Annotated in this window: 53 protein-coding genes (2 of these 53 only partly in view); all 53 read left to right on the top strand. The window is 47.5% G+C overall.

What is annotated here, in order from left to right; translation table 11 throughout:
- Window positions 1-886: the 3' portion of a translation elongation factor Ts gene (tsf, locus tag C7R94_RS11295; protein WP_047067871.1), read on the top strand. The gene continues 2 nt to the left of window position 1, outside the view; the window shows 886 of its 888 coding nt (coding positions 3-888); only part of the start codon is in view: it crosses the left edge, with 1 base visible at window position 1; its stop codon occupies window positions 884-886.
- Between the two features lie 159 nt (window positions 887-1,045).
- Window positions 1,046-1,768, top strand: a complete 723-nt coding sequence (gene pyrH / locus C7R94_RS11290; RefSeq protein ID WP_007719254.1) for a UMP kinase — start codon at window positions 1,046-1,048, stop codon at window positions 1,766-1,768.
- Window positions 1,769-1,770: 2 nt separating this feature from the next.
- Window positions 1,771-2,328, top strand: coding sequence for a ribosome recycling factor (gene frr / locus C7R94_RS11285; protein WP_015891724.1), 558 nt, complete (start codon window positions 1,771-1,773; stop codon window positions 2,326-2,328).
- 66 nt (window positions 2,329-2,394) lie between these two features.
- A complete protein-coding gene (locus tag C7R94_RS11280; protein ID WP_047067869.1) occupies window positions 2,395-3,165 on the top strand; it encodes an undecaprenyl pyrophosphate synthase in 771 nt (256 codons plus the stop codon).
- A 17-nt stretch (window positions 3,166-3,182) separates the two neighbouring features.
- Window positions 3,183-3,968 (top strand): phosphatidate cytidylyltransferase, encoded by a 786-nt coding sequence (locus C7R94_RS11275; protein ID WP_106780996.1) that lies wholly within the window; start codon window positions 3,183-3,185, stop codon window positions 3,966-3,968.
- 40 nt (window positions 3,969-4,008) lie between these two features.
- Window positions 4,009-5,157, top strand: coding sequence for a 1-deoxy-D-xylulose-5-phosphate reductoisomerase (locus C7R94_RS11270; RefSeq protein WP_106781285.1), 1,149 nt, complete (start codon window positions 4,009-4,011; stop codon window positions 5,155-5,157).
- 43 nt (window positions 5,158-5,200) lie between these two features.
- A complete protein-coding gene (gene rseP, locus C7R94_RS11265) occupies window positions 5,201-6,466 on the top strand; it encodes an RIP metalloprotease RseP (protein ID WP_106780993.1) in 1,266 nt (421 codons plus the stop codon).
- A gap of 55 nt (window positions 6,467-6,521) precedes the next feature.
- On the top strand, window positions 6,522-7,604 hold the full coding sequence (gene ispG / locus C7R94_RS11260) for a flavodoxin-dependent (E)-4-hydroxy-3-methylbut-2-enyl-diphosphate synthase (protein ID WP_106780991.1): 1,083 nt from the start codon (window positions 6,522-6,524) through the stop codon (window positions 7,602-7,604).
- A 43-nt stretch (window positions 7,605-7,647) separates the two neighbouring features.
- Window positions 7,648-9,393, top strand: a complete 1,746-nt coding sequence (locus tag C7R94_RS11255; RefSeq protein ID WP_146142798.1) for a proline--tRNA ligase — start codon at window positions 7,648-7,650, stop codon at window positions 9,391-9,393.
- Between the two features lie 116 nt (window positions 9,394-9,509).
- The gene (locus tag C7R94_RS11250; RefSeq protein ID WP_106780987.1) at window positions 9,510-13,814 is read left to right on the top strand and encodes a PolC-type DNA polymerase III; all 4,305 of its coding nucleotides are present in this window, start codon (window positions 9,510-9,512) and stop codon (window positions 13,812-13,814) included.
- Between the two features lie 167 nt (window positions 13,815-13,981).
- A complete protein-coding gene (gene rimP, locus C7R94_RS11245; RefSeq protein ID WP_047067857.1) occupies window positions 13,982-14,440 on the top strand; it encodes a ribosome maturation factor RimP in 459 nt (152 codons plus the stop codon).
- Window positions 14,441-14,490: 50 nt separating this feature from the next.
- A complete protein-coding gene (gene nusA, locus C7R94_RS11240; RefSeq protein ID WP_047067855.1) occupies window positions 14,491-15,582 on the top strand; it encodes a transcription termination factor NusA in 1,092 nt (363 codons plus the stop codon).
- A gap of 2 nt (window positions 15,583-15,584) precedes the next feature.
- The gene (gene rnpM, locus C7R94_RS11235; protein ID WP_015891714.1) at window positions 15,585-15,875 is read left to right on the top strand and encodes an RNase P modulator RnpM; all 291 of its coding nucleotides are present in this window, start codon (window positions 15,585-15,587) and stop codon (window positions 15,873-15,875) included.
- Window positions 15,872-16,171 carry a YlxQ family RNA-binding protein gene (locus C7R94_RS11230; RefSeq protein ID WP_016743350.1) on the top strand — a complete coding sequence of 100 codons (300 nt, stop codon included), beginning with the start codon at window positions 15,872-15,874 and terminating at the stop codon, window positions 16,169-16,171. Before rnpM ends, C7R94_RS11230 begins: the two co-directional genes overlap by 4 nt.
- A 21-nt stretch (window positions 16,172-16,192) precedes the next feature.
- Window positions 16,193-18,754, top strand: coding sequence for a translation initiation factor IF-2 (gene infB, locus C7R94_RS11225; protein ID WP_106780985.1), 2,562 nt, complete (start codon window positions 16,193-16,195; stop codon window positions 18,752-18,754).
- On the top strand, window positions 18,754-19,035 hold the full coding sequence (locus C7R94_RS11220; RefSeq protein WP_047067848.1) for a DUF503 domain-containing protein: 282 nt from the start codon (window positions 18,754-18,756) through the stop codon (window positions 19,033-19,035). The genes infB and C7R94_RS11220 overlap by 1 nt, the downstream gene beginning before the upstream one ends.
- Before the next feature lie 26 nt (window positions 19,036-19,061).
- Entirely contained in the window at window positions 19,062-19,427 is a 366-nt protein-coding gene (rbfA, locus tag C7R94_RS11215; RefSeq protein WP_007719226.1) for a 30S ribosome-binding factor RbfA, read from the top strand.
- Complete coding sequence (locus C7R94_RS11210; RefSeq protein WP_106780983.1) at window positions 19,417-20,412, top strand: DHH family phosphoesterase; 996 nt, start codon at window positions 19,417-19,419, stop codon at window positions 20,410-20,412. The genes rbfA and C7R94_RS11210 overlap by 11 nt, the downstream gene beginning before the upstream one ends.
- Window positions 20,405-21,331 carry a tRNA pseudouridine(55) synthase TruB gene (truB, locus tag C7R94_RS11205; RefSeq protein WP_106780981.1) on the top strand — a complete coding sequence of 309 codons (927 nt, stop codon included), beginning with the start codon at window positions 20,405-20,407 and terminating at the stop codon, window positions 21,329-21,331. The genes C7R94_RS11210 and truB overlap by 8 nt, the downstream gene beginning before the upstream one ends.
- Before the next feature lie 3 nt (window positions 21,332-21,334).
- The gene (locus tag C7R94_RS11200; RefSeq protein WP_017249287.1) at window positions 21,335-22,276 is read left to right on the top strand and encodes a bifunctional riboflavin kinase/FAD synthetase; all 942 of its coding nucleotides are present in this window, start codon (window positions 21,335-21,337) and stop codon (window positions 22,274-22,276) included.
- Between the two features lie 133 nt (window positions 22,277-22,409).
- Window positions 22,410-22,679, top strand: coding sequence for a 30S ribosomal protein S15 (gene rpsO, locus C7R94_RS11195; RefSeq protein WP_015891708.1), 270 nt, complete (start codon window positions 22,410-22,412; stop codon window positions 22,677-22,679).
- A 268-nt stretch (window positions 22,680-22,947) separates the two neighbouring features.
- The gene (pnp, locus tag C7R94_RS11190; RefSeq protein ID WP_106780978.1) at window positions 22,948-25,095 is read left to right on the top strand and encodes a polyribonucleotide nucleotidyltransferase; all 2,148 of its coding nucleotides are present in this window, start codon (window positions 22,948-22,950) and stop codon (window positions 25,093-25,095) included.
- A gap of 158 nt (window positions 25,096-25,253) precedes the next feature.
- Window positions 25,254-26,231, top strand: coding sequence for a polysaccharide deacetylase family protein (locus C7R94_RS11185; protein ID WP_106780975.1), 978 nt, complete (start codon window positions 25,254-25,256; stop codon window positions 26,229-26,231).
- A 112-nt stretch (window positions 26,232-26,343) separates the two neighbouring features.
- Window positions 26,344-27,597, top strand: coding sequence for a M16 family metallopeptidase (locus C7R94_RS11180; RefSeq protein ID WP_047067821.1), 1,254 nt, complete (start codon window positions 26,344-26,346; stop codon window positions 27,595-27,597).
- Window positions 27,598-27,669: 72 nt separating this feature from the next.
- Entirely contained in the window at window positions 27,670-27,930 is a 261-nt protein-coding gene (locus C7R94_RS11175) for a YlmC/YmxH family sporulation protein (RefSeq protein WP_106780972.1), read from the top strand.
- Between the two features lie 137 nt (window positions 27,931-28,067).
- On the top strand, window positions 28,068-28,970 hold the full coding sequence (gene dpsA, locus C7R94_RS11170) for a dipicolinate synthase subunit DpsA (protein ID WP_016743359.1): 903 nt from the start codon (window positions 28,068-28,070) through the stop codon (window positions 28,968-28,970).
- Window positions 28,967-29,563 (top strand): dipicolinate synthase subunit B, encoded by a 597-nt coding sequence (locus C7R94_RS11165; protein WP_047067815.1) that lies wholly within the window; start codon window positions 28,967-28,969, stop codon window positions 29,561-29,563. Before dpsA ends, C7R94_RS11165 begins: the two co-directional genes overlap by 4 nt.
- A 57-nt stretch (window positions 29,564-29,620) precedes the next feature.
- The gene (locus C7R94_RS11160) at window positions 29,621-30,661 is read left to right on the top strand and encodes an aspartate-semialdehyde dehydrogenase (RefSeq protein WP_047067813.1); all 1,041 of its coding nucleotides are present in this window, start codon (window positions 29,621-29,623) and stop codon (window positions 30,659-30,661) included.
- Window positions 30,662-30,672: 11 nt separating this feature from the next.
- Entirely contained in the window at window positions 30,673-31,899 is a 1,227-nt protein-coding gene (dapG, locus tag C7R94_RS11155) for an aspartate kinase (protein ID WP_047067811.1), read from the top strand.
- Between the two features lie 56 nt (window positions 31,900-31,955).
- Window positions 31,956-32,822 (top strand): 4-hydroxy-tetrahydrodipicolinate synthase, encoded by an 867-nt coding sequence (gene dapA / locus C7R94_RS11150; protein WP_106780969.1) that lies wholly within the window; start codon window positions 31,956-31,958, stop codon window positions 32,820-32,822.
- A gap of 145 nt (window positions 32,823-32,967) precedes the next feature.
- Window positions 32,968-34,644 carry a ribonuclease J gene (locus C7R94_RS11145; protein ID WP_047067807.1) on the top strand — a complete coding sequence of 559 codons (1,677 nt, stop codon included), beginning with the start codon at window positions 32,968-32,970 and terminating at the stop codon, window positions 34,642-34,644.
- A gap of 122 nt (window positions 34,645-34,766) precedes the next feature.
- On the top strand, window positions 34,767-35,591 hold the full coding sequence (locus C7R94_RS11140) for a ClpP family protease (protein ID WP_047067804.1): 825 nt from the start codon (window positions 34,767-34,769) through the stop codon (window positions 35,589-35,591).
- Window positions 35,588-35,818 (top strand): YlzJ-like family protein, encoded by a 231-nt coding sequence (locus tag C7R94_RS11135; protein ID WP_047067802.1) that lies wholly within the window; start codon window positions 35,588-35,590, stop codon window positions 35,816-35,818. Before C7R94_RS11140 ends, C7R94_RS11135 begins: the two co-directional genes overlap by 4 nt.
- A gap of 122 nt (window positions 35,819-35,940) precedes the next feature.
- A complete protein-coding gene (locus C7R94_RS11130; protein ID WP_106780967.1) occupies window positions 35,941-38,319 on the top strand; it encodes an FtsK/SpoIIIE family DNA translocase in 2,379 nt (792 codons plus the stop codon).
- Window positions 38,320-38,558: 239 nt separating this feature from the next.
- Window positions 38,559-39,284, top strand: a complete 726-nt coding sequence (locus C7R94_RS11125) for a GntR family transcriptional regulator (RefSeq protein ID WP_017249274.1) — start codon at window positions 38,559-38,561, stop codon at window positions 39,282-39,284.
- Between the two features lie 57 nt (window positions 39,285-39,341).
- A complete protein-coding gene (locus tag C7R94_RS11120; RefSeq protein ID WP_106780964.1) occupies window positions 39,342-40,388 on the top strand; it encodes a BMP family lipoprotein in 1,047 nt (348 codons plus the stop codon).
- Between the two features lie 92 nt (window positions 40,389-40,480).
- The gene (locus C7R94_RS11115) at window positions 40,481-42,022 is read left to right on the top strand and encodes an ABC transporter ATP-binding protein (RefSeq protein ID WP_106780962.1); all 1,542 of its coding nucleotides are present in this window, start codon (window positions 40,481-40,483) and stop codon (window positions 42,020-42,022) included.
- Window positions 42,015-43,088, top strand: a complete 1,074-nt coding sequence (locus C7R94_RS11110; protein ID WP_047067793.1) for an ABC transporter permease — start codon at window positions 42,015-42,017, stop codon at window positions 43,086-43,088. Before C7R94_RS11115 ends, C7R94_RS11110 begins: the two co-directional genes overlap by 8 nt.
- Window positions 43,088-44,047, top strand: coding sequence for an ABC transporter permease (locus C7R94_RS11105; RefSeq protein ID WP_106780960.1), 960 nt, complete (start codon window positions 43,088-43,090; stop codon window positions 44,045-44,047). Before C7R94_RS11110 ends, C7R94_RS11105 begins: the two co-directional genes overlap by 1 nt.
- Before the next feature lie 129 nt (window positions 44,048-44,176).
- Window positions 44,177-45,355, top strand: coding sequence for a stalk domain-containing protein (locus C7R94_RS11100; RefSeq protein ID WP_106780958.1), 1,179 nt, complete (start codon window positions 44,177-44,179; stop codon window positions 45,353-45,355).
- A 53-nt stretch (window positions 45,356-45,408) separates the two neighbouring features.
- Window positions 45,409-45,564, top strand: a complete 156-nt coding sequence (locus tag C7R94_RS30255) for a hypothetical protein (RefSeq protein WP_197244353.1) — start codon at window positions 45,409-45,411, stop codon at window positions 45,562-45,564.
- Window positions 45,565-45,764: 200 nt separating this feature from the next.
- Window positions 45,765-47,060 (top strand): EF-P 5-aminopentanol modification-associated protein YfmF, encoded by a 1,296-nt coding sequence (gene yfmF, locus C7R94_RS11095; RefSeq protein ID WP_106780956.1) that lies wholly within the window; start codon window positions 45,765-45,767, stop codon window positions 47,058-47,060.
- A gap of 1 nt (window position 47,061) precedes the next feature.
- Window positions 47,062-48,354, top strand: a complete 1,293-nt coding sequence (yfmH, locus tag C7R94_RS11090; protein WP_106780953.1) for an EF-P 5-aminopentanol modification-associated protein YfmH — start codon at window positions 47,062-47,064, stop codon at window positions 48,352-48,354.
- 7 nt (window positions 48,355-48,361) lie between these two features.
- The gene (gene ymfI, locus C7R94_RS11085) at window positions 48,362-49,099 is read left to right on the top strand and encodes an elongation factor P 5-aminopentanone reductase (RefSeq protein WP_106780950.1); all 738 of its coding nucleotides are present in this window, start codon (window positions 48,362-48,364) and stop codon (window positions 49,097-49,099) included.
- A gap of 100 nt (window positions 49,100-49,199) precedes the next feature.
- On the top strand, window positions 49,200-49,469 hold the full coding sequence (locus tag C7R94_RS11080; RefSeq protein WP_048033399.1) for a DUF3243 domain-containing protein: 270 nt from the start codon (window positions 49,200-49,202) through the stop codon (window positions 49,467-49,469).
- Between the two features lie 108 nt (window positions 49,470-49,577).
- Window positions 49,578-50,357, top strand: a complete 780-nt coding sequence (locus C7R94_RS11075) for a YmfK family protein (protein WP_016743377.1) — start codon at window positions 49,578-49,580, stop codon at window positions 50,355-50,357.
- Between the two features lie 12 nt (window positions 50,358-50,369).
- Window positions 50,370-51,266, top strand: coding sequence for a helix-turn-helix domain-containing protein (locus C7R94_RS11070; RefSeq protein WP_106780948.1), 897 nt, complete (start codon window positions 50,370-50,372; stop codon window positions 51,264-51,266).
- A 110-nt stretch (window positions 51,267-51,376) separates the two neighbouring features.
- Window positions 51,377-52,723, top strand: a complete 1,347-nt coding sequence (gene rimO, locus C7R94_RS11065; protein ID WP_047067776.1) for a 30S ribosomal protein S12 methylthiotransferase RimO — start codon at window positions 51,377-51,379, stop codon at window positions 52,721-52,723.
- Complete coding sequence (gene pgsA / locus C7R94_RS11060; protein ID WP_047067774.1) at window positions 52,724-53,299, top strand: CDP-diacylglycerol--glycerol-3-phosphate 3-phosphatidyltransferase; 576 nt, start codon at window positions 52,724-52,726, stop codon at window positions 53,297-53,299.
- Window positions 53,300-53,406: 107 nt separating this feature from the next.
- Complete coding sequence (locus C7R94_RS11055; RefSeq protein ID WP_106780946.1) at window positions 53,407-54,651, top strand: competence/damage-inducible protein A; 1,245 nt, start codon at window positions 53,407-53,409, stop codon at window positions 54,649-54,651.
- An 8-nt stretch (window positions 54,652-54,659) separates the two neighbouring features.
- The gene (locus tag C7R94_RS11050) at window positions 54,660-56,249 is read left to right on the top strand and encodes a DEAD/DEAH box helicase (RefSeq protein WP_016743381.1); all 1,590 of its coding nucleotides are present in this window, start codon (window positions 54,660-54,662) and stop codon (window positions 56,247-56,249) included.
- 166 nt (window positions 56,250-56,415) lie between these two features.
- Window positions 56,416-57,474, top strand: coding sequence for a recombinase RecA (gene recA / locus C7R94_RS11045; protein WP_106780944.1), 1,059 nt, complete (start codon window positions 56,416-56,418; stop codon window positions 57,472-57,474).
- Between the two features lie 67 nt (window positions 57,475-57,541).
- Window positions 57,542-57,671, top strand: partial view of a RecX family transcriptional regulator gene (locus C7R94_RS11040; RefSeq protein WP_106780942.1) — the beginning only. The gene runs 512 nt beyond the window's last position; only the first 130 of its 642 coding nucleotides appear in the window; the start codon lies at window positions 57,542-57,544; its stop codon lies beyond the right edge, outside the window.

The raw sequence follows: 57,671 nt of genomic DNA, 5'->3' as shown, positions 1-57,671 counted from the left end.
GGCAATTAGTGCACAAGCGGTTAAAGAACTGCGCGAGCGTACAGGCGCAGGTATGATGGATTGCAAACGCGCGCTGGAAGAAACAGCAGGCGACATGGAAAAAGCAATTGACTTGCTCCGTGAACGCGGTATCGCGAAAGCAGCAAAAAAATCTGGTCGTATCGCAGCTGAAGGTCTGACTGCAACTGCGGTAGCTGGAAACGTTGCAGCAGTTGTAGAAGTTAACTGCGAAACTGACTTCGTAGCGAAAAACCCTGAGTTCCAAACACTCGTAAAAGACATTGCTGAGCACGTTGTATCCCAACGTCCTGCAACAGTTGAAGAAGCTCTGGAGCAACCATTCAAAGGTGCTGGCGAGACTCTGGCTCATGTGATCAATGAGAAAATCGCGACTATCGGAGAAAACATCTCCTTCCGTCGTTTTGCACTCTCTGAGAAAACTGACGCTGGCGTATTCGGTGCTTACCTGCACATGGGTGGCCGCATTGGCGTTCTGGTAACTTTGGAAGGTACACAAGACGAAACACTGGCAAGAGACTTGGGAATGCACGCAGCAGCGTCCAACCCACGTTTTGCTAACCGTGAAGAAGTTTCCGCTGATGAGATCGAGCGTGAGCGTGAAGTTCTGAAAAACCAAGCACTGGCTGAAGGCAAACCTGCTAACATCGTTGAGAAAATGGTAGAAGGCCGCCTCTCCAAATTCTTCGAAGAATACGTACTGGTTGAGCAACCATTCGTAAAAGATACGGACAAAAAAGTAGCCGTTCTGCTGAAAGAAGCAGGTGCTACCTTGAAAGGCTTCGCTCGCTTCCAAGTAGGCGAAGGTATCGAGAAGAAACAAGAAGACTTCGCAGCTGAAGTAATGGCTCAAGTTAATAAGCAATAATAAAGGTTATAGGGAACACCTTCGTGTTCCCTATTTTCAAAGCGAGAGTTTCACTTTGTGTGAAACTCTCTGCATGTAAATAGCAGTGTGTACCTGTTCCCAATTAGAAGGAATGAAGACTGGGCACAGAGAATGATTCATGAATGGAGGCCGTTTCACATGCCACTTCCTGCCTATAAACGGGTTGTGTTAAAGTTGAGTGGGGAAGCTTTGGCGGGGGACTTAGGGTATGGTATTGACCCAAAGGTAATTTTCTCCGTCGCTAACCAGATCAAGGAAATCGTAGAATTGGGTGTACAAGTCGCAGTAGTCGTCGGAGGAGGTAACATCTGGCGCGGACTTTCCGGCAGCTCTAAAGGAATGGATCGGGCAACAGCCGATTACATGGGGATGCTGGCCACGATTATGAACTCACTCGCCTTGCAGGATGGGTTAGAAAAAGTGAACGTCCCGACTCGTGTTCAAACCTCGATTGAGATGAGACAGGTAGCAGAACCATACATACGCCGTCGTGCCATTCGCCATTTGGAAAAAATGCGTGTGGTCATCTTCGCTGCCGGTACTGGTAACCCTTACTTTTCAACGGATACGACAGCTGCTCTGCGTGCAGCTGAGATTGAAGCTGAGGTAATCCTGATGGCGAAAAACAAGGTAGACGGTGTGTACTCTGCAGACCCAAGCCTTGACCCGAACGCTAAAAAGTATGACCAGTTGACATTCCTGGAAGTGCTGAATAAAGGTTTAGGTGTCATGGATTCAACAGCATCCAGCTTGTGCATGGATAACAGTATTCCGTTGATCGTCTTTAACATTTCTGAAGAAGGCAATATTCGTCGGGCAGTAATGGGCGACAAAATCGGTACTCTAGTGAAAGGGGAATAATTATGCCACAAACTGTGCTAAATGACATGGAAGATCGCATGAATAAAGCGATCAATGCTTTGAAAAGAGACCTGTCCAGCTTGCGTGCAGGTCGTGCGAACCCAGCGATGCTGGATCGTGTTACAGTAGACTACTACGGCACTCCAACGCCGATTAGCCAATTGGCAAACATCAGCGTACCAGAACCGCGTATGCTGACAATCCAGCCTTGGGATAAAACGGCGCTCAAAGAAATTGACCGTGCGCTGCAACAATCGGATTTGGGAATTTCTCCATCCAACGATGGCGTAATTATCCGCCTGATCATTCCTCCACTCACAGAAGAGCGTCGTAAAGAGCTCGTGAAGCTGGCAGGAAAAGGTGGAGAAGAAGCAAAGGTAGCCATTCGTAACATCCGTCGTGATGCAAACGATGAAATCAAAAAGCTTGAAAAAGCTGCTACCATTTCTGAGGACGATTCCCGTCGTCATCAAGAAACCATACAAAAAACGACGGATAAATTCATCGCCGAAGTTGATAAGATCGTCAAGGACAAAGAGAAAGACATTTTGGAAGTATAGGTAATGGTAATCCCCCTCGTTTGAGGGGGATGTACGTCTATATCTCTCATTACGGGGGAACACTTTATGTTAGAACATCTAGCGCGCAAATGGGGCCGCAAAGAAAAGCAATCGGAGCCAGCCGAGTTGGATCGTTCCGGTAAGATTCCGGAACATGTGGCGATAATTATGGATGGTAACGGTCGTTGGGCCAATAAGCGCAGTTTACCCCGGGTTGCCGGGCACCGTGCAGGAATGAAAGCAGTAAAAGAAGTCGTCAAGGCTGCAGACGAGATCGGCGTGCGTTATATGACGATGTACGCATTCTCTACCGAAAACTGGAAGCGTCCGCGCGATGAAGTGGATTTTCTCATGAAACTTCCGCAGGAATTTTTGTCGACAGAATTGGATGAATTAATAGAACGTGGTGTCCGCATACGCATGCTGGGCAGTAAGAACGAGCTGCCTTCTCATACGCTGAAAGCACTGCTGGAAGCAGAAGAGAGAACGAAGGACAATAGCGGTCTGCAATTGAATTTTGCCCTGAATTACGGTGGGCGAGATGAACTGGCAAAAGCATTTTCAGTGATGGCAGCACAAGTAAAAGCAGGCGAGCTTCAACCAGAACAGCTGACAGAGGAATTGATATCGAGCTACTTGTATACAAGCGAAATTCCCGATCCAGACCTCTTGATTCGCACAAGTGGAGAGATTCGTTTGAGTAACTTTATGCTGTGGCAATTAGCATACACAGAATTATGGTTTACGGACGTGCTATGGCCTGATTTTACCCGTGAACATTTTTATCAAGCAATCGTGGAATACCAAGGCCGAGCTCGTCGCTACGGGGCGGTATAGCCGAGAGGTGGAATCAGTTGAAGCAACGTATAATAACAGGCCTGATTGGTGGGGCTGCTTTTCTATTATTGATGTATGCTGGTGGAGTTTGGTACTCACTATTAGTGTTTTTACTGGCTGTCATTGGCTATTTTGAATTTATGAGAATGGCTGGCATTCAGTCATTTTATTTGGCAGGATTGCTCGGATATGTATTGATGTTAAGCATTTTATGGCCGTCTCTATTATTTTCGGATTGGCTCAGTATCAGCTTGCCGGATCTGATGCTGCCCGTCATCCTGCTCTTGTTGATTTACTCCGTTTTACGGAAAAATCAGTTTCACATTGAACACGTCGCCCTTACGTTGGTGGGGGCGTTATACATAGGCTACGGTTTTACTTATATGGCCGCTACCCGAAACCTACCAGAAGGATTCATGCTTACGGTCATGGTCATTATGGGAATCTGGTCCACTGACTCGGGCGCCTATTTTGTCGGAAAAGCAGTAGGCAAACGTAAACTGTGGCCAGAAATAAGTCCAAACAAGACGGTGGAAGGGGCCTTAGGCGGTCTTGTCGCTTCTGTCTTGATTGTTCTTTCCATCAATGCAAGCTTTGGACATTTTGCGATTGATCAGGCTTTGACCATCGCTCTTGTTGCTGGGATCGTCGGGCAATTGGGGGATTTGGTTGAGTCGGCTTTCAAGAGGCATTTCCATGTGAAAGATTCAGGACAGCTCATCCCGGGGCACGGGGGCGTTTTGGATCGCTTCGATAGTTTTTTGCTCGTCTTTCCGGTTCTACATCTATTAGGTATTGTCTAAAACCTTTTGCATATAGAAAGAGATATAGAGGGTGAAATCCGTGAAAAAAATAGCGCTCTTAGGTTCAACGGGGTCCGTTGGAACGAGCACGCTTGAAGTCGTAGACCAGCATCCTGAGGATTTTTCGGTGGTGGCTATGGCTGCTGGAACAAACGTCGACCTATTGACACTCCAGGTGGAAAAGTTCAAGCCCGAGCTCGTTTCTGTAGGAAATGAGAAGGCTGCCGTTGAACTGCGAGATAGATTGGCGGGCAAGTCTCAACCAGAAATTGTTTACGGTGCGGAAGGCTTGGAACTGGTTGCCCGTCATGAAGCCGCCAATTTCGTTATGACCGCTGTTGTCGGCAGTGTAGGGGTAGCACCTACACTCGCTGCGATTGAGGCGGGAAAAACAATTGGACTGGCTAATAAAGAGACACTGGTGAGCGCTGGCCCTGTCGTCATGAAACGAGCGAAAGAAAAAGGCGTATCGATTATTCCAGTAGACAGCGAGCATTCCGCTGTCTACCAATGTCTGCAAGGCGAGCGTAAGGAAGATGTGGCAAGGATTATTTTGACCGCATCAGGCGGTTCCTTCCGTCACCTCACTCGCGAGGATCTCCAGCAAGTGACAGTAGAGCAAGCATTGGCTCATCCGAATTGGAGCATGGGTGCAAAAATTACCATCGATTCTGCTACCATGATGAACAAAGGTTTTGAAGTGATCGAGGCTCATTGGCTGTTTGATTTACCTTATGAGCAGATCGAATGCGTATTGCATTATGAAAGTATCATACACTCTATGGTAGAATACAAAGACAGAGCGGTCATGGCCCAACTCGGTACGCCGGATATGAAGGTTCCGATTCAGTACGCCATGAGCTATCCCATCAGAAAAGAACTGCCTACGGAACCACTTGATTTGGTCAAGATCGCCACGCTTCATTTTGCAGCCATGGATTATGAGCGTTATCCTCTGTTAAAATTAGCGTATGAGTGCGGCACGGCAGGAGGTACGCATACTGCAGTACTGAATGCAGCCAATGAGGTCGCAGTTGATATGTTCTTGAAGGGAGCGATCCGTTTTTTAGACATCGAAAAGGTCGTCCGGAAAACGTGCGAAGCTCACCCTGGTGTAGCGAGTCCAGAGCTTGCAGATATTTTTGCAGCAGATGAGTGGGCACGCTCTTATGCGCTCGTCTCCATTTAAGGAATATGAGAGTTAGATACTTGACAGAAAGGTGGCTGTTCACTTGCCTTTGCCCAACCTGGATTCCGTTGAATCAATTCTCGCGATTGTAGTTGTATTTGGGGTACTTGTCTTTGTGCACGAACTAGGACACTTTCTTCTGGCCAAGAAGGCAGGGATCTTATGTCGTGAATTTGCACTGGGAATGGGGCCAAAAATTTTTCGCGTGAAGCGGGGAGAAACGGAATACACCTTACGCCTGTTACCTATCGGTGGTCTTGTTCGCATGGCGGGAGAAGACCCGGAGATGGATATGTTAAAACCGCACATGGAAGTAAGCGTGGAGCGGGATGCGTTAGGAAAGGTCACACATATTTTGCTCGATGGGCCAAGTTCTGGTTCTGCTCGTGTGATTACCGGTACGGTGGTACAATTTGATTTGGAGCAAAATTTAAATATCGTACTCGAACTGGACGGAGAGCAGAAAACGTTTGCTGTTCATCCACAGGCTCAACTGGTCAAGGATGGACAAGAAGTACAGATTGCCCCTCTGAACAGACAGTTCAAAGGCAAGACTGTTTCACAACGTTTTTGGGCGATTTTTGCAGGACCTGCAGCCAACTTTTTGCTGGCGTTTGTTTTGTTTATCGCGATCGGCTTCTTGTACGGCGTACCGAATGGCAGCTATCTGGGGGATGTAATCCCGGGAGGACCTGCTGCTCAAGCTGGATTATTGCCAGGTGATAAGGTGATCGCGATTCAAGGTCAGCCGGTATCCTCGTGGAAAGACGTTGTAGAGAAGATTAGCAAAGCGCCGGACCAACAGTTAACGTTTGAGTACGAGCGTAATGGCCAGCGTTTGACTGTGCCAGTGAAAGTAGGGAAAGACGAAAACAACGTGGGCAAAATCATGGTAACCAATGCACTCACGTTTGCCCCAGGAGAAGTTCTCAAATACGGTGCAACCTCCACTTACGACTTTACGGTGATGATCCTGAAAAGCTTGGGAATGCTCGTAACCGGAGAATACGGATTAAAGGACTTGAGTGGTCCAGTCGGTATTTTCAAGATGACAGGAGAGGTTGCGCAACAAGGCATGGCGATTCTGTTGAAATGGGCTGCTGTATTGAGCATTAACCTTGGGTTGTTCAATCTGTTGCCATTGCCAGCCTTGGATGGCGGGCGTCTCGCATTCTTGGGAGTAGAGGCACTGCGTGGTCGACCTGTTGACCCGCATAAAGAAGGAATGGTTCATTTCTTGGGCTTTGCCTTTTTGATGTTGCTTATTTTGGTAGTGACTTGGAATGATCTGCAACGATTGTTCTCCTAATCACGTACTAACACGATAGAAAGAAAAACAGACATACGTAAAAGGATGGTGCAAAATGTTCAAGCGCGAGGAGACGAAACCGGTTTTTGTAGGTGGAGTGCAAATCGGGGGCCAAAAAAGCGTAGTCATCCAATCGATGACGACAGCAGACACACGCGATGTAGAAAAAACTCTGGCCGAGATTCAGAGACTGCACGATGTCGGTTGCCAAATTGTTCGCTTGGCCGTCATCAATGAAGATGCAGCACGTGCCATCAAAAAAATTAAAGAACGTTCTCCATTGCCACTTGTTGCCGACATTCATTTCGACCACAAGCTGGCATTGATTGCACTGGAGAGCGGGATTGATAAAATTCGGATCAACCCAGGAAACATCGGTTCAAAAGAAAAAACGCAACGCGTAGTGGAAGCGTGCCGTGAGCGCAATGTTCCGATCCGTATCGGGGTCAACTCCGGTTCTGTCGAGAGAAGACTTTTGGAAAAATACGGGTACCCTTCTCCGGAAGCAATCGTAGAAAGTGCGATGGACCACGTGCAAATTCTGGAAGACCTGAATTACGACAACATCGTCATTTCCTTGAAGTCTTCCGATGTTCCAACAATGATCCAAACCTATTCGTTGATGGCACAGAAGCGCAACTATCCATTGCACGTTGGTGTAACGGAAGCAGGCACACAGTTCTCCGGCAGCATTAAGTCTTCAGTTGGGATCGGAACGGTATTGTCGATGGGAATCGGTGACACCATCCGTGTATCCCTGACGGCTGATCCTGTTGAAGAAATTAAAGTAGCCAAACAAATCCTTCGCAGCTTGGATATCGTGAACAACGATCCAGTGGTCATTGCATGCCCATCTTGCGGTCGATGCGCAATTGATCTGATCGGCCTGGCAACAAAAGTCGAGGATGCTGTTTCCACGCTGAAAGTACCGTTAAAAGTAGCGGTAATGGGTTGCGCGGTAAATGGTCCTGGTGAAGCTCGAGAAGCAGATGTAGGTGTTGCTGGCGGAAATGGCGAGGGCTTGATTTTCCGTAATGGTGAAATTGTTCGGAAAGTAAAAGAAACCGAGTTGTTTGAAGAGCTAATGAAAGAAATTGACGAAATAGTAAACGAGCAAAAAACTACAACTGTAGGATAATGCACGTTGATTGCTGATAAGGCATAAGGAGGACACGCACGTGTTGAAGCAAAGTCAAATGTTGATCCCTACCCTGCGGGAAGTGCCATCCGACGCGGAGATTGCCAGCCACAAGCTGCTGCTCCGCGCAGGTATGGCCCGCCAACTGGCTTCCGGTATTTATACGTACCTGCCCCTGGCGCTCCGTTCCCTGCACAAAATCCAAGCGATTGTGCGTGAAGAAATGAACAATGCTGGGGGACAAGAGCTGTTGATGCCAGCGATGCAACCAGCTGAGCTGTGGCATCAAACGGGTCGTTGGGATGTATATGGTCCCGAGCTCGTCCGCCTGCGTGATCGTCATGATCGTCCTTTTGCCTTGGGTCCAACCCACGAAGAAGTCATTACGAGTCTCGTGCGTGATGAGATTAACTCTTACAAAAAACTCCCGATCAACCTTTATCAAATTCAAACCAAGTTCCGTGATGAAGTGCGTCCACGCTTTGGTTTGATTCGTTGCCGCGAGTTTATTATGAAGGATGCTTACTCTTTTGATACGACACAAGAAGGTCTGGATCGCAACTTCCAGGCGATGTACGATGCGTACACGAACATCTTTACCCGAGTAGGCTTGAACTTCCGTGCAGTAGAAGCGGATGCTGGTGCAATCGGCGGAAAAGGCACATACGAATTCATGGCGTTGTGCGACATTGGGGAAGACACGATTGCTTATTCTGAAGAAGGCGATTATGCGGCCAACTTGGAAAAGGCAGAGGTCGTGTACAAGCCATCTGCGAAGCCAGCAACAGAAGCGCCAGCTCGAGAAAAATTGCATACGCCTGGCACTAAAACGATCGACCAATTGGTACAAGCACTGCAAATCGAAGCAAAGCAAATCATCAAGAGCCTCATTTACCGCGTAGACGACAAGCTGGTTATGGTGCTGGTCCGCGGTGATCATGAGATTAATGAAGTGAAGCTGAAAAACTTGTACGATGCGACAATGGTTGGACTGGCTTCTGAAGCGGATATTGTTTCGGTGACTGGAGCGCCTGCAGGGTTTGTTGGCCCTGTTGGCATTGATCCTGAAAAAGTGGAAATCATCGCGGACAATTTTGTTCAAGATGTTTATGATGGTGTCGTCGGTGCCAACGATACAGACTATCATCTGACTCACGTAGTTGCTGGCCGCGATTTCACGGTTTCCCAGTACGCTGACTTGCGCAACATTACAGAAGGCGACGAGTGCCCTCGTACAGGTGGTGTTATCAAGTTTGCACGTGGTGTAGAAGTCGGTCACGTATTCAAGCTGGGTACGAAATACTCCACAGCGATGGGGGCTACGTACCTGGATGAGAACGGCCGCAGTCAACCGATGATCATGGGTTGCTATGGAATCGGTGTATCTCGTACAATTGCGGCAGTGATCGAGCAAAACAACGATGAAAATGGTATCATTTGGCCAGTATCTGTTGCACCTTTCCATGTGCATGTGATTCCGGTCAATGTTAAAGTAGAAGAGCAACGTCAAACTAGTGAACAAATTACAGAAGCACTGCGCAAGGCTGGCGTCGAGGTTTTGTTTGACGATCGTCCTGAGCGTGCTGGTGTGAAGTTTAAAGACGCTGATTTGATCGGACTGCCTCTGCGAATTACGGTTTCCGATAAAGCCGCACAAGAAGGAACAGTTGAAGTGCGTATCCGCAAAAACGGTGAAACACATGATGTGAAGCTGGATCAATTGGTCGATGAAGTGAAAGGTTTCCTATCCCGTGTTGACCAAACCGGAGCTGCGTTGTTCGGGAACTAGTTGGATGCAGGAATAAGAAGGATTTTGTCGAATTTTTACGGGGTGCTCCCCTAGATTAACGGGGAGTGCCTCTTTTTCTTGTTTGAACGCTCACTTATAGGGAAGGTGGGAATACCGTGGACCGTTTACAAGAGCAAAAACATCGCTTCTCCCTATTGGTCAAGCAAATGGAAGTTCCTGACGAATGGGTGGAGCGATTTTTTCTTGATGCGCAGATTGAAAAGCTAGAGCTGTATAAGCAAAACAAAGAATGGGTTTTTCACTTTGCCCTCCCGAGAATGATACCTGCGGATGTTTATGCAGCTTTTACCAAGCGATTGACGCATACATTTTCACATCTAGCCAAAGTAGATACCCGATTTCGCTATCACCAAAAGCCGTCTCTCGATCACGTAGTCGAAGAGTATTGGGATGTCTTGCTGGCGGGGCTGGAGCCAACGCTGAACTCCTTGGCAGTTACGATGCGTCAAGCGCGTAAGCAAGTCGACCAACAGGAAGTTAAGGTGTACTTGCCAACGGAGATGTCCGTTGAGGTTGCCAAGCGAAAACGAGCGGATAATGAGCTTTTGGCTGCTTTCCAGAAAGCTACCGATTGCTCGATGCGCTTTTCTTTCCATGGGGAAGAAAGCGATGACGCGTATAAGGCCTTTGAGGAGCAACGGAAAGAAGAAGAGCGTGCTCTCGTCGAGGTTGTGATGACGGCTGTTGCGCAAGATAGCAAATCGTCTGATAAAGCTGAGGCTGTCACTACGCTCATGATGGGCTATGAAATCAAGGATGCACCGATCCCGATTTGCGAGATTCAAGATGAGGAACGCCGTATCGTCATCCAAGGAACCGTGTTTAACGTAGAAGTAAAAGAGCTTCGCAGTGGACGTCATTTGCTCACATTTAACATTTCTGACTATACGGATTCTCTCACGGTGAAGATGTTCTCTCGCGATAAAGAAGATGTGAAAATGCTCGAATTGCTGAAAGACGGCATGTGGGTGAAAGTGCGAGGAAGTGTCCAGCATGACACGTTTGTACGCGATCTCGTTATGAATGCCAATGATTTGAACCAGATTGAGCAGGTCATTCGAAAAGACCAAGCGGAAGAGAAGCGTGTCGAGCTTCATTGCCATACGCCGATGAGTGCGCTGGATGCCGTTGCATCTGTAAAATCACTGATCTCGACGGCAGCAAAGTGGGGTCATAAAGCCATTGCTGTCACTGACCATGGTGTCGTACAGGCATTTCCAGAGGCGTATTCCATCGCCAAAAAGAACAACATCAAATGCATTCTCGGTATGGAAGCGTACGTAGTCGAGGATGGTATCGATATTGTTTATAACCTGCAAGCAGACAATAATCTTTCCATAGATGAAAATACCGAGTACGTCGTGTTTGATACGGAGACAACGGGTTTAAACGCGTCTGAGCATACCATCATCGAGATCGCTGCTGTCAAAATGAAAGGCTCGGAAATTGTCGACCAATGGACGGAGCTGATTGACCCGCAATTGGAAATTGGGCCAAAGACAACTGAGATTACGGGGATTACGAACGAAATGCTCCGCGGCCAAGAGACACTCGATGTGGTACTCCGCAGGTTCAAGGAGTTTACTGGTGACGCTATCCTGGTTGCACATAATGCAGAGTTTGACAAAGCGTTTATCAACGCCTGCGCCAAACGGATAGGCATGGAGCCATGGACCAATCCATTTTTAGATACGCTGCCTTTGGCGCGCTTGATGTACAAAGGAATGCGCAATTATCGTCTGGGATCATTAGCGAAAAAGTTCAACGTCGAGCTCATCAATGCCCACCGTGCCTTGGACGATACCGTAGCCTTGGCTCACGTGTTCCAGCAAATGCTGAAGGACATAAAAGAAGCGGAAATCAAATCGCTTGCTGAACTGAATGAAAAAAGCAACGAAGAGGCGGATTACAAGAGCGGACGTCCATTCCATGCGACGATTCTCGTGCAAAATAAAGAGGGACTAAAAAACCTGTACAAGCTCGTAAGTCGTTCCCATGTGGAAACATTCTTCCGTTGGCCCCGGATTCAGCGGAGTCAGCTGACCAAATACCGCGAAGGCTTGTTAATTGGTACGGCTTGCAAAGACGGAGAACTCATGCAATCAATTCTTCGCGGTAAGTCACCTGAAGAGTTGAAGGAAGTTGCTGCTTTTTACGACTTTTTGGAATTACAGCCGATTGCTCATTACTCACCACTGTTGCGTAATGAAGAAATTCCTTCGCTGGAGACGATGAAAGGCTACCATGAAAAAATCGTCCAAATGGGAAAAGAGCTCGGTAAGCTGGTCGTAGCAACAGGGGATGTGCACTTCCTGAATCCCCAGGATGAGATCTTCCGCGATGTTTTCTTACTGTCAAAAGGTGATCCAACCGCAGGCAACCAGCCGCCGCTGTACTTTCATACAACGGATGAGATGCTGGAGGCGTTCTCCTTTTTGGGAGAAGAGACCGCAAAAGAAATCGTCGTGACGAACACAAATGCCATCGCGGATATGATTGAGGATATAAGCCCGATTCCTGACAAGCTGTACACGCCGATCATTGAAGGAGCGGACGATGAGCTGCGTCAAATGTGTTATGACAAAGCAAGGTCATTGTATGGTGACCCATTGCCCGAACTGGTCGAGCATCGCTTGGAAAAAGAATTGAACAGTATCATCAAACACGGCTTCGGTGTGATTTATTTGATTTCACAGCGTTTGGTAACGAAATCATTGAATGATGGTTATCTGGTAGGCTCACGTGGATCTGTAGGCTCGTCTTTTGTTGCGACGATGTCTGAGATTACAGAGGTAAACCCATTGCCACCTCACTATCGCTGCCCAAATTGCAAGCACAGCGAGTTTATTACAGATGGTTCAATCGCCTCTGGGTTTGACTTGGAGGATAAAGCATGTACACAATGTGGAACCATGTATGCCAAGGACGGACAGGACATCCCGTTCGAGACGTTCCTCGGCTTTAAAGGAGACAAGGTACCGGATATTGACTTGAACTTCTCTGGTGATTATCAGCCGCGTGCACACAAGTACACACAGGAGCTGTTCGGAGCAGACTATGTATATCGTGCAGGAACGATTGGTACTGTTGCGGAAAAAACAGCATATGGCTACGTGCGCAAGTATGCCGACGAACGTGGCATGACGTTGCGCAATGCAGAGATATCCCGAATCGTCAACGGCTGCACAGGTGTAAAAAGGACGACAGGGCAGCATCCGGGCGGTATTATCGTAGTTCCTGACTACATGGAAATTGAAGACTTTTGTCCGATTCAGTTCCCGGCTGATGATAATGAGTCAGAATGGCGCACAACCCATTTTGACTTCCACTCCATTCATGACAACTTGCTAAAGCTCGATATTCTGGGACACGACGATCCGACCGTCATACGTATGCTGCAAGACTTGACGGGAATGGACCCGAAGACGATTCCACTGGATGATAAAAAGACAATGTCCATCTTCAGTTCGACGGAAGCCTTGGGGGTTACACCGGAGCAAATCGGAACGAACATGGGGACATTGGGCATACCTGAGTTCGGAACCAAATTCGTGCGACAGATGCTAGAAGACACCAAACCGACTACGTTTGCCGAGCTTGTTCAGATTTCTGGACTCTCTCACGGTACGGACGTTTGGTTGAACAACGCCCAGGACTTGATCCGCAACGGTACATGCAAGCTGCCAGATGTAATTGGTTGTCGTGATGATATCATGGTGTATTTGATCTATAAAGGGCTAGAGCCGTCCCGTGCCTTTAAGATCATGGAGTCCGTGCGTAAGGGTAAAGGGGTTCCCGAGGAAGATCAGGAAGAAATGCGCAACAACAACGTGCCAGAATGGTATATTCAGTCGTGCCAGCGGATCAAGTACATGTTCCCGAAGGCGCATGCGACCGCCTATGTCATGATGGCTGTACGGATTGCCTATTTCAAGGTTCATCGACCATTGGAGTTTTACGCGACGTATTTCACGGTTCGCGCAGATGACTTTGATATTCCGCTGATGGTCAAAGGCTCAGCGGCGATCAAGCAAAAGATCGAAGAGATCGAGGGTAAGGGACACGATGCACAGCCAAAAGAAAAGGCATTGCTGACTGTTTTGGAGATGGCGTTGGAAATGGTAGAACGCGGCTTCCGTTTTGCCAACGTTGATTTGTACAAATCGGACGCTACTCGCTTCTTGATCGAGGGTGATTCTCTTATCGCTCCATTCAATGCCCTGCCTGGTTTAGGGACGAACGCAGCGATCAGCATCGTGCAAGCGAGAGAGCAAGGAGAGTTTTTGTCCAAGGAAGACCTCCTGTCCCGTTCCCGTATCTCCAAGACCATTTTGGAGTTCCTGGACGAGCAAGGTGCCTTGAAAGGATTACCAGAATCCAACCAGCTATCCTTGTTCTAAGGCGTGCAGTCAAGGCTCACAGTCATCCAAAGGTTGTCAGGAGAGGGCTGTTATGCTATAATTTTTTTGGAAATACTGGTTTTATACGCATGGCAGAACGAGAGTGGGGAAACCCACTCTTTCTTTCTGGCTACACCTCATGGTTCAAACGAGAAGGAGGTACTTGCTTGAGCAAGGTAACAGGCATCGTCACTGAACTCGTCACGCCCATTGTTGAAGAATTGGGCCTGGAGCTAGTTGACATCGAGTACAAAAAGGAAGGCAGCAACTGGTTTCTGCGCGTGTTTATCGACAATGAAACTGGCAACATCGATATCGATGACTGCAGCCTTGTCAGCGAGAAGCTGAGTCAAAAACTAGACGAAGTAGATCCCATCCCTACTGCATACTTTTTAGAAGTATCTTCGCCGGGTGCCGAGCGCCCATTGCGCAAGGATAAGGATTTCCTGAAAGCTGTCGGCCGAAATGTGCATATCACAACCAAAGAGCCGGTAGAAGGAGCAACCACGTTCGAAGGCGAACTGATATCCTTTGAGGATGGTAAGCTGACTGTAAAAGAAGCAAAGAAAACGTATGTAATTTCCCAAGAGCAAATTGACACAGCGAGAATGGCAATTGTCTTTTAATTTTTCAGCTGTGTAGCCTGTGGTAAGTAAAGGAGGAGGCAACGAAAGTCATGAACGGCGATTTTATCGAGGCTTTAGAAGCCATTGAGAGAGAGAAAGGCATCACCAAAGACGTACTGATTGAGGCCATCGAAGCGGCTCTTATCTCTGGATACAAACGTAACTTCAACTCGGCCCAAAATGTGCGGGTGGATGTAAATCGTCATTCAGGTATGGTGCGTGTGTTTGCGCGGAAGACCGTAGTGGAAGAGGTATTGGATCCGCGTCTAGAGATCTCTCAAGAAGCAGCACAAGAAATCGATCCTAACTTCCGTCTGGAGGACATCGTCGAAATCGAAGTAACGCCTCGTGATTTCGGACGTATTGCTGCTCAGACAGCGAAGCAAGTGGTTACACAGCGCATTCGCGAAGCGGAGCGCGGTTTGATCTACAGCGAGTTTATTGAGCGTGAAGACGATATCGTAACAGGCGTCGTTCAGCGTATGGACGCTCGCAATTATTACATTGATCTGGGTAAGGCGGAAGCCGTTATGCCGATCACCGAAAAAATGCCATCCGAAGATTTTAAATCACAAGATCGCGTGAAGGCATACATCATCAAAGTAGAGAAAACCACTAAAGGACCGCAAATCGTCGTTTCCCGTACTCACCCGGGGCTTTTGAAGCGTCTCTTCGAATTAGAAGTGCCAGAAATATATGACGGTGTGGTTGAAATCAAATCTGTTGCGCGCGAAGCGGGTGATCGCTCGAAGATCGCTGTGCATTCCATCAACGCAGATGTTGATCCAGTAGGGGCTTGTGTCGGTCCAAAGGGCATGCGCGTCCAAACGATCGTTACGGAGCTGAAAGGCGAAAAGATCGACATTGTTCGTTGGTCTGAAGATCCTGCCGAGTACGTAGCCAATGCACTCAGCCCTGCAAAAGTGCTGCATGTTGAGGTGAACGTAGCGGAGAAGGTTACCCGTGTGATCGTTCCCGATTATCAATTGTCTCTGGCGATTGGTAAGCGTGGCCAAAACGCACGCTTGGCAGCCAAGCTGACTGGCTGGAAGATCGATATCAAGAGCGAGTCCCAAGCCGACCAAGAAGGCATCGCTTATCCAAAAGAAGTAGAGAGCGATGAAGGGACGGACAACGAATAATCATGAAGCAAAAAAAGATCCCGTTGCGTAAGTGCATTGTTTGCCAAGGAATGTTTCCGAAAAAGGAATTAATCCGCGTCGTCCGGACGCCAGAAGAAGAGATCGTCATTGATCTTACTGGAAGGGCGGCGGGACGCGGTACCTATGTGTGTCGGCAGGAAAGCTGTCTGAAGCCGGATGCGTTCGCATCGGGAAAATGGAAAAAAGTGCTGGAACGTGCCCTCAATATGTCCATCTCCCAAGAAAAGTATGATGCTTTCCGTGAGAAGTGGCTGGAGATGGTGGGAAAATGACCCCAAAAGCAGCACAATTACTCGGATTGGCGATGCGTGCGAGAAAGATCGTTACCGGAGAGGAATTGGTCATTACCGCTGTGCGTAATGGGCAGGCCCGCCTGGTATTGCTCGCATCAGATGCATCAGACAATACCGCCAAGAAAGTAAAGGATAAATGTTCCTATTACGGTGTCTCATGTGTAACCACTGGCGACCGACATTCATTGGGGCACGCAATCGGAAAAGATGGGCGCGTTACCGTGGCGGTAACCGATGGGAAATTGGCCGAAAGCATTCAGCGTCTGCTCACCTAACTTAGAAAGGGTGAAGTATATTTGAAGACACGTGTGTATGAGTATGCCAAACAGCACAACATGAGCAGTAAGGAAATCCTCAATTTGCTAAAACGATTGAATATAGAAGTAGCAAATCATATGAGTATCATGGAAGAAGGGACGATCAAAAGGATCGAGGATCACATGGCCAAATTGCGCTCTGGTGCCAAACCGGAAGCGCGTAGTACACCTAGTGATGCAAGACCCAAACAAACGGACGATCAACGACGCCCCAACGACTCCAGAGGACAACAGATCAAACCCCAGCAGCAAGCGGGGCAAGCTCAACCGGTTAGAAATGACAGACCAAACAGCGATCGCGGAGCAAAGAACACAAGCACGAATCGTCCAGGAAATAGCAGTGCAAGTGGCAATCCCGATCAGCATAGTCCTCAGCATGGAAAAAATCAGGGGAAGAATCAGGAGAGAAAACCAAACAATATGAGAAGTCAACCTGCAAAGCCGTCTGACCGTAAGCCGCAGAATCAACAACGACCACAAAACCAACAGCGTCCTCAAAATCAGCAACGACCACAAAACCAACAGCGTCCTGCAAACCAACCTGCAGCGAATCAAACGGAGGGTCGTACAGGGGAAGAGTTTGAGGATAAAGTAAAACTTCCTTCCAATGTTGGTATGGAAAAGCGTGAGAAAATCAAAAAGGGTCCTCAAACCCAAAAGACATTTGAAGATAACAAAAAGAGTCAACCATTCCGTGGTGGTAATAACCGCAACAATCAAAACAACCGCCGTGGAGGAAATAACAACCGTGGTGGTGGTGGACAAAAACCGCAACGCCCTGTGATTGAACCACCTACAAAGATCACGTTTACAGAGTCTTTGACTGTAAATGAGTTGGCAGTGAAACTGCGCAAGGAACCAGCTGAAGTTATCAAAAAGCTGTTCGGCTTGGGTATCATGGCGACGATCAACCAGTACCTCGATCGTGAAGCTATCGAACTCATTTGCGCGGACTACAACGTAGAAGTCGAAGAAAAAATCATCATCGATGAAACGAACTTCGAAACGTTGGAAGACGTAGATGCACCAGAAAGCCTGCTGGAGCGCCCACCAGTTGTTACCATCATGGGTCACGTTGACCATGGGAAAACAACCTTGCTGGACGCGATTCGCTCTACAAACGTAGTAGCGGGAGAAGCAGGCGGAATTACACAGCATATCGGTGCGTACCAAGTTGAGATCAAAGGAAAGAAAATTACTTTCCTCGATACACCGGGTCACGCGGCGTTCACAACCATGCGTGCACGCGGTGCGCAAATCACAGATATCACCATTCTGGTGGTTGCAGCAGATGACGGTGTCATGCCGCAAACCGTTGAGGCGATCAGCCATGCGAAAGCAGCAAATGTGCCGATCATCGTTGCTGTCAACAAGGTTGACAAACCAGAAGCAAATATTGACCGTATCAAGCAAGAGCTGACCGAGTATGAGCTGGTTGCCGAAGAGTGGGGCGGCGATACGATCTTCTCCCCATTGTCCGCTAAACAGCGCACAGGTATCGAGGAATTGCTCGAGTACATCTTGCTCGTATCCGAAGTACAGGAACTGAAAGCCAACCCAGACAAACTTGCGCGCGGTACCGTTGTCGAAGCTGAGCTCGACAAGGGACGTGGTCCAGTTGCAACCATTCTGGTTCAACAAGGTACTCTCCGTGTAGGTGATCCTATCGTTGTCGGTTCCGCTTTTGGACGTGTGCGTGCAATGGTGAATGACAAAGGACGCCGTCTGAAAGAAGCAGGTCCATCTACACCAGTAGAAATTACAGGTCTGAATGATGTTCCACAAGCAGGCGATCAGTTCCGTGTCTTTGAAGACGAAAAGAAAGCCCGTGCGATCGGGGAAGCACGTGCTTCCAAGCAACGTGAATCCGAGCGCCGTGAGAGCTCCCGCGTTTCTTTGGATGATTTGTTCCAACACATTCAAGAAGGCGATATCAAGGAACTGAACCTGATCGTAAAAGCAGACGTACACGGTTCTGTGGAAGCACTGCGCGGTTCTTTGGAGAAAATCGATGTCAATGGAACTCGTGTGAAGATCATTCATACAGGTGTTGGTGCGATTACAGAATCCGATGTTACACTGGCAAATGCTTCGAATGCGATCATTATTGGTTTCAACGTTCGTCCTGAACCAAATGCGCGCAGCATGGCTGAACAAGAGAAGATCGACATTCGTCTGCACCGTGTCATCTATACTGTAATCGAAGAGATCGAGTCTGCTCTCAAAGGTATGCTTGATCCAGTCTTCAAAGAAAACATTATCGGTCAAGCTGAGATTCGTGAAGTGTTCAAAGTATCCAAAGTCGGAAACATTGCTGGTTGCTATGTGACAGAGGGTAAATTGAGCCGCGATGCTGGTGCGCGTTTGATCCGTGAAGGCATTGTGATTTATGAAGGTAAGCTCGATACCCTCAAGCGCTTCAAAGATGATGCGAAAGACGTTGCTGCTGGCTATGAGTGCGGTCTGACTTTGGAACGCTTCAATGACCTCAAAATCGGAGACGTCATCGAAGCATTCGTCATGGTTGAAGTGAAACAATAATGGTAGCAGGTGTGCAGATTGAACTGTTTCTGCCCGCTAGCCAAAACCTGAAAGAAAAACGGGCCATCGTCAAAAGTCTGATCGGCAAGCTGCGGAGCCGATTTAACGTCTCCGCGGCAGAGGTGGCATATCTCGAGCAATGGCAGCGTACCGTGTTGGGTATCGCTGCCGTTGCTAATGAGATCTCTTTTTTACAACAAGAAATGCAGGCTGTCATCCGATTCGTGGAAAACCATCCAGAGGTAGAGTTGATTCGCGTGGATACGGAATACTACGAGTAAGGAACAGCCAGCGGAGGTGAAAATCGATGAATAAAACACGAATCAGCCGCGTAGGTGAAGAAATCAAAAAAGAATTGAGCCTCGTATTGCAGCGTGGACTCAAAGATCCTCGTGTCGGTTTCGTAACGGTAACAGATGTAGAGGTAAGCAGTGACCTGCAATTGGCAAAGGTTTTTGTCAGCATTTTCGGCAGTGAGGAAGAGCGTAAAGCTTCTCTTGCAGGTTTGACAAAAGCAAAAGGTTATTTGCGTACGGAGATCGGGAAACGCGTAAAGCTGCGTCACATTCCTGATTTTGTATTCAAGCTGGACGAGTCCATTGACTACGGCAGCAAAATTGAATCCATCCTGCGGGAAATCTCCACAGAGGGAGAGAAACAGGATGAATCCTAATCAAATGGCTGTACAGGAAGCGGCGCGGTTTATGCAGGAGCACGACCGCTTCCTGGTTCTCTCTCATGTAAGTCCTGACGGAGATGCAACAGGATCTGCTTTGGGAGTCGTGCTCATGCTAGAACAATTGGGAAAAGAGTATGTGGTTGTAAACGAAGGGGAAACACCGATCAAGTTTAACTTCTTGCCGCGGTTTGACCGTCTTTATAACCTGCGCAAACAACCACTGAACGAGACGTTCGGGGCCGTAATCGCTGTAGACTGCGCGGATGAGTCGCGGATGGGCGATGTACGGTCTTTATTTGCGTCTGGCGCTGCTTTGCTGAATATCGATCACCACCCGACCAACGATCATTTTGGAACGATAAATCTGGTTCGTCCGGATGCAGCCGCAACAGCGGAGATCTTATTTGATGTTGCAGAAGCAGCGGGGGTTTCTTTCAATGAAGAGCTTGCGCTGTGCATCTATACCGGACTTTTGACGGATACAGGCGGTTTCCGCTATTCCAATACCTCACCGCGCGTCATGGAAATCGCTGCTCGATTACTAGGCTACGGCGTGAAGCCAGGAGACGTAGCAGAGCGGTGTCTGGAGGAAATTACTTTTGCCCATGTGAAAGTACTGCGGTGCGCTCTCCAAACCCTGCAACTGTCCCATCAAAATCTGGTTGCTTCTATCACTGTTTCAGCCACAGATTTTGCCGAAGTGGGTGCAGAGCGGGAAGATGCTGGTGGATTGGTCAATTACTGCCGCAACATTGAAGGAGTCGAGGTCGGCGTTTCTTTTGTGGAAGCGGAACCAGGAGTGGTCAAGGTGAGCATGCGTGCTCGCGATCGGGTTGACGTAGCTGTCATTGCGAAGCAGCTCGGTGGTGGTGGACACGCAAAAGCAGCGGGATGTACGATCAAAGGACCACTTTCAGAAGTACAGCAAAAAGTATGGACTGTGCTGGACGATGCAGTAGGAGTGAAATTCGATGAGTAACGTGAACGGCGTGCTGGTTATCGACAAGCCAGCTGGTATGACCTCTCATGATTGTGTAGCACGTATTCGTCGATTGTATGGAACGAAAAAAGTGGGGCATACGGGTACACTGGATCCAGATGTGACGGGTGTACTCCCCATTTGTGTGGGACACGCAACGAGGCTAGTTGAATATTTGCAGGAGCTGCCTAAGCGCTATGATGTAGTCATGCGCCTCGGCTCCACTACCACGACGGAGGATGCTTCTGGAGAAGTGGTAGAGCAAGCTGGAGTAGATGCAGCATCGATTACGATGGAGCGTATTCAAGCGCTGTTCGAATCCTTTTTAGGTGAGATGGAGCAGATACCTCCGATGTTCTCTGCGGTAAAGGTAAACGGCAAGCGGCTGTACGACCTGGCTCGTGAAGGCACGGTGATCGAGCGTCAGGCACGGAAAGTGACGTTGTATGAGCTGACACTCCATAAGATAAGCGTGGATGGGGATACCGTCGATGTTGCATTCACGTGCACGTGCTCCAAAGGCACATACATGCGCACCTTATGTGTTGACCTCGGACGCGCTCTGGGTTATCCTGCCCATATGAAGCTGTTGCGGCGAATAAAAAGCGGCCCGTTCCAGGAGCAAGAGGCAATCCCCCTCCAGCAAATTGAGGAACAGGCAGCAAACGGGGAAGACATTTCCCGCCACTTGGTCTCCATCCCTCAGGCAATCTCGTTCTTACCATCGTTTCAGGTCAAGCCAGAACGGATCAAAGCAGTACGTAATGGACTTGCGACTGCGCTTCCGGGCGTCACTGCGGAGGAAGGAAGTTTGATTTGCTTGTTTGCGGGGGAAGAATTACTTGGCATTCATCGCGTATGCCGTGGAGACAAAGGACTTTTCGCCAAACCAGAAAAAGTCTTTCCAGCCGAGGTGTAATCCGTGAAAACGATCTACCTGACATACCCGTTTCCGTCTGACCTGCAAGCGAATCCTTGTGCGATTGCACTTGGGTACTTTGATGGTGTACATATTGGGCATCGCCGTGTAATCCAAAAGGCGATTGATACAGCGAAAGCAAACGGATGGCAAAGTACGGTAGTGACCTTTGATCCGCATCCTCGAGAAGTTTTGGGTCAAAGCGGTTATACCCGCTATTTGACACCACTTGCAGACAAGCTCGAGCAATTCGAAAAGATGGGCGTAGATACCACATATGTGATGAAGTTCGATATTAGCTTTGCGGCTATTTATCCAGAAGATTTCATCGCAGAGTGCCTTCTTCCATTGGAATGCCGCCATATTGTCGTTGGCTTCGACTACACCTTTGGTTATCGCGGGATGGGGACTGCCCATACCTTGCAAGAAATGAGCAAAGGTCGCTATGGGCTCGACATCGTGGGTCCGGTAAATCGCTTGGGTGAAAAAGTGAGCAGTACGATCATCCGTGAATATCTTCATCATGGGGATGTCGAGCAGGTTCGCCATTTGTTAGGCCGATCCTACAAAGTGCGCGGAACAGTCGTGCATGGGGACAAACGCGGTCGAACCATTGGCTTTCCTACAGCGAACGTCCAAGTGAATCAGCCGTACTTGATCGGAAAGAATGGGGTCTACGGTGTTCGCTTTACCGTGGATGAACAAAGCTACTATGGTGTCATGAACGTAGGCATCAAGCCTACATTTGAACTGGAGAAAAAAGAAAAGTCACTAGAAGTGCACATTTTTGAGTTCTCTGGTGAAATCTATGACAAAGAAGTAGAAGTAGAGTTCTTGTTCTACATTCGGGAAGAGCAGAAATTTGCTGGAGTCGATGCACTCATCGCGCAAATTGGACGAGATGTACAAACGGCAAAGCAAAAATTCGCAGAGGGAATCTCGTAAAGGATTCTCTTTGCTTTTCACAAAATGGTATGCTATAATTCAAAACGTTGTACAGATAACCGTAGCTTGGCTGTCCGATTCTCACCGACGGCAGACTCGGCGAACGGTATAAAAAATGAGGAGGTGAGTCATGATGGCATTGACTCAAGAACGTAAAACTCAACTGATTCAAGAGTTCCGTACTCATGAGAACGACACCGGTTCACCGGAAGTGCAAATCGCTATCTTGACCGAAAACATTAACAATCTGAACGGACACTTGCGTACGCACAAGAAAGATCACCACAGCCGTCGTGGTCTCTTGAAAATGGTTGGTCAACGTCGTAACCTGTTGACATACCTGCGTGAAGCAGATGTTCAACGCTATCGTTCGGTTGTAGACCGCCTGGGTCTGCGCCGCTAATCAGCGTTTTGTAGAAAGCGGGTTCTGCCCGCTTTTTCTATCGTGTAGGAGGGTTTAGCGTAAGCAATGCGCTAAGCCCATCCGAAACGAGTAAAAGCATGGAAACAAATGGTTTGCTTACATTAGCTTCACAAAAGAAGCTTTTTTTATTATCTAGAACGACTGCCAAAGGTACCCATTTAATTTTTATCATGGCAGGAAATAATACATATAGGTAGAAAACAAAGTGTGTAAACGCACATTGTTGTGAAGGAGGACTGCTAGCATCATGGAGCAACAATACCGTACATATGACTTCGAACTGGCAGGCCGAAAACTGACCCTGGAATTTGGCAAAATGGCTAAACAGGCGCATGGTTCGGTCTTGGTTCGTTACGGCGATACAGCAATCCTGTCTGCAGTTACAGTCTCGAAAGAACCAAAACCACTTGATTTCTTTCCACTGACTGTCAACTATGAGGAACGTCTCTATGCGGTTGGGAAAATTCCTGGCGGCTTTATTAAAAGAGAAGGACGTCCAAGCGAAAAGGCGATTTTGGCTAGCCGCTTGATTGACCGCCCTGTCCGCCCTCTTTTTGCAGAAGGATTCCGTAACGATGTACAAATCGTAAATACTGTTCTGTCTGTGGATCAAGACTGCTCACCTGAAATCGCTGCGATGATCGGTACTTCCGCAGCGCTATGCGTCTCGGAGATTCCTTTTGAAGGTCCGATTGCAGGAGTAATCGTAGGACGAATTGACGGCGAGTTCGTCATTAACCCTACTGTAGCTCAAGCAGAGAAAAGCGATATTCACCTGACTGTCGCAGGTACGCACAAAGCGATTAACATGGTGGAAGCAGCTGCAAACCAAGTACCAGAAGCAGTAATGCTCGAAGCGATCATGGCTGGTCATGACGTGATCAAGCAACTGGTAGAATTCCAGAACATGATCGTGTCCGAAATCGGCAAGCAAAAGATGGAAGTCATTTTGCATGAGGTTGATCCTGAAATCGACCAAGCTGTGCGTGAATTTGCGGAAGCTCGCCTGAAAGAAGCTGTTCGCATCGAAGAAAAACAAGCGCGCTACGATGCGATTGACGATATCAAGGCAGAAACCAAAGAGCATTTTGCAGCGAAGGACCCTGAGGCATATCCAGAGCAGGAAAAAATGATTAGCGAAGTACTGGGCAATATTGTCAAGGATGAGGTTCGCCGTCTGATTACGGAAGAGAAAGTTCGCCCTGATGGACGAGCTCTGCACGAAATCCGTCCGCTGTCCAGTGAGACAAACATTCTTTCCCGTACACATGGCTCTGCTATGTTTACTCGTGGTCAGACGCAAGCGCTGAGCGTTTGCACATTGGGCGCGCTGGGAGATGTTCAGATTCTCGATGGACTCGGTCTGGAAGAATCGAAGCGTTTCATGCACCACTACAACTTCCCGCCGTATAGCGTAGGTGAAGCACGTCCGTTGCGTCCTCCAGGGCGTCGTGAAATCGGACACGGTGCGTTGGGTGAGCGTGCAATCGAGCCAATCATTCCATCTGAGACAGAGTTCCCATACACCATTCGTCTCGTGTCAGAAGTCATTGAATCCAACGGTTCCACATCGCAAGCGTCGATTTGCGCGAGTGTACTTGCCTTGATGGATGCAGGTGTACCAATCAAAGCACCGGTAGCAGGTATTGCGATGGGCTTGATCATGAGCAAAGATGAGAAATCTTTCTCGATCCTGACTGATATTCAAGGTATGGAAGATCATTTGGGAGACATGGATTTCAAAGTAGCGGGTACTGAGGCTGGTGTAACAGCTATCCAAATGGACATCAAAATTTCCGGTATCAACCGTGAGATTTTAGAGCTAGCCTTGGAGCAAGCGCGTGTAGGTCGTTTGCACATCCTGAACCATATGATGAGCACGATTTCCGAACCGCGTAAAGAACTGTCTCCTTATGCACCAAAAATCATGACCATGACGATCAATCCGGAGAAAATTCGCGATGTAATCGGTCCACAAGGTCGTGTCATCAATAAGATTATCGAAGAAACCGGCGTAAAAATCGACATCGAACAAGATGGAAGAGTTTTCATCGCATCCATCAACCACGAAGCGAATCTGCGCGCGAAACAAATCATTGAAGATCTGGTTCGTGAGGTAGCTGTTGGTCAGGTGTACCTGGGAACAGTAAAACGCGTAGAGAAGTACGGAGCGTTCATCGAGTTGTTCGCAGGTAAAGAGGGCTTGTGCCACATCTCTCAACTGGCTGAAGAGCGTGTAGCCAAAACAGAAGATGTTGTCGCAGTTGGTGATAAAGTACAAGTGAAAGTGACCGAGATCGACGACCAAGGTCGTGTGAATCTCTCTCGCAAAGCAGTTTTGAAAGAACAGGCTGCTGCGGCACAAGCTGCTGAAGCACCAACAAAAGCAGAATAAAGAAAAACAAAAGGCTTCGTCACTCGAAGAAATTCGTGTACGGAAGCTTTTTTCTTTTTTGTGCCAGTTGCTCCCGTTTCGTATGTCTAAGTCGTTCCTTCCTCTCATACATTGGACAAGAGAGACTCGTACGATTGATAGAGGAGGGCGACGCCCTAATGACGAATAGGACCAGGAGACTTTTGTTCATCGTTATATATGGAGCTGCGCTGATTGTTCTCTTGAATTATCAGCCTATTCATCATTACATTAGCACGATCAAAAATGTCCAAGTAGTGAATGGGGATCGAAACGAAAATGAAAAAGCGCGTTTGCGGGCGCAGATTGAAAAGTGGAAAGAGGGCAGAGAGGTAGAGCCAATCGATGCCGTTGTCGATCAGACGTGGAAGGCGATTCCCGGCTATAATGGACGTGTCGTCGATGTAGAAGAATCCCTCAATAAAATGCTGGCTGCGGGTGTGTCCAGCCCAGATTTGCTGGTATACAAGGAAGTACCTCCAGCGGTTTCGCTTGAGCAATTGGGAGCACAACCTATCTATCGAGGAAATCCAAATAAACCAGCGATATCTTTCATGATCAACGTGGCTTGGGGAAATGAGTATCTTGATTCGATGCTCAATACACTCGATAAACATAAGGTAAAGACAACGTTCTTTCTGGATGGCTCTTGGGTAAAACGTTACCCAGATGAAGCAAAAAAGATCATGGCACGTGGCCATGAGATTGGTAATCATGCGTATTCCCATCCCGATATGAACACACTGGGAACACAGAGAATTCATCAAGAGATAAGTCGTACGCAAGATGTTATTTTTAAAACGCTGGAAGTAAAGCCTTCCCTGTTTGCACCGCCATCTGGTGCTTTTAACCAGCGCGTTGTACAAATCGCGCATTCTTCTTATCAAATGAAGACGATTCTATGGACGGCAGATACGGTAGACTGGCAGAAACCTTCGCCTGCTTCTGTTATCAATAAAATAAGCCGTAAAATGGAGAATGGTGTCCTCGTACTCATGCATCCTACTTCTACTTCCGAGGCCAGTTTGGATCAACTGCTGACAATCGCGAAAAAGAAGGGGCTACAGCCGACAACAGTCTCAGAGGTCATATCGAGTCGTAGACTCCCGTCACCGTAAATACATGTTCATTTATTGTGGAGACAAAGGAAGTTTGCTATAGTTAGACGTGTTTACAAGAAATTCCCCGAGGTTTCGGGTAGAGACAGATGAACAACCGAGGAGGATTTACGTGATACAACGTCATACGTGTGATAACGGTCTTCGAATCGTGACGGAACGGATTCCGTCCGTTCGCTCCGTTGCCTTAGGCATCTGGGTAGGGACTGGTTCGAAATATGAAAACGAGAAAAACAACGGGATTTCCCATTTTCTCGAGCATATGTTTTTCAAAGGCACAAAAACTCGTTCTGCAAAGGAAATTGCGGAAACCTTTGATGAGATTGGCGGGAACGTGAACGCCTTTACTTCGAAGGAATATACCTGCTATTACGCAAGGGTGCTCGACCAGCATGCTCCGATCGCTCTCGATGTTCTTTCCGATATGTATTTCAACTCGGTATTTGATGCAGATGAGTTGGAAAAGGAAAAGAACGTCGTCATTGAAGAGATTAGCATGTATGAAGACACGCCAGATGATTTGGTGCATGATTTGATTGCACGCGCTTCGTACAGCACACACCCGCTAGGGTATTCGATTTTGGGTACGGAAGATGTCCTGCGCAGCTTGAAGCGTGATGATTTGCTCGCTTACATTGATCAGCACTATCTGCCAACGAATACGGTGATTACAGTAGCGGGTAATTTTGAAGACAGTTTGATTGAAGACATTCAAAAGCGCTTTCAGACTTTCTCGCGTCCAGGCAGTATGCCGACCTTGTCAACTCCTGACTTTGCTGGAAATGTGATCGCGCATCACAAGGCCACAGAGCAAGCGCATTTATGCCTGTCTTTACCTGGGTTTAAGGTAGGACATCCCGAGGTTTACTCCTTGATTTTGCTAAACAACGTGCTGGGTGGTAGCATGAGCTCGCGTCTATTCCAAGAGATTCGAGAAGAACGTGGCTTGGCATACTCTGTTTACTCCTATCATTCGTCCTATAAAGAAGCGGGTACGTTCCATGTGTATACGGGAACGGCACCAGAGCAAGTAGGACAGGTATTTGACATCGTCTCGCGCGTCCTGCGCGATGTCGCTGATCATGGAATTACGGACAAAGAGCTGAACAAAGGAAAAGAGCAACTGAAAGGCAGCTTGATGCTCAGCTTGGAAAGCACGAATAGCCGTATGAGTCGCCTTGGAAAAAATGAGCTCTTGCTGGGCCGTCACCTTAGTTTAGATGAGATCATTGCCAAAATTGACCGTGTTTCCCATGAATCTGTTTTGGCTGTGGCGCAGCAGCTGTTCCGTTCCAAGATGTCTATGGCGATGGTAAGTCCACTCGATGGCTTCCCTGAAAACGTGAAGAACGATATTTTGTTGTAGGCAAAAATCCGGCATAGCCCGGATTTTTTTGCGTATATCAACAGTAAATGAATGGACAAAGGGGGCTTCTCCATGCGCTTAAGCGAGTTGGGTGGGAAGGAGATTATCGGACTGGACAACGGGGAGAAAATGGGAGTCATCAGTGATTCCGATTTAGTCATCCATCCCGAAAACGGTGCGATTCAATCCATCATCTTGCCAGGAGGTAGTTTCTTTGGATTCGGCAAGAAGCGAGAGGACCTCGTGATTCCATGGAGTTCCATCGTAAAAATTGGGCCAGATATGGTCATCATCCAGCTCCAATCCCCTGAGGCACAAGCTTCTCAAAAGTAGGCGCTACTGTCACCGAAGTAGTAGGAGCGGAATAGGATGGGGGTAGACCGCATGGATTTCCGTCAACTTTTCCAAAAGGAAAACCTTTGCGTTCCGATCATTTAATGCAGTAAAATGTGTGGAAAGGGGAACGCAGCATGCTAACGGGCATACATGTTGCCTTCATCGGCGGAGACGCTCGCCAGTTGGAAGTCATTAAGCGATGCATACAACTGGATGCTAGCGTCACGTTAGTTGGCTTCGACAACCTGGAAAGTAATTTTACAGGGGCAACGAAGAAACCATTAACATGCGATGTGTTGAAAGACGTGGACGCCCTCATCCTACCCATCGTAGGGACCGATGACCAAGGATACGTGGAAAGTATTTTCTGCTCCAAACAACTGCAGTTGCTAGACGAACATGTGGCAAGTCTGCCGAGTCATTGCGTGGTTTACACGGGAATGGCAAAGCCTTATCTGAAAAAGCTGTTGGCTTCCACACAGCTTCCTCTCGTGGAGCTCTTGGATCGTGATGACGTTGCTATCTATAACTCTATCCCTACTGTAGAGGGAGCGTTAATGATGGCGATTCAGCATACGGATATTACGATTCATGGATCACAGTCAATTGTTTTGGGATTGGGCCGAACAGGTTTGTCCATGGCTCGAGCATTGCATGCGTTGGGGGCCCGCGTAAGAGTTGGGGCCAGACGTCAAGAACACTTGGCACGCATTTATGAGATGGGATTGACTCCCTTCCATATAAGCGAAGTAAGGCAACAGGTTACGAATGCTGATTTTATTTTTAATACCATCCCGCAATTATTACTCACGGCAGAAGTGATTGCTCAAATGCCTCAGTCGGCGTTTATACTTGATCTAGCCTCCAAGCCAGGGGGAACAGATTTTCGTTACGCTGAAAGACGAGGTATCAAAGCTCTTCTTGCTCCCGGATTGCCTGGAATCGTTGCACCGAAAACCGCTGGACAAATTTTAGCCCAAACATTGTCTCGTCTTATTGCGGATCAAAGGAAAGCGCCAGGAGGGGATGCAACATGAGTAAGCTTCAGGGAAAGACCATTGGATTTGGATTGTCTGGATCGCATTGCACCTTTGAGGAAACCATGCCGCAAATTAAGCGATTTGTGGATGCTGGGGCACGGGTGGTACCGATCGTATCGAATACGATTATGACCACGGATACACGCTTCGGTACTTCGCAAAGCTGGCAGCAACAAATTAAGGAACTGACGGGGGAAGAACTTATTTCGACGATTCCTCAGGCTGAGCCGTTGGGACCTTCCAAGCTGTTGGATGTCATGCTGATTGCGCCATGCACAGGCAGTACGACGAGTCGACTAGCGAATGCCATTACCGATAGTGCTGTACTGATGGCGGCTAAAGCGACAATGCGTAATTTGCGCCCCATTGTGATTGCCATATCCACCAATGATGGTCTGGGATTAAATGCAGCCAATATTGCCAAGCTATTGGCCGCGAAAAATATGTATTTCGTGCCGTTCGGGCAGGATGCCCCGGATAAAAAACCGAACTCGCTTGTAGCTCGTATGGATCTCCTAGTAGAAACATGCGAAGCAGCTTTGGAAGGACGACAATTGCAACCCTTGCTCATCGAAAGATTTAACTACTGATAAGACTACAGAAAAAACAATAAACCTGCTTTTTCGCGATTAGGAGGAGAGTAAGAGATGGCAAACCAACTGACTTTCAATGTTGCTGTAGTCGGTGCGACTGGTGCAGTCGGACAACAGATGATTCAACTATTAGAAAAGCGCAACTTCCCAATCAAACAGCTTAAGCTGCTTGCTTCTGGACGTTCTGCAGGAAAAACAGTCACCTTCAAAGGGCAAGAAATTGTACTGGAAGAGGCGACTCCAGACAGTTTTGCAGGGGTTGATTTTGCCCTGTTTAGTGCTGGCGGATCGGTCAGCAAGGAACTGGCTCATCACGCAGTGCGTCATGGTGCGGTTGTCATTGACAATACCAGCGCATTCCGGATGGACCCGGATGTTCCTCTCGTTGTGCCAGAAGTAAATATGGATGCTGCGCTCGCTCATAATGGAATCATTGCGAATCCGAATTGCTCTACGATTCAGATGGTTGCCGCTCTAAAACCCTTGTATGATCGTTTTGGTATAGACAGAATTATCGTTTCTACTTACCAGGCAGTATCTGGTGCAGGTCAATCTGCGATCAATGAATTGCTCGACCAGAGTCGAGACATTTTGGATGGTAAAGAACCGCAGTGTAACGTACTTCCCGTAGGCAAATTACCTGTACATCATCAGATTGCGTACAACGCGATTCCGCAGATTGATGTGTTCACCGACAATGGTTTTACTTATGAAGAAATGAAAATGGTCAATGAGACCAAAAAAATCTTCGGTGATGACACTGTACTTGTTTCAGCTACTTGCGTACGTATTCCAGTGGTCTACGGCCACAGCGAGTCGGTATATGTAGAGCTGAAACAGGATTACGATCTGGCAGAAGTAAAGGCCCTGCTGAAAAATGCTCCTGGTATCGTGTTAGTAGATGCGCCGGAGGAACAGCAGTATCCACTCGCTACTGATGCAACAGGCAAACTGGAAGTATTCGTGGGCCGGGTGCGTCGTGATCTCCATCATCCTCGTGGACTGCATATGTGGATCGTTTCTGACAATCTTCTCAAGGGTGCAGCATGGAATACAGTACAAATCGCTGAAGAACTCATAAAAGCAAGAGTATAGGGGAGAGGTTAGTGAAGATTCTCGTCCAGAAGTTCGGTGGTTCTTCCTTGACGACGGAGGATTGCCGGATGCGGGCAATCTACCATATGGAAAAAGCAATTGATGAGGGCTATGCCCTCGTCGTTGTCGTATCGGCGATGGGGCGCAAGGGTGATCCATATGCGACCGATACACTTTTGCAGTTGGTTCGAGCGAATGGGAACCAACTGCCAAGTAGAGAAATGGATATGCTGATGCATACCGGAGAAATTATCTCTGCTACAGTCATGTGCAGCATGTTGAATGCACGGGGAATTAAAGCTACGATTTTGACAGGCGGTCAGGCAAATATAGTGACGAGCGACGACTTTACGAATGCACAAATCATGTCGATCGATCCAAGTCGTATTTTGCAGGACTTGCAGGAAAACCAAGTTGTAATCGTTCCAGGATTTCAGGGACGTACAGCCGAGTGGGAAATTACGACACTGGGGCGGGGTGGAAGCGATACGACTGCAACCGCTCTCGGTGTCGCCTTGAAGGCTGAAACGGTGGATATTTTCACCGACGTGGAAGGCATCATGACGGCGGACCCGCGTATTGTTGAAGAAGCGCAGCGGCTCGGTATGGTGACCTACACGGAAATTTGCAACATGGCTCACCTGGGTGCAAAAGTTATTCATCCTAGAGCGGTGGAGATCGCGATGCACGCAAACGTGCCGATTCGTGTTCGCTCTACGTTTTCGGACGACCCCGGTACACTTGTTACGACTATGCTGGAGATCGGGAAATTAGGCTACACTGTAAACGACAGAGTCGTTATGGGAATCGCTCATGTACCGAACATTACTCAAATCAAGGTCGCGAACAAAGAAGGGTCTTACGATACACAGCTGCAAGTCTTCAAAACGATGGCAACCCATAACATCAGTGTAGATTTCATCAATGTGAACCCAATGGGTGTTGCTTACACGGTTCATGATGAAATGGGAGAAAAAGCTGCTCGTCTGTTAACGGAAATGGGATACGAGCCGCAGCTTTTGCCGCATTGTGCAAAAGTGTCCGTGATTGGTGCAGGGATGACGGGCGTGCCCGGCGTGATGGCGAGAATCGTGGAGGCACTTACACAAGAAGATATTCAAATTCTTCAATCGGCAGACTCTCATACAACCATCTGGGTACTCGTGCATGAAATGGATATGGTGAGGGCGGTTCGCGCACTTCATCAGCAGTTCAACCTGCATGTTCAACATATGTAAGAGCATATCCTGACTTTAAATACCTACTGATCACGATAAGAGGAGTTGGAGAGGTAGTGGCACGTTTTGGCCGACTGGTTACCGCTATGGTAACGCCTTTTAATGAGCAGCTGCAGGTCGATTACGATAAAACAGAGCGACTGATTGACCATTTGATTGCAAATGGCACAACTGGAATTGTATTGAGTGGTACCACGGGTGAATCACCGACTTTATCCCGTACGGAGAAACTCGATCTTTTCCGTCATGTGGTTTCCTACGCAAAAGGAAGATGCCACATCATTGCAGGAACAGGCAGCAATGATACAGCCTCCAGCATTGAGTTCACCCAAGCTGTACAATCCATTGGCGTGGACGCTGTCATGGTCGTTGCTCCTTATTACAGCAAGCCATCACAAGAAGGACTTTACGCACACTTCAAGGCATTATCGGAAGCGACCAAGCTCCCTGTGATGCTGTATAATGTGCCGGGAAGATCCGTGGTCAATATGACTGCCGAAACGATACTTCGTTTGGCTGAACTGCCTAATGTGGTATGCATCAAGGAAGCCTCCGGCAATTTGTCGCAGATGGCGCAAATCATTGAGCATGCCCCGGAAGGTTTTGAGCTGTACAGTGGCGATGATGGATTAACCTTGCCCATCCTGTCTATCGGGGGAGTGGGCATTGTCAGTGTGGCGAGTCACGTGGTTGGCCGCCCGATGACAGATATGATGGACGCCTATTTTGCCGGTAACTATACGGAGGCAGCAAGACTCCATCGCAAGCTGTTGCCGATTTTTGAAGGCCTGTTTGCTTACCCGAGCCCAGGACCAACCAAGGTTGCTTTAGAAAAGCTCGGTGTTCAAGTTGGGGGCGTTCGACTGCCTTTAGTCGAGCTAAACGAACAAGAAAAAGCATTTGTGCACTCCCTGCTTGTTTAACTCCATAGAAGATCAAGAGCCATTCCAGTCCGGGATGGCTCTTTTTCCTTGTGTTCATGATTTCACTTCGGGTATAATAAGAACAAGTGATTTGGGGCGGTTTTTTTGAGTGGACATGACAACTAAATATAGGAGGTTACACGTTTTGGCAAAGTCGAATCACTCTGTTCTCGTTTTCGCCCTGGGCGGAGTCGGCGAAATTGGGAAGAATATGTACGTGGTACAAAGCGGTGACGACATCGTAGTGATTGATGCCGGATTGAAGTTCCCAGAAGAGGAAATGCTGGGGATTGATATGGTTATTCCGGATATCACCTACTTGGAGGAACATCGCGACAAGGTTCGGGGTATTATTATTACGCATGGACACGAAGACCACATCGGCGGCCTCAGCTACGTGCTGAAGCATTTGAAAGTCCCGGTTTATGCGACAAAACTTACCCTTGGTTTGATTGATGCAAAGTTAAAAGAAGCGGGCATTCTAAACGAAACAAAACGCGTATTGATCAACAGCGACTCGGAAGTCGTTCTCGGAAAGATGAAGGCGACCTTTTTCCGCGTAAACCACAGCATCCCTGATTGTGTAGGAGTATGCCTGGATACGCCGGAAGGTTACATCGTTCATACAGGAGACTTCAAGTTCGATCAAACACCTGTCAACAATCAGGTAGCTGATCTGGCCAAAATGGCGATGATCGGTGACAGAGGCGTTTTGTGCTTGCTCTCTGACAGTACGAATGCAGAACGGCCTGGATTTACCGGATCGGAACGCTCAGTGGGCAAAGCACTCATGGATGTGTTCAGCAAAGCATCTGGACGAATAGTTGTTTCTACGTTTGCATCAAATGTTCACCGCATTCAACAAGTGGTGGACGCTGCAGCACAGTTCAACCGTAAATTGACGGTTGTCGGCCGGAGCATGCAAAATGTCATTACTATCAGCAGAGACTTAGGGTACTTGTTGGTCCCTGAGGGCTTGATTGTTGAGATCGATGAAATCAACAAATTGCCTGCTGAACAAGTCGTTATTTTATCAACTGGAAGCCAAGGAGAGCCTATGTCCGCGCTCACTCGGATGGCCCGATCCGCCCATCGGAAAATTGACATCCTTCCAGGGGATACCGTTATTATTGCAGCCACTCCCATTCCAGGGAACGAAAAATACGTGGCCCGTACGATCGATCAATTATCGCGCATTGGTGCAGATGTCATTTATGGTGGCCATGGACCTAACGGAACCGTCCACGTCTCCGGTCATGGTAGCCAAGAGGAATTGCGCCTGATGCTTAACCTAATGAAGCCTAAGTACTTTATTCCCGTTCACGGTGAATATCGTATGTTGAAAACACATGCCTTACTTGCTGAACAGGTTGGCATTCCTGAAGAAAACACATTCTTGCTGGATAACGGCGATACAGTTGAATTTTCAGGGGGCAAGGCCCGTTACGGTGGAAAAGTCCATGCTGGCAACGTTTTGATTGACGGCTTGGGTGTTGGTGATGTAGGAAACATCGTACTTAGAGATCGCAAATTGCTGTCACAAGATGGCATACTGGTAGTTGTCGTTACACTCAGCAAACAAAATGGCACGATTTTGTCAGGTCCAGACATCATTTCTCGCGGTTTCGTTTACGTTCGTGAATCCGAAGAGCTGCTGGATGAGGCAAATCGCATAGTGACCCAAACACTTGTCAAATGCATGGAAGAAAATGTGAATGAATGGTCTTCACTGAAAAATAACGTAAAAGAGTCATTAGGCCGTTATTTGTACGAGCAAACACGCAGACGTCCGATGATCTTGCCGATTATCATGGAAGTGTAGGATCACGATAAGAAAGCTGGAAATCCTTTAGAATAAGGGTTTCTGGCTTTTTTTGCCTTTGAGGGCGCATGATTTTTCTTCCCCTTATCCATACTACAGAGGAAAGTGAGGGAGGATCATCCATGTCGAATCAGCAATTTAGCGATTTTTTAAATAGGCCGCCGTTTGCAAACACAGCGGTAAATAGTAAGGAATCTCAGCCACAATCCCCAACGAATGATCAGGAGCCTGCTGCCTCGCCGCCATCAGAAGCACCTGCACAAGAAGATCCGAAGAAAAAACTGCTCGATTCCATTACCCAACTCGGTCAGACAAACGTCCCACAACTCGAAAGCAATATTTATTGTATGACTATCATTGGACAAGTAGAAGGGCATATCCAATTGCCCCCACAAAATAAGACGACCAAATACGAACACCTCATCCCTCAACTGGTTGCGGCAGAACAAAATAGTAAAATAGAGGGCGTGCTCGTTATTTTGAATACGGTTGGTGGGGACGTGGAAGCGGGCTTAGCAATTGCCGAAATGGTTTCCTCCTTGTCCAAACCGGTAGTCACACTCGTACTCGGTGGTGGTCATAGCATTGGTGTGCCAATTGCTGTAGCGGGTTCGTACTCGTTTATTGCAGAAACAGCCACGATGACGATTCACCCGATCCGTTTGACGGGTCTTGTGATTGGTGTACCCCAAACGTTTGAGTACTTGGACAAAATGCAGGATCGTGTAGTAAGCTTTATTGCCCGTCATTCCAAAGTATCAGAAGAAAAGTTCCGTGAGCTTATGACCCGAACCGGTGAATTGACACGAGACATTGGAACCAATGTGATTGGTGTAGATGCGGTAAAATATGGCTTAATTGATGAAGTCGGCGGTCTTGGTAGCGCGCTGAAAAAACTGAACGAACTGATCAAAGAGCGAAAAGGCGAGGAGAGTGTACTCCAATGATCTTATACTCCATCATTCCGATGGAAACCGTTTTTGAGAACATGGAGCAAGTGGAGAAACAAGAGCTGAAAGAGATTGCAGTGGGTCATGCCACGATGCTCATTGAGCAAACCGGACCGTTTGAAGGAAAAATCGTCAGGCTGATTAGTCCAGATCCGCAAGACTACCTGAAGGAGCAATACGCGCCCGGACAAAAAATTCAGTTTCAACCTGAGTGGCTCGCCTAAGAAGTCCTGTATTTCTATGAATTTCCTGTGTTATACTAGTAAAGTACGAACAGCAGCCGAACACGCGACGGCTGCCTTTTTTAACATTCGGTACATAACGAGTATAATGACGAGGAGGAGGCGTGCCTTTGAGTAGGAGAAAAAAAGAACGTTCACAAGCGGCATTGGCCTCAGTTGTCAAAATAGAACTGCTGGGACTTCTGATCATTGTGCTGTCCTTGATCGGGCTATTGGAGAGTGGATGGCTGGGCAAAAATGTACTGGCACTTCTATTTCGATTTATTGCGGGCTCATGGGATTTTATCATTCCTGTTCTGCTAATCGGTATGGCCATACATATGATGTTTACGAGAAAGTCACCGAAGCTTACTTACCGCATCTTAGGCATAGCGCTCATTGGTGTGGCGATTTTGACCTGGGACCACATGATTTTGTACAAACAAATTACCGCAGATGGAAAATTTGCAGAGCAAAGCATTATGAAAGTGACATGGGACAGAATTTGGCTTGATCATGGCCAGAAAGTGTCCACCACCGGGGTAGGCGGAGGAATGGTCGGTGCCCTGTTTTTTGCGGTGACAAATGGTCTTGTTGGAACAATTGGTACTGGTCTCGTGATCGTATTCCTCTTCCTTGTGGGACTGATGTTTCTGTTCAATCTTTCCTATGTAAACATTTTGATGTTTGCCAAGGACAAGCTCGCGTTGTTTTACGGAAAGGCGAAGCATACAGTGAAGGACTCTGTACAGCTTTTGCAGGAAGAGAGCGAGAAGCGAAAGAAAGAAGCAAAGGAAGCCGAAGAGGCTCGCAAGCAAAAGCAATCGGAGGCAGAGAGCGAGGCCATTGCTGTTACGGCGTTGAAAGAGCAAAAATCTTATCCACAGCCTTCTATTCAGGAGGAAGAAATCCAGCAACCGAACGCCCCATTAATTCGTGATTTTACAGATAGAATTGCGCTGGAAGAGGATGAGGAACCGATTGATCCTAGCCATCAAGCGAGAGCTGCACAACCAAAAACGAGTCAAGAAATTACGTTTGCGCTCGAAGGAGAAGAAGAAATCTTCGGTACAATAGATACCGGAGAAGAACAGAACACCATACCGTATGAGCTGCCAAGTCTGCAAATGCTCGCAAGGCCCAAAGCGAGTTCAACAGCTAAAGACGTCGATCATACCTCAAATGCGGCAAAATTAGTGCAGACACTGAAGAGCTTTGGCGTCAATGCAACTGTTTCCGAGGTACATCGCGGACCCGCTGTTACACGTTACGAAGTTCAGCCCGCTACAGGGGTAAAAGTAAGCAGGATTGTCAGCTTGACGGATGACCTTGCTTTGGCATTGGCAGCAAAAGATATCCGGATTGAGGCACCGATCCCAGGAAAATCAGCAATCGGTATTGAGGTTCCGAACTCGGAGGTAGCGGTTGTATCATTACGAGAAGTGTTGGAAGCTCCCGAGTATCAAGATGCGCCAGGGAAGCTTACCGTTGCTCTTGGCCGGGATATTTCCGGAGAGCCGATCGTAGCAGATTTGACCAAGATGCCTCATTTGCTCGTGGCCGGTGCGACGGGAAGCGGTAAATCAGTATGTATTAACGGATTGATCATGAGTATTTTGTTCAAGGCCAAGCCAGAAGAAGTCAAGCTGATGATGGTTGACCCGAAAATGGTGGAACTGAATGTGTACAACGGAATTCCGCATTTGTTAGCTCCAGTTGTTACTGACCCGAGAAGGGCTTCTGTTGCATTGAAAAAAGTCGTGGCCGAGATGGAACGGCGCTATAATTTGTTTGCCAAAACAGGAAGCCGCAATATTGAAATGTACAATGCACAAGTGGAAGGGGCGCCACTTCCCTATATCGTCGTCATCGTCGATGAGCTTGCGGACTTGATGATGGTAGCTCCCGGAGAAGTGGAGGATGCGATTTGTCGACTCGCGCAAATGGCTCGTGCTTCCGGGATTCATCTCATCATCGCGACCCAACGTCCTTCCGTAGATGTCATTACAGGTGTGATCAAGGCAAATATCCCATCCCGGATTGCCTTTGGGGTGTCTTCGATGGCTGACTCCAGAACGATTCTCGACATGGGAGGAGCAGAAAAGCTTCTAGGTAGAGGCGACATGCTTTCGCTTCCGATGGGGGCATCCAAGCCGACCCGTGTTCAAGGAGCCTTTGTATCCGACAAGGAAGTAGAAGAGGTCGTTCGTTTTGTAAAAGAACAGCAAGAGGTTCGCTACAATGAAGAGATGATCCCGGGTGACGTGCAAGAGGAACAGCAGCCAGTCGTGGATGATGAACTGTACGATCAAGCTGTCCAAATCGTTTCAGAAGCGCAGACGGCATCGGCATCCTTGCTGCAGCGTCGCCTCCGTGTTGGGTATACGCGAGCGGCGCGATTGATTGATATGATGGAAGCCCAAGGAGTAGTCGGCCCTTATGAGGGAAGCAAGCCTCGTGAGGTTCGTCTTCCACGTCCGTCGATAGAAAGTAATATTTCATAAAGAGAGACCTTGCCAGCATTTGTGGTGGCAGGGTCTTTTTTCCTATTTTAGGAGAAAAATCCCTGTCGAAATTAATCATTTTGCATTATTATTCATAAATATTTGGCTTGCATGATACCCGCCCCTCATGTAAAATTTCTAAGAGATTGACGGAAATTGTTGTTATTAAGTCTCATACGAATCAGAGGTCTGACGTCCTACCTGTTGGGATGGCTGAAGGACAGCAGGAGTGAATGATGATGAGCATCAAAGGGAATGTTCGATCACTGTTTCTCTTGGTAATGGACAAGATCAAGAGTGATATCGAAACCGGACTTCTTCGTCCTGGTGAACGCCTCCCTTCTGAAGCCGAACTATCCAAACAGCTTGGTGTAAGCAGGGCGACGCTTCGCGAGGCACTCCGACTTCTTGAGGAAGAGAAGATTGTCATTCGTAGACACGGTGTAGGTACCTTTATAAATTCAAAGCCTGTTTTTTCGGGCGGAATTGGGGAACTCTTTAGTGTGACGGATGCAATCGAGCGTCAAGGATATACGGCAGGAACCTTGATCCTGAAAACATCCTTTGGCGAATCTGCTGAAGAAGAGAGGAAGCGGCTAGCCTTAAATCCGGGTGAAGGCGTTCTCATAGTAGAGCGAATTCGAACGGCTGACGGTGAGCCTGTGGTTTATTGTGTGGACCGCATTCCTGCACATCTGGTGCCCGGGGGCTATGCGGCAAGTGGAGAGTCTATCTTCAAATGGCTGGAGAGCGTAACAGGGGTAAGGATCGCATACGCAGTAGCCGATATTGAACCCATGGGCTACAATGAAAAGGTTTCCAACCTGCTTCATTGCGATAAATCTGCTCCCATGCTCTTGCTCAAACAGATTCATTACGACGAAAGTGAAAAGCCAGTGCTATACTCCCATAATTACTTCAGAGCTGACAAAATTCACTTTCATGTCGTACGGAGACGGTTGTAACAGTGAGGGCAACCTCACTCAACAATTTCATCAACTAAAAACAGGGGGTAATCTCAGATGAAGAAAGTTCTATCCGTGCTTTCTGTGGCAACACTCAGCCTGTCGCTTGTTCTTGCTGGGTGCGGAAGCAAACCAGAAGCACAGCCTCAAGGCCAAACTGGTAGCAATGGAGGCGCTCCAGCCGCTAAAGCTATCAAAGTAGGTATGGTTACAGACGTTGGTGGTGTTAACGACAACTCCTTTAACCAGAGTGCTTGGGAAGGGCTGCAAAAACTCCAAACCGATATGAATCTCCCGAAAGAAAACGTAAACTATCTGCAATCAAAATCAGATGCTGACTATGTACCAAACCTGACTCAATTCGTAAAAGACGGTTGGGATCTGACTTGGGGTATCGGCTTCCTGATGGGTGACCACCTGAAAAAAGTAGCAAATGAAAACAAAGACGCAAAATTGGCGATCATCGACGCTGAAGTAGATGCTCCTAACGTAGCATCTGTACTCTTTAAAGAGCATGAAGGCTCCTTCCTTGCTGGGGTAGTTGCAGCGAAAATGACCAAAACGAAAAAGGTTGGATTCGTGGGTGGCGTTGACATCCCGGTAATCAAACGTTTTGATCTTGGTTTCGAAGCGGGCGTAAAAGCTGTAGATCCAAGCATTCAAGTAGTTAAAGTTTACACGGGTGCTTTTGACAAACCAGACATGGGTAAATCTACGGCTTCCTCCATGTACGGTCAAGGTGTGGACATCATCTTCCACGCTTCCGGCGGTACAGGCGACGGTGTGTTCAACGAAGCAAAAGACCGTAAAGCTAAAGGCGAGAACGTATGGGTAATCGGTGTTGACAAAGACCAATCCCTGACTTTCGGCGACGATGTAACATTGACTTCCATGGTAAAACGTGTTGACGAAGCAGTTATTCGTGTATCGAAAGACCTTTCTGAAGGTAAGTTCAAAGGCGGAGTACAATGGCTTGGACTGGCTGAAAACGGTGTAGGTCTGGCTGACACTTCCACGAAGAACGTTCCTGAAGACGTACTGAAGCAGGTTGAAGAATACAAGCAAAAAATCGTTAAAGGCGAAATCACAGTTCCTGACAAGTAAAAAGAAGGAAGCTGCAAACGGACAAGGCTGGTTCGAGCTACTGGCCTTGTCCTTTACCTTCACACTAGACCCGAAAAATGGGGTGAGCATGCATGAACTCGGTAAAAAAAGTGGTTGAAATGAGAGGGATCACAAAACGGTTCCCAGGCATTGTTGCGAATGACAGTATTACGCTGTCTGTAGGTAAAGGTGAAATTCATGCGCTGCTCGGAGAGAATGGCGCAGGCAAGTCCACACTCATGAATATCTTGTTCGGTCTATATCAGCCGGATGAAGGCGAAATTCTGATTAACGAGAAAGTTGTACAGATCACAAGTCCAAGGATTGCAAACGAACTTGGTATCGGAATGGTTCACCAACATTTTATGCTCGTAGAAACATTTACAGTCACGGAAAACATTGTGCTAGGAAATGAACCGAAAAACGGGTTGAAGATAGATATTCAAAGCGCTGAGAAAGCGGTAGAAAAACTGTCGAATCAATACGGGCTCAAAGTTGATCCGAGAGCTAAAATTCAGGATATCTCAGTAGGGATGCAGCAGCGTGTAGAGATTTTGAAAACGCTTTATCGCGGTGCCGACATCTTGATTTTTGATGAGCCTACGGCTGTATTGACGCCGCAGGAAATCCATGAACTTATCGAGATCATGCATAACTTGGTAAAAGAAGGTAAGACGATTATCCTGATCACACACAAGCTAAAAGAAATTATGGCTGTATGTGACGCGGTTACGATTATTCGTCGAGGAAAAGTCATTGACTCCGTATTGGTAAAAGATACGAATCCAGACGATTTGGCTGCGAAAATGGTTGGTCGTGAAGTAAACTTCCGCGTCGATAAAACGGAAGCAAAACCAAAAGAAACGATTCTTTCCGTAGAGAATTTGACTGCGATGGGTAACCGTGGAGTGAATGCGCTGAACAATCTCAGCTTAGAGGTTCGCGCTGGTGAAATTCTCGGAATTGCAGGAGTCGACGGAAATGGCCAAAGTGAGCTGATTGAAGTTCTAACTGGCTTGCGTAAAACAACAAGTGGGCGTGTCCTTCTTAATGGAAAAGAAATTACGAATCAAAGTCCGCGTAGCATCTCGGAATCAGGATTGTCGCACATTCCAGAAGACCGGCACAAACGAGGATTGGTTCTTGATTTCACCATGAGTGAAAATATGGTATTGGAAACGTACTTCCATCCAACGTTTTGCAAAAACGGTTTTCTTGATTATGGCGCCATTGACAAGCATGCGGCCAAGCTTATCGAAGAATTCGACGTTCGGACTCCAAGTATTTACACGCCAGCACGAGCGCTCTCGGGAGGAAACCAGCAGAAGGCTATTATTGCCCGCGAAGTGGACAAGAACCCGGATTTGCTGATTGCGGCTCAACCTACTCGTGGCTTGGACGTAGGGGCTATCGAGTTTATTCATCGCAGGCTGATTGATCAACGCGATCAGGGAAAAGCGGTTCTCTTGCTTTCCTTGGAGCTGGATGAGGTTATCAATGTGTCCGACCGGATTGCGGTTATTTATGAGGGAGCCATTGTGGGGATTGTAGATGCGAAATCGACAACGGAGCAAGAGCTCGGCTTGATGATGTCCGGCGGAAAAGTAATGCAAGGAGGGGGAAACGATGAATAAAGTCATTGCGGTCTTCACGAAAGAATCGTTTCTCGTTCCTGCCGTTGCGATCATTCTTGGTCTTTTGACCGGAGCAATCGCTATGCTGGCAGGTGGATTTAATCCAATCGATGCCTACACGGCTTTGATTAAAAAAGTATTTGGAAGCGCGTATAACTTTGGTGAAACGATTCGCCAAATTACGCCTTTGATCTTTACAGGTTTGGCTGTAGCGTTTGCTTTCCGTACCGGTCTCTTTAACATCGGGGCAGAAGGTCAATTTATCGTAGGGATGATTGCCTCTACTGTCGTAGGTGTTTCTTTTGACCTTCCAGCTATCATTCACGCTCCACTTGCTATCCTTGCTGGTGCTGTAGCTGGTGGTTTGTGGGGTGCCATTGCCGGTTATTTAAAAGCAGCACGTGGTGTCAATGAGGTTATTACCAGCATCATGTTGAACTGGGTAGCACTTTACTTTGCGAACTGGATCATGAATGCTTTCTTTATTCCAGCAGGCAAGCAAACATCGGAAGAGGTAAAGGATTCTGCGATTATTACCATCGGATGGCTCGCTGAAATGTTTGACAATGCTCGTTTGCACTGGGGTACACTGATTGCCGTACTCGCAGCTATTTTCTTCTATATCATCCTTTGGAAGACAAAATCTGGTTTTGAATTGCGTTCTGTTGGTTTGAACCCGCATGCTTCTGAGTATGCTGGTATGAACGTGAATCGCAATGTTGTTAAGGCCATGTTCATTGGCGGTATGTTTGCTGGGATTGGTGGAGCTACTGAGATTTTGGGCGTTTTCCACTATCAAGCGATTATGACGCAGCATACAGGCTATGGATTCGATGGAATCGCGGTAGCATTGATTGGTGGAAATACTCCATTCGGGGTTATCCTTGCTGCCATATTGTTTGGGGTTCTCACATTTGGAGCGAGCGGCATGCAGTTTAGTGCGGGTGTACCGTTTGAGTTGATTCGTGTCGTGATTGCTTCTGTTATTTTCTTCGTTGCTGCACATGGCATCGTGAAAATTTTCGTTAAGCCGATCTTGATGAAGAAAAAGGAAGGTGGAAACTGATGGATTGGGGATTAATTCTCAGCAACCTGGTTCATGATACCATCGTGTTTTCCACTGCCTTGATTTTTGCCGCATTGGGTGGATTGTACTCAGAGCGTTCTGGTGTCGTGAACATTGCGCTAGAAGGTATGATGATTATTGGTGCTTTTACCGGCGCAGTAATGACCTATGCTTTCCAAGATTCACTTGGTACTTGGGCGCCGTGGGTCGGATTTATTGCGGCAGGGATTGCCGGTTGTATTTTTGCACTCCCGCATGCCGTTGCTTCGGTTACATTTAAAGCGGACCAGACCGTTAGTGGTGTGGCCCTGAACTTCTTGGCAGCTGGACTTTCCATCTACCTGACCAAAATTATTTTCGACGGAGCAGGTCAGACAACAACATTGACTGCTGTGTTTAACAAATTCAGTATTCCTGGATTGAGTGAAATTCCGTATATCGGACATGCCATTTTTGAGGCGTATCCGACTAGCTTTCTAGCTTTCATTGCTGTTTTCGTTACGTGGTATGTTGTATTTAAGACACCATTCGGATTGCGCTTGCGTTCAGTTGGTGAGCATCCGCGTGCTGCTGATACAGTAGGGATCAATGTTAAGAGAATGCGCTACACGGCTGTTATGATCAGTGGTATGCTGGCTGCATTAGGTGGAGCTACCATTTCTTTGACGACAACCAGTAACTTCTCCCATAACACGGTTTCCGGACAAGGGTTTATCGCGATTGCGGCCTTGATCTTTGGTAAATGGCATCCAATGGGTGCAATGGGAGCAGCCTTGTTCTTCGGTGTCGCTCAAGCGATCAAGTCTTTGGTGCAAATCTTCGGATTGACCAATTACATTCCTACTGAATTTATCTTCATGCTTCCGTACGTACTGACGATTCTCGTGATGGCTGGTCTAGTTGGAAGATCCAGTGCTCCAGCGGCCCTGGGCAAACCTTACGATACGGGATCACGTTAATCATTCATTGACAAAATTTGGCGTCTAGAACCTGTCACTTTCCCTATGCGATAATTTTTGTGACTGCTTGCGGTCCACAAAAAAACGGTCCATTCCGTTTTTGCAAATTGTCTGTGGGGAGGGAAAAAGATGAACCGCTGTCTACATAAGTACAGCAGTTATCGATGGAACAGGATTCTAGGCGCTTTTGTTTTTTGCCTGATGATAGCAGTATCCAGTGGAATGGTTTCAGCAAAAGAGCCGGGACCTGTCATTTCTGTCGTTGTCGATGGAAAGGGAGTTCAATCAGATGTATCGCCCATCCATCGAAATGGGCGTATGCTCGTTCCGATACGGGTAGTAGCGGAGGCAACAGGCTCAGAAGTCAGCTACGATGCCGCCACTCAAAAAGTATGGCTCAACAAAAAAGGCAAGCATATATCCCTTGCGATCGGCAGCCAGATAGGGCATGTAGATGGAAAACGTTTGAAGATGGATGTCTCTCCAATCATCATGAAGAAGCGGACGCTTGTTCCGATCCGTTTTATATCCGAGGCATTTGGCTATCAAGTCCAATGGGATGAGACGTCAACCGTTGCATACATACAGTCCAAACCTGTGGAAGACAAGGCTACGAGTGTGAAATACTCCTTGAATCCATATGTCGTTCAACAGGGTGATACCTTATCAAAAATTGCAGCTCGCCATGACACAAACATGAATGCCATTCAGAAAAATAACCATCTTTCTTCTGATGAGGTACTGGTGGGCCAAATTTTATTTTTACCAGAAGGGGCACGAAGAGCTGAGTACTCCATTGCTACAAAAGTCGCTGATGATCAATTGATTGGGGAACAATTTCGCTTTCCTTTCCACAATAATAGTTGGTATGAGCCGTATGGGGATAGCTTTGGTTCCGATCGAGAGTGGACCGAGACGAATAGCGGCAGTGTCCGTAGTCACGAGGGCATCGACATTATGGCACCGAAAGGAACGCCGATTTACTCGGTATCCGATGGGACGATCAACAGAGTGGGCTGGAATACGTATGGTGGCTGGAGAGTAAACATTACGGATGAGAATGGCCAATATCGGATGTATTACGCTCATTTGCAGGCGTATGCACCAGGATTGCATGTAGGGAAAACGATAAAAGCAGGACAGCTGATCGGTTTTGTTGGAGATACAGGCTATGGTGGAGCTGGGACAGTGGGAATGTTTGAACCTCACCTGCATTTTGGTCTCTATCGTAACAGCACGGGGAAGGCGATCGATCCGTATGATTACTTGCGGATTTGGGAGCAAAATAAAGTAGATAGTCCCCTCTAAAATTGGGACAAACTACTACGGAGTACCTTCACGCTTAAAAGGAGGCCCTTCGTATGTGGACTTGTCCGTACTGTGGGGGAAGCCACGGCTTACCCTTTCACGATGAGCAGTTGGATGGCATGCTCTGTCTCTCGTCTGATTGTGGTCGATTTGTTGAAGAGCATGATGCATCGGATGATCCTCGAGACTGGGATGCAATGGATATGTAAGGAAAAGAGTGAACGCCCTTCGTAAAAGGTGCCGTTCGCTCTTTTTCTATGCAATGGAAGCGCTGTGATACGGGACTTGCGTGAGCGCATAGGATGAAGCACTGGGATATATAATGGAAGATTCTGATGCTTGATGCCCTAACAATTGGTTACAATAGAGAAGAGTAACAAGTAAGCTGATGGAGAAGGGAGATTGGACTATGACTGCTACTACAACCGAAATTGCATTTCAAAGCTCCCAAATCAATGGGATGAACGTACATATCCTTCCGACCGAAAAGTTCAAGACAACGACGATCGTGACGATGATTGAACAGGCGCTATCAGAGGAGCACGTAACGAAAACAGCATTGCTTGCGATGGTCATGAAACGTGCCAGCGCTCGTTTTCCAGAAACGAAGCTATTGCGAGCACATTTGGATTTCCTTTACGGTGCCATCTTTGATGTCGATGTCATGAAAAAAGGCGAGCGACAAATTCTGCAAATTTATATGGAAGTACCGAATGAAAAATATTTGTCCAATGAAGCCTCTCTTTTGGAGCAGGCCATCGAATTCGTAGGAGATATGCTTGTCAGACCGTATGTACAGGACAACGCTTTTTCCGAAAAATACTTGGCACAGGAAAAAGAGACACTACGAAAACGGATAGAGAGTTTGATCGACGACAAAATGAAGTATGCGAACCAACGCGTGACAGAAGAGATGTGTAAAGGTGAGCCATTTTCTCTTCTCGTCCAAGGCCGTGTGGCGGATTTGCCAAAGATCACGGGTCAGGAGCTGTATCAATATTTCAAAGAAGTAACGACGACGAATCCGATCAATATGTTCGTGGTGGGCGATGTTGATCAACAGGAAGTAAGCGAGGCTATTCGCAAGCATATCCCATTGGAGCGCTCCCAAGCAGGAGAAGTGCAGATCGCATCGACGGCGAAGGACGTATCTGCTGAGCGCGAAGTGATCGATCGACTTGACGTCAACCAAGCAAAGCTCAACATCGGCTGCCGCACGCAGATCACTTATAAGGATGACGATTACCCGGCGTTGCTCTTATTCAACGGGATTTTAGGCGGTTTTCCTCACTCCAAGCTGTTTGTCAATGTTCGTGAAAAAGAGAGTCTTGCTTACTATGCCGTATCCAGACTAGAGAGCCACAAAGGGATTCTCATGATTATGTCCGGGATTGATGTTAGCAAATATCAGCGTGCAGTTGAGATAATTAAGCAGCAGCTTGATCTGATGCAACAAGGAACCATATCGGATGAGGAAATGAGCCAGACGCGCGCGACTTTGTCCAACCAATTCCGTGAGCTACTGGACAGTGCACGCGGCATGATTGATTTTACGTACAACGGTGTAATTAGCGGACGTCCTCGGAAAATCGAAGAGCTTTTGGCGGGGATCAACCAAGCGACAATTGAAGATATCAAGAAGGTAGCGAGCAAGGTGACGATCGACACGGTTTATCTGCTGCGAGACAAGAAGGGAGAGGCATAAGATGCAGACCACGGTCTTTGAACAAGTAAATGAAACGGTATATCATGAAACTCTCCAAAATGGATTGCAAGTATATCTGGTTCCCAAACAAGGCTTCAGCAAAACGTACGCTGTGTTCACTACTCGCTACGGCTCCATTGATAGCCATTTCCGCACCCGAAGCGGGGAAGAAATCAATGTTCCCGATGGCATTGCGCATTTTCTAGAGCACAAAATGTTTGAGAAAAAAGATCGGGATGTCATGCACGAATTCAGTAAAAACGGGGCGAGCTGCAATGCGTTCACGAGCTTCAATCGCACGGCTTATTTGTTCTCGTGCACAGATAAGCTGGATGACAATCTGAATCTGCTGCTTGATTATGTGCAGGACCCGTATTTTACAGATGCCAGTGTAGAAAAGGAAAAAGGAATCATCGGCCAGGAAATCACCATGTACGATGACAATCCTGATTGGAAGGTGTACATGAACCTTCTAAAGGCCATGTACCAGAAGTATCCGATTAACATTGAAATTGCGGGTACGATCGAGACAATCTCTCATATTACAAAAGAATATTTGTATCAGTGCTATGAAACGTTTTATCATCCAGCCAATATGCTCCTGTTGGTCGTGGGCTCCTTCGAACCAGAAGCGATCATGAAGCTCATTCGTGAAAACCAGGGAGCAAAGGAGTTCCCTCCTGCGCCACAAATCACGCGCGTGTTTCCAGAAGAGCCGGCAGCGCCAGCAGAGGCGAAAGTAGAAGCGTTTCTAACAGTTGGTTTGCCCAAATGCATGATCGGAATCAAGGAAAAGGAAAACGGTCTAGCCAAGGAAGCCTTGTTAAAACGCGAGCTGACTACTAAACTGGTATTGGACATCGCGTTCGGTACTAGCTCCGCTGTCTATGAGCGTTTGTATGATAGCGAGCTGATTACGGAAAGCTTTGATTTTGACTACAGCAGCGAACAGGATTATGCGTATACGATCATTGGTGGAGATACACCTGATCCAGAGCGTTTAGTGGAAACAATCAAAGCGGAAATCGATCAATTGAAGCAAAATGGTATAGCTCAGGACGATTTTGAGCGTGCCAAGCGTAAAAAAATCGGAAACTTCCTGCGTTCTCTAAACTCTGTAGAGTTTATTGCTAACCAGTTTACCAGCTTCAAATTTAACGGGAATGATCTGTTTTCCGTAGTGCCGACCTTGGAGTCGATCACACGCGAAGATGTGGAAAAACGTTTGAAGGAGCATTTCTTAACCGAGCAGATGGCTGTTTCCATCGTTCGTTCCGCTTCGCCACAGGAGTAATGTATTCATGTTCCAGCAAGAGACGCCATGGGCGTTAATTACGGGAGCTTCCGGAGAGATCGGGCAGGCGATCGGTGCCTACCTAATTGATGCAGGGGTTCCCCTATATCTGCATTACAATCGAAATATAGAAAAATTGGAGCCGTTGGTGCAAAAATGCCAGGAGCGGGGTGTTCCGTTCGGCATCCTCCAAGCTGATCTACGGGATCCACAGCAAATTGCCGCGATGTTTGCTCAGATGCAGGTTGCACCACTGTTGATCGTGAACAACGCTTCAGTGGATGATGTCGGATTATTTACAGATGTGACTGTAGAGAAATTCGATGACCTTATCGCACTCAATGTTCGAGCCACTTTTTTGGTTTGCCAAGCTGCTGTTCCGGCTATGCTGCGTGCAAGGTATGGGCGTATCGTCAACATTTCTTCCATTTGGGGGCTTACGGGTGGTTCGTGTGAGGTGCTGTACTCCATGACCAAAGGAGCAATTAATACGTTCACCAAAGCTTTGGCAAAGGAAATGGCACCAAACGGAATCACGGTAAATGCAGTGGCGCCAGGAGCTATTGCTGGTGGGATGATGGAGCGCTTTTCTCCAGATGAAATGGAAATGATCGCAGAAGAAATACCAGCCAACCGACTTGGACAACCATATGAGGTAGCCGCAGTCGTGCGCTTTTTGCTATCGGCGGATTCCAGTTATGTGACGGGGCAAGTGATTAGTCCAAACGGTGGATGGTACACGTAGAAGATAAGTATGCATGAATAAAATACGAGAAATGATGGAATTCTATCTTTTGTGTGGGCAGCAAATCTGTTCGCAACGTACAAAAGGAGGGAATTTCCCTATGTCGATTCTTGACAATTTTAGCGACTGGAAAGCGTTTCTCGGAGATCGGGTAGAACAAGCGAAACAAGCCGGGATGGAAAGCGATACGCTTCAAAATGTAGCTTATCAAATCGGTAGCTATCTGTCTGAGCAAGTAGACCCGAAAAACGATCAGGAGCGTCTGTTGAAACAGCTGTGGGACGCAGGTGATCAACAGCAGCAACAAGCTTTGGCATCACTCATGGTGAAGCTTGTTCAGAATCGCAATGACGCGAACGCAGGCAGCTAGCCATTCAAATCCCCTACTTTTGGGGATTTTTCTTTTCGCGATTGTCGAATGAAACGAACGTGATATACTACATAAGAAGAGAATTCTGGTTGGCGGAGAGGATTGCATATGGAAGCGAAAAAAGAATGGTACATGGAGTATGAGATTGCCCGTAACCGTCCCGGTCTCTTAGGTGACGTATCTTCTATTCTGGGGATGTTGAACATCAACATTGTGACGATCAATGGTGTGGATACCATGCGTCGAGGTATGCTGCTCTTGACCGATGATGATGAAAAAATGGAGGTTTTGCGCAACGTTGTGCAAAAAATGGACAACATAACCATAACGAGGTTACGTCCCCCGACAATGCTGGATCGCTTGGCTGTTCGCCACGGTCGCTATATTGAACGGGATAGCGAGGATAAAAAAACGTTTCGTTTTGTTCGTGAGGAGCTGGGCTTGCTGGTCGATTTTATGGCAGAAATCCTGAAGAAGGAAGGTCATCAGCTCATCGGGATTCGTGGAATGCCTCGCGTAGGGAAGACTGAATCAATGATTGCTGCCAGCGTATCCGCCAATAAACGTTGGACATTTATTTCCTCTACTTTGTTGCGCCAGACGGTGCGGAGCTCCTTAGCCATTGATGAAATGTCTACTGATCATGTATATTTGATAGATGGAATTGTCTCAACGCTGCGATCGACAGAAAAGCACTTTACCTTGCTTCGGGAGATTATGAACTTTCCTGCCGCAAAAATCATTGAGCATCCGGATATATTCGTAAGGGAATCAGAGTATCAACTTGATGATTTCCATTACATTATTGAGCTGCGTCATCATCCGGATGAAGAGATTACATATGAGCTTATCAACAATCGCGGCTTTGATAATTTCGAAATGAATTAAGGAGGGGCAGCTGTGTCTGAGCTAGGTCAAGTCCTGCAAAGGGCCCGCGAAGAAAAAGGAATCACGCTCGACGACATCCAACGTATCACCAAGATACAGCGGCGATATTTGGAAGCAATTGAAAGGGGTCATTTTCACGTACTTCCTGGCCACTTTTACGCGCGTGCATTTATAAAGAGTTATGCGGAAGCTGTCGGTCTAGACCCGAACCACATCCTGACTCACTTTCAGTCCGATCTGCCGGCCCAGCCACCTACAGAGCAAGTAGAGCGCCTGCGTCGCAGAAGAGTTGCTTCAGCGAACAATCCATTACAAGCGGGGCGATGGGTTACCAAAACCTTGCTCGTATTGTTTATTGCCTTGATTATCGGGGTTATTTATTTCGCTGTCGTCAACAACGGAGGTCAGTTGACTCAGCCAATGCCGGGTGGAACAGTTAACCCTGGAGCGGAAATTGTTAAACCTGGCACTGGTGGTGGAGCGGAAACATCCCCGATTGCTCAACAACCAAAGCCTCCTTCCATTACGACACCGAATCCTGAAACAGGAACAAACCCACCTGAGAACGTTACGGAAACTCCTCAGGCAACCATCACATTTGAATCGCAGCAAGGATCGATGTATAACTATTCCTTGCAAGGTGGAGAAAAAATTACGGTTTATCTGAAGGTGAAAGACGAAACAAGCTGGTTTGGTATTTCGGAAGGAAAAGGCAAAACGTATGTTGAGCAGGGCACGCTCAAGAAGGATCAGGAAAAAACGATTGAGCTGGGGAAATCCGCTTATATTCGTTTGGGCAAACCGACTGTAGTGGAATTGAAGGTGAACGGAGTCTTGGTAGACACGTCTAAAATGAAGTCAATGCCGTCCAATCTTACGATGAAAATAAAAGAGGCGGTCACCCAGTAGGCAAGCATATGCTTGCCTTTTGTACTTTCTCTTTTTTGACACTTCCTTTAGGCTTATATTATACTGGATAGGTGTAATATGGGTTGGTGTGACCAATTGGAGGAAAAAAGATGACAGAGAAGGTAGGCACGCGTGAAAAAGTAGCGATTGTTACGCTGGGCTGTGAAAAGAATCTCGTTGATTCGGACATGATGGCCCATCTGATAGATGAAAAAGGTTATGAACTGGTTGATAACCCGGAAGAAGCAACTGTGGTCATCGTCAATACCTGCGGTTTCATCGATGCAGCCAAGGAAGAATCCGTAAATAAGATTCTGGAAATGGGTGAATTGAAGGAATCCGGCAAACTGAAATCGCTTGTGGTGGCAGGCTGTCTCACACAACGTTACAAAGAGGATATCTTGAACGAGATTCCTGAGGTGGATGGCATTGTCGGAACAGGCGATTTTATGTCGATTACTGGTATTATCGAAGAATCACTAGAGGGCAAGAGACCGATTTTTGTAGGAAATCCCATTTTTACGTACGAAGATGTAGTGAAGCGGAAAGTAAAACAAGGCACGTACTCCGCATATATTAAAATTGCCGAGGGCTGCGACAACGCCTGTACGTTCTGCTCGATTCCTTTGATGCGTGGAGGATTCCGCAGTCGTACAATTGAGTCCATCGTGGAAGAAGCTCGTCATTTGGCGGCACAAGGGGTCGTAGAAGTAAGTCTGATCGCACAAGATTCTACGAACTACGGAACGGATATTTACGATGGAAAATTGATGCTTCCTGAACTTTTAAACCGTCTGGCAGAAGTAGAGGGCATCGAGTGGATTCGTCTTCACTATGCATATCCTGGATTTTTCACGGATGAATTGATCCACACCTTTGCTACCAATCCAAAAGTGTGTAAATACGTAGATATGCCTTTGCAGCACTCGGAAGACCATATTCTCAAAAGAATGCGTCGTCCTGGAAGACAAACGGACATTCGTGCGCTGGTAGCAAAAATTCGCGCGCAGGTTCCAGATGTTGCATTGCGTACCTCTTTGATCGTAGGGTTCCCTGGGGAAACAGAGGAAGACTTCGAGCGTCTGAGCGAGTTTGTCAAAGATATCCGCTTTGATCGACTGGGTGTGTTTACTTACTCCAACGAGGATGACACTCCAGCTTCTCGCCTGCCTGATCATGTAGACGAAGAGGTTAAGGAAAAACGTGCGAACATGCTGATGGAAATTCAGCGTGAAGTAGCCGGAGATCGCAACGGACGCTTTGTTGGTCAAGTCTTGGATGTTTTGATTGAACGTTACGAAGGACGTAACGATATTTATGTAGGTCGAACACAGTATGACGCTCCGGAAATCGATGGTGAAGTATTCGTCACGGGTTTTAAAGGCGAACTAGGCTCCATCGTAAAAGTAAAAATAACACACTCCTATGAATACGATTTAGCCGGGGAGGTAGTCTAGGTGAATCTCGCCAACCGCATCACCCTCGCCAGGATCTTTCTGGTGCCGGTAGTTATGTTTTTTCTGCTGGTGCGTTACAACATCGGGACATTTTCGATTGGCAGCCTGACGATGACGTATAACGAGCTGATTGCGGCTTTGGTGTTTATCCTAGCAGCCAGTACGGACGGACTCGACGGTTATATTGCACGGAAAAAGAAAATCGTGACGAACCTGGGGAAGTTTCTGGACCCGCTTGCTGATAAGCTTTTGGTTTCTGCAGCACTCATTTCACTCGTTGAGATGCAGCGTTTGGAAGCGTGGATTGCGATTGTCATTATCAGCCGGGAGTTTGCGGTAACGGGTCTACGGCTAGTTGCTGCGGCAGAAGGACAGGTAATTGCTGCGAGTGCATTGGGTAAACTGAAAACATGGGTGCAGATCGTAGCGATTACGGCTGTCATGATTCGCAACTTCCCATTTGGGTTCTTCGGTATTCCGTTCGACGAAGTAGCTACTTGGGCGATGGTGATCATCACGATTTACTCCGGGTACGACTACTTTGCGAAAAATCGTAACGTGATCCAATACTCGTAATGCGGGTATTGGTCTCTTTTTTCACAAGACTCTTCTCTTGAGCGTTTGCAAGTGATAAACTGTTAGTTTAGAGGCTTTTCTACTCTCAAAGAGAATGGATGAGGAAGATGAGAGCGGAGATTATCGCGGTAGGTACCGAGCTTTTGTTAGGCCAGATCGCTAACACTAACGCACAGTTTCTTTCTCAGAAGCTGGCGGAAATTGGAGTGGGAGTATATTTTCATACGGTTGTGGGAGACAACACGGAGCGATTGCTGCAAGTGATTCGATTGGCATCAGGGCGATCTGATCTCGTCATTTTCACGGGGGGGCTAGGGCCGACTCAAGATGATTTGACGAAAGAGACCGTGGCGGGGCATGTAGGCATTGGATTGGAAACGAATTCAGAGGCCATGGAGAGAATTGAAAAATTCTTTTCGCAACGTGGGATTGTCATGACGGAGAACAATCGTAAGCAGGCGCTGGTGCTTTCTGGCAGCCATGTATTCTCCAATGATTTCGGGATGGCGCCGGGGATGGCGATCCGTCATGACAGTAGTACGTTCGTGCTGTTGCCGGGACCACCAAGTGAGCTGTATCCAATGGTCGAGAATTACGTGATGCCTTACTTGACTGATTTGCTCCCCGATAAACAAGTGTTTCATTCTCATGTACTCCGCTTCTACGGAATTGGCGAATCCGCCTTGGAGGAAAAACTGCTCGATCTGATCGAAAAGCAGGACAATCCAACAATCGCGCCATACGCCAAAGAATTCGAAGTAACGCTGCGGATTACAGCAAGAGCTGCTACAGTCGAAGAAGGGGAAGCCCTAATCTTGCCTGTAGAAAAAGAAATTCTCAGCCGTGTTGGTCAGTATATGTACGGGATGGGAGAGAACTCGTCCCTGCATGATGTGCTGGTTGCTGAGCTGAAAAAGAGAAATGAGACGATTGCTTGTGCAGAAAGCTGCACAGGAGGATCAATTGCTTCGTTGATTACCTCTGTACCAGGAAGTTCGCAAGTGTTTCGTGGCGGGGTTGTCTGCTATACCAATGAAGTGAAGAATCAGCTGCTCGAAGTACCTGATTCCATTTTGCAAACAGACGGGGCAGTCAGTGAGAAAACAGCTCAATTGCTGGCTGAACATGTTCGAGAAAAGCTGGGAGCTACTTACGGGATTTCTGTTACGGGAGTGGCTGGACCCGATCCATCCGAGGGCAAGCCTGTTGGCCTTGTTTACGTAGGGATCGCGGCAGAAGGAATGCCCACAGTTGTAAAAGAGCTGCGCCTTGCCGGAAGAAGGCATGCAATCGTTGGGCGTGCCGCTAAATACGCGTTGTTTTATGCGCTGCAAATGCAAAAAGAAAGGTGATTTTTTTCATGACGATTTTTTCCGATTTTCCTTTACATAAATCTATTCTGCAAGCGATTCACGATATGGGCTTCGAGGAGCCATCACCGATTCAGGCAGCTTGCATTCCAAAAGTTCTGGATGGCGGAGACCTGATTGGTCAAGCACAGACAGGTACTGGTAAGACTGCTGCGTTCGGGATTCCACTTGTAGAAAAGATTACGCCTGCCAATCGTGTACAAGCGATCGTGCTGACCCCTACTCGTGAGCTGGCTATTCAGGTTGCAGGAGAGCTCCTGCGCATCTCCAAATACAATAAAGTTCGTACGCTGCCAATCTATGGCGGACAATCGATCGGACATCAAATTCGTGCACTGCGCCAAGGTGTACAAATCGTTGTAGGTACTCCTGGCCGTGTTATGGACCACTTGCGCCGCAAAACATTGAAGCTGGATCACGTACATACACTCGTTTTGGATGAAGCGGATGAAATGCTGGACATGGGCTTCATCGAAGATATCGAGACGATCATCACACATATGCCAGAAGAGCGTCAAACCTTGCTGTTCTCCGCGACAATGCCGCCAGAAATCAAGCGTTTGGCTACCCGTTACATGAAACAGCCGCAAACGATCGCGGTAAGTCGTGAAGAAGTAACGGCGCCTTTGATCGAACAGGTATACTACAAAGTGTTTGACCGCAACAAAGTAGAGAGCCTCTGCCGCATCTTGGACAGTGAGGATGTAGAGCTGGGTATCATTTTCTGTCGTACCAAGCGCGGTGTAGATGAGTTGTCCGAAGTGCTGCAGTCCCGCGGATACCTTGCGGACGGCTTGCATGGCGACTTGTCGCAGGCACAACGTGACAAGGTCATGAATGCGTTCCGTGAGGGCTCGATTGAATTCCTGATCGCGACAGATGTAGCAGCACGCGGTATCGACGTAGGAAACGTCTCTCACGTAATCAACTATGATATTCCACAAGACTCTGAGAGCTACGTACACCGTATTGGCCGTACTGGTCGCGCAGGTCGCAAAGGAATCGCGATGACGTTGGTTACGCCTCGCGAAGTAAGACAGATGATGTTTATCCAAAAGCAGACAAAAGCACAAGTGCTCTCTCGCAATGTTCCTTCCCTGGAGGAAGTGGCTGAGCGCAAACAAGAGCAACTGCGTGAACAGTTGACTAGCCTTTTGGAAAGCGATGCAATTGCGGATATGTATCAAAAGGTAGCGGATGCTCTCGTAGGTCAATACCCGGCTGAAAAAGTAGCTGCTGCTGCATTGCACCTGGCATTCCATACAGAAGCAGGACAAGGGCAGGAAGTAGAAGCGTACAACTTTGGTGAGACGGGTGCAGCAAAAGGCATGGTTCGCTTCTTCCTGAACGTAGGCCGCAATGCGAACATGAAGCCACAGGATTTGGTACGAGAGATCTCTGAATCTGTTGGTATTCCAGGAAAATCAGTAGGTCGCATCGACATTTTCGAGAACTTCACGTTTGTTGAGGTTCCAGAAGAGGTAGCGGCATTCGTATATGAGTCACTCCGTCAAACACGCATCAACGGAAAACGAATCAATCTGGAGCCTGCAAAGCCTCGCGGAGCGAAGCGTTCCTAATTTGTTAGTACTACAAAGCAGCCATTTCACTGGGAACAACCAGGAAATGGCTGCTTTTTTACGATGCGAATATTTGTTCGCAAAAAATACTTGGCAAACACTTCTGTCTCGAGGTATGATGAAGACAAGCAAAACAGAAGCGAAAAATTGAAAGGGTGTGTACCATTTGTCAGATCGTCGCGCAGCTTTGGAGAGTGCATTGCGTCAAATAGAAAAGCAATTCGGTAAAGGTTCTATTATGAAGTTGGGGGAAGTTTCCAACGTTCAGATTTCTACTGTATCAAGTGGAGCGCTTGCTCTTGATATCGCACTTGGTGTGGGTGGATTCCCACGCGGACGGATTATTGAGATTTACGGACCAGAGTCTTCCGGTAAAACAACAGTAGCACTTCATGCGATCGCAGAGGTGCAAAGACAAGGCGGACAAGCTGCGTTTATCGATGCTGAGCATGCCTTGGACCCGGTTTACGCTGCTAAGCTGGGTGTGAACATCGACGAATTGCTGTTGTCCCAACCAGACACTGGTGAGCAAGCGTTGGAGATCGCGGAAGCGCTGGTGCGTTCTGGTGCGGTAGACATTATCGTAGTCGACTCCGTTGCGGCACTCGTGCCAAAAGCAGAGATCGAGGGCGAGATGGGAGATTCTCACGTAGGTTTGCAAGCACGCTTGATGTCCCAAGCACTCCGCAAGCTGTCCGGTGCCATCAACAAGTCCAAAACGATTGCGATCTTCATCAACCAGCTTCGTGAAAAAGTGGGAGTTATGTTCGGTAACCCGGAAACAACTCCAGGTGGACGCGCTTTGAAGTTCTACGCGAGTGTTCGTTTGGATGTTCGTAAAGCGGAATCTATCAAAGTCGGCAACGACATTTTGGGTAGCAAGACGAAGATCAAAGTTGTCAAAAATAAAGTGGCTCCGCCATTTAAGGTTGCAGAAGTGGACATCATGTACGGTGAAGGTATTTCCAGAGAAGGTAGCATTCTCGACATCGGTTCTGAGATTGATGTCGTGCAAAAGAGTGGTGCTTGGTATTCCTTCAACGAAGAGCGTCTCGGCCAAGGTAGAGAAAATTCGAAGGTCTTCCTGAAGGAAAATCCGCACATTGCATCACAGATTGAAACTAAAGTGCGCGAATACTTCAGCCTGAACCCTGGTTCTGTTCCAGAAGCAGAGGCAGAGCATGACCCAGAGCAAGATGAAGAGCCTACATTTGATCTTGAGTAAGAAAGTAAAACAGCAGCCTGTCGATGAGACAGGCTGTTATTTTAGCTTTGCGAAGGAGTGAATCATCATGAAGAGCGGCCTGATCACTGCCGTTCATCGAGATATCAAACAAAAGCAACGCTACCATATCGATGTAGAAGGCGAGTATGCCATTACCGTACATGAAGACATACTGGTAAAGTACAACCTATTTAAGG

The organism is Brevibacillus sp. NRRL NRS-603 (assembly GCF_003013445.1).
Taxonomy (GTDB): domain Bacteria; phylum Bacillota; class Bacilli; order Brevibacillales; family Brevibacillaceae; genus Brevibacillus; species Brevibacillus formosus.
This window is presented reverse-complemented; position numbering and strand designations above follow the sequence as displayed.

Bases quoted from the DNA above. Each gene is read 5' to 3' on its own strand.
- frr (WP_015891724.1), top strand. From the start codon at position 1,771: ATGCCACAAACTGTGCTAAATGACATGGAAGATCGCATGAATAAAGCG.
- C7R94_RS11210 (WP_106780983.1), top strand. From the start codon at position 19,417: ATGAATCCTAATCAAATGGCTGTACAGGAAGCGGCGCGGTTTATGCAG.
- C7R94_RS11080 (WP_048033399.1), top strand. From the start codon at position 49,200: ATGTCGATTCTTGACAATTTTAGCGACTGGAAAGCGTTTCTCGGAGAT.
- yfmH (WP_106780953.1), top strand. From the start codon at position 47,062: ATGCAGACCACGGTCTTTGAACAAGTAAATGAAACGGTATATCATGAA.
- C7R94_RS11105 (WP_106780960.1), top strand. From the start codon at position 43,088: ATGGATTGGGGATTAATTCTCAGCAACCTGGTTCATGATACCATCGTG.
- C7R94_RS11100 (WP_106780958.1), top strand. From the start codon at position 44,177: ATGAACCGCTGTCTACATAAGTACAGCAGTTATCGATGGAACAGGATT.
- rimO (WP_047067776.1), top strand. From the start codon at position 51,377: ATGACAGAGAAGGTAGGCACGCGTGAAAAAGTAGCGATTGTTACGCTG.
- rpsO (WP_015891708.1), top strand. From the start codon at position 22,410: ATGGCATTGACTCAAGAACGTAAAACTCAACTGATTCAAGAGTTCCGT.
- C7R94_RS11160 (WP_047067813.1), top strand. From the start codon at position 29,621: ATGGCAAACCAACTGACTTTCAATGTTGCTGTAGTCGGTGCGACTGGT.
- C7R94_RS11050 (WP_016743381.1), top strand. From the start codon at position 54,660: ATGACGATTTTTTCCGATTTTCCTTTACATAAATCTATTCTGCAAGCG.
- C7R94_RS11125 (WP_017249274.1), top strand. From the start codon at position 38,559: ATGAGCATCAAAGGGAATGTTCGATCACTGTTTCTCTTGGTAATGGAC.
- C7R94_RS11120 (WP_106780964.1), top strand. From the start codon at position 39,342: ATGAAGAAAGTTCTATCCGTGCTTTCTGTGGCAACACTCAGCCTGTCG.
- rbfA (WP_007719226.1), top strand. From the start codon at position 19,062: ATGAATAAAACACGAATCAGCCGCGTAGGTGAAGAAATCAAAAAAGAA.
- ispG (WP_106780991.1), top strand. From the start codon at position 6,522: ATGTTCAAGCGCGAGGAGACGAAACCGGTTTTTGTAGGTGGAGTGCAA.
- nusA (WP_047067855.1), top strand. From the start codon at position 14,491: ATGAACGGCGATTTTATCGAGGCTTTAGAAGCCATTGAGAGAGAGAAA.
- C7R94_RS11230 (WP_016743350.1), top strand. From the start codon at position 15,872: ATGACCCCAAAAGCAGCACAATTACTCGGATTGGCGATGCGTGCGAGA.
- C7R94_RS11110 (WP_047067793.1), top strand. From the start codon at position 42,015: ATGAATAAAGTCATTGCGGTCTTCACGAAAGAATCGTTTCTCGTTCCT.
- C7R94_RS11115 (WP_106780962.1), top strand. From the start codon at position 40,481: ATGAACTCGGTAAAAAAAGTGGTTGAAATGAGAGGGATCACAAAACGG.
- pyrH (WP_007719254.1), top strand. From the start codon at position 1,046: ATGCCACTTCCTGCCTATAAACGGGTTGTGTTAAAGTTGAGTGGGGAA.
- dpsA (WP_016743359.1), top strand. From the start codon at position 28,068: ATGCTAACGGGCATACATGTTGCCTTCATCGGCGGAGACGCTCGCCAG.
- truB (WP_106780981.1), top strand. From the start codon at position 20,405: ATGAGTAACGTGAACGGCGTGCTGGTTATCGACAAGCCAGCTGGTATG.
- C7R94_RS11075 (WP_016743377.1), top strand. From the start codon at position 49,578: ATGGAAGCGAAAAAAGAATGGTACATGGAGTATGAGATTGCCCGTAAC.
- C7R94_RS11055 (WP_106780946.1), top strand. From the start codon at position 53,407: ATGAGAGCGGAGATTATCGCGGTAGGTACCGAGCTTTTGTTAGGCCAG.
- C7R94_RS11185 (WP_106780975.1), top strand. From the start codon at position 25,254: ATGACGAATAGGACCAGGAGACTTTTGTTCATCGTTATATATGGAGCT.
- pnp (WP_106780978.1), top strand. From the start codon at position 22,948: ATGGAGCAACAATACCGTACATATGACTTCGAACTGGCAGGCCGAAAA.
- ymfI (WP_106780950.1), top strand. From the start codon at position 48,362: ATGTTCCAGCAAGAGACGCCATGGGCGTTAATTACGGGAGCTTCCGGA.
- C7R94_RS11165 (WP_047067815.1), top strand. From the start codon at position 28,967: ATGAGTAAGCTTCAGGGAAAGACCATTGGATTTGGATTGTCTGGATCG.
- C7R94_RS30255 (WP_197244353.1), top strand. From the start codon at position 45,409: ATGTGGACTTGTCCGTACTGTGGGGGAAGCCACGGCTTACCCTTTCAC.
- C7R94_RS11220 (WP_047067848.1), top strand. From the start codon at position 18,754: ATGGTAGCAGGTGTGCAGATTGAACTGTTTCTGCCCGCTAGCCAAAAC.
- C7R94_RS11280 (WP_047067869.1), top strand. From the start codon at position 2,395: ATGTTAGAACATCTAGCGCGCAAATGGGGCCGCAAAGAAAAGCAATCG.
- C7R94_RS11175 (WP_106780972.1), top strand. From the start codon at position 27,670: ATGCGCTTAAGCGAGTTGGGTGGGAAGGAGATTATCGGACTGGACAAC.
- C7R94_RS11135 (WP_047067802.1), top strand. From the start codon at position 35,588: ATGATCTTATACTCCATCATTCCGATGGAAACCGTTTTTGAGAACATG.
- yfmF (WP_106780956.1), top strand. From the start codon at position 45,765: ATGACTGCTACTACAACCGAAATTGCATTTCAAAGCTCCCAAATCAAT.
- C7R94_RS11140 (WP_047067804.1), top strand. From the start codon at position 34,767: ATGTCGAATCAGCAATTTAGCGATTTTTTAAATAGGCCGCCGTTTGCA.
- rnpM (WP_015891714.1), top strand. From the start codon at position 15,585: ATGAAGCAAAAAAAGATCCCGTTGCGTAAGTGCATTGTTTGCCAAGGA.